We start from the raw sequence: 57151 nt of genomic DNA, 5'->3' as shown, positions 1-57151 counted from the left end.
CGGTACCGTGTGGGGGATCATGAACTCGTTCCGCGGCCTGGCCCAGGCCCAGCAAGCGACCCTGGCCACCGTGGCCCCGGGTATTGCCGAAGCCCTGATCGCCACCGCGATCGGCCTGTTCGCCGCTATCCCCGCAGTAATTGCCTACAACCGCTTTGCTGCCACCAGCGAAACGTTGATCGGCCGTTACTACACCTTCGCCGATGAATTCCAGGCGATCCTGCACCGTAAAGTGCACACCAGCGAAGAATAAGCAGGTAATTCCCAATGGCTTTAATCGCTCGAGCTCGCAAAAAGCGCAAGCCGGTCGCCGAGATGAACGTAGTGCCCTACATCGACGTGATGCTGGTGTTGCTGGTGATCTTCATGGTGACCGCGCCGATGCTCAACCAGGGCGTGAAGGTTGATCTGCCCAAGGTTTCCAGTGAAGCCTTGCCGCAGGACAACAACACTCAGGTCCTGACCATTTCGATCAAGGCTGACAAGACCTATTACTGGAACCTTGGCAGCGAAGTCGACACGCAGAAACAGCAGGACAAGGCCTTGACCCTGCCGGCGATGACCGATGCGGTGACCAAGATCATTCGCTCCGGCAACGAAGGCGGCAAGCACACCCAGGTGTTCATCCGCGGCGACAAGTCGGTCGACTACGGCTCCGTCATGGGCGCCATGGGCGGGCTGCAGAAGGCCGGCGTCGGTAACGTTGGCTTGATTACCGAGGCGCCCTGATGCACCAACAGCGAGAGCCGTCCGCCTCGGAAAGCTTCTTCTGGCCTAGCGTCTGGGCAATTGCCCTGCACGTCCTGGTCTTTGGCATGCTGTTCGTCAGCTTTGCCATGACCCCGGACCTGCCGCCAGCCAAGCCGATCGTGCAGGCGACCCTGTATCAGCTGAAATCGAAAAGCCAGGCCACCACCCAGACCAATCAGAAGATTGCGGGTGAGGCCCAGAAGTCGGCTGCGCGCCAGACTGAAGTCGAACAGATGGAACAGAAGAAGGTCGAGCAGGAAGCGGTGAAGGCTGCTGCGGAACAAAAGAAAGAAGAGGCGGCTCAAAAGGCCGAGGAATCGAAAAAGGCTGACGAAGCCAAGAAGGCCGACGAGGCGAAAAAGGCTGATGAAGCCAAGAAAGCCGAGAAAGCTGCCGAAGCTAAAAAAGCTGAAGAGAAACAATTGGCTGATATAGCCAAGAAGAAATCTGAAGAAGAAGCCAAGAAGGCTGCCGAAGAAGAGGCCAAGAAAAAGGCCGCTGAAGACGCCAAGAAGAAAATAGTCGAAGACGCGAAGAAGAAAGCCGCCGAAGACGCCAAGAAAAAAGCTGAAGCAGACGAGGCGAAGAAGAAAATCGCCGACGACGCGAAGAAGAAAGCTGCCGCCGATGCCACCAAGAAAAAGGCCCAGGAAGCAGCGCGTAAATCCGCCGAAGAGAAAAAGGCCCAGGCCTTGGCAGATTTGCTCTCCGACACGCCGCAGCGTCAGCAAGCCTTGGCCGATGAACGTGGCGATGAAGTCGCGGGCAGTTTCGACGACCTGATTCGGGCGCGGGCAGCAGAAGGCTGGACACGTCCACCTTCGGCACGCAAAGGCATGACAGTAGTGCTGCAGATCGGCATGTTGCCGGACGGTACGGTGACTTCGGTCAGCGTGGCCAAGTCCAGTGGTGACGGTTCGTTCGACAGTTCGGCGGTTGCCGCGGTCAAGAATATTGGCCGGTTGACCGAGATGCAGGGAATGAAACCAAGCGACTTCGCTCCCTATCGTTCATTCAAGATGACATTCACACCTGAGGATCTAGCCTTGTGAGAAACCTTCTTCGAGGAATGCTTGTCGTTATTTGCTGTATGGCAGGGATAGCGGCGGCGGATGAAAAGAACATCCTGGTCACCAGCGGCAGCGATCGGGCCACCCCGATCGCGGTAGTGCCGTTTGGCTGGCAGGGCGGCAGCGTGCTGCCGGACGACATGGCCCAGATCGTCAGCGACGACCTGCGCAACTCCGGTTACTACGCACCGATTCCGAAAGGCAACATGATCAGCCAGCCGACCCAGGCCAGCGAAGTCATCTTCCGTGATTGGAAAGCGGTGGGCGCGCAGTACCTGATGGTCGGCAGCATCACGCCGGCCGGCGGTCGCCTGCAGATCCAGTACACCTTGTTCAACGTGGCCACCGAGCAGCAGGTCCTGACCGGCAGCGTATCGGGTACCGCCGAACAACTGCGCGACATGGCCCACTACATCTCGGACCAGTCGTTTGAAAAGCTCACCGGTATCAAGGGTGCGTTCTCGACACGCCTGCTTTATGTAACGGCCGAGCGTTTCTCCGTAGACAACACTCGCTACACCCTGCAGCGTTCGGACTACGACGGTGCGCGGGCAGTGACCTTGCTGCAGTCCCGTGAGCCAATCCTGTCGCCGCGCTTCGCGCCGGACGGCAAGCGTATTGCCTACGTGTCTTTCGAACAGAAGCGTCCGCGTATCTTCGTCCAGCACATCGATACTGGCCGTCGTGAGCAGATCACCAACTTCGAAGGCCTCAACGGTGCACCGGCCTGGTCGCCGGATGGTTCGCGCCTGGCATTCGTACTGTCCAAGGACGGCAACCCGGACATCTACGTGATGAACATGGCTTCGCGCCAGATCAGCCGCGTGACCAGCGGTCCTGGTATCAACACCGAACCGTTCTGGGGCAAGGATGGTTCGACCATCTACTTCACCTCGGACCGCGGCGGCAAGCCACAGATCTACAAGACGAGCGTTGGCGGCGGGGGGGCGGAACGCGTGACCTTTATCGGTAACTACAACGCCAATCCTAAGCTTTCGGCTGATGAAAAGACGTTGGTGATGATTCACCGTCAGGATGGTTTCACTAATTTCCGGGTTGCGGCCCAGGATTTGCAGCGTGGAACGGTAAAAATCCTCACAGATACCAACCTTGATGAGTCAGCTACTGTTGCGCCCAACGGCACCATGGTAATCTACGCCACCCGCCAGCAGGGCCGGGGAGTCTTGATGCTCGTGTCCATTAATGGACGCGTAAGGCTCCCGCTTCCTACCGCACAAGGCGAAGTCAGAGAACCGTCCTGGTCCCCTTACCTGAACTGACGCGGCGCTACAAAAAGAAGTACTTAACACACTGGGGTTCATTAGGAGTTTCACGATGGAAATGCTGAAGTTTGGTAAGTTTGCTGCTCTGGCTCTGGCTCTGTCCGTAGCCGTTGGTTGCTCGTCTAAAGGCGGCGACAATGCCGGTGAAGGCGCAGCTGTTGATCCAAACGCTGGTTACGGCGCTAACACTGGTGCAGTTGACGGCTCCCTGAGCGAAGAAGCTGCTCTGCGCGCTATCACCACTTTCTACTTCGAATACGACAGTTCGGACCTGAAGCCAGAAGCCATGCGCGCTCTGGACGTTCACGCGAAGGACCTGAAAGCTAACGGCGCTCGCGTTGTTCTGGAAGGTAACACTGACGAACGTGGTACTCGTGAGTACAACATGGCACTGGGCGAGCGTCGTGCGAAAGCCGTTCAGCGCTACCTGGTACTGCAAGGTGTTGCTCCAGGCCAACTGGAACTGGTTTCCTACGGTAAAGAGCGTCCAGTTGCTACTGGCCACGACGAGCAGTCCTGGGCTCAAAACCGTCGCGTCGAACTGCGTAAGTAATTCGTCATGCGAACGTGCCGTCGTGCTCTAACTGTATTGGCTCTCAGCCTCGCCCCGCTTGCGGTGTGGGCTGCGGTTCCTGTGGAAGATAGCAACTCTGGCTATAACAATAGCGGGAGCAGCTATCCGCCAGCGGGTTATGGCACGAACGGCGCCTATGCTGGGGGGGCGGCTACGTCCGCTCCTTCGGCACAGGGCGAACTGTTCAACCAGCTGCAACGCATGCAGGATCAATTGGCGCAGCAACAAGGCACCATTGAAGTTCTGCAAAATGAGGTGCGTCAGCTGAAGCAGGAAGGCCTGGAGCGTTACCAGGATCTTGATCGACGTATAGGAGCCGGTGTTACACCTGCCGCTACTCCTGATAATTCTTCTGCCGGTGGCGCGCCCAGCGCGGCTATCGGTGGTGCAGCAGCAGGGGCCGCCGCTGCGAGCCAAGCCCCTGCCGCCAGCAGTGAACCGGGTGATCCGGCGAAAGAAAAGCTGTATTACGATGCAGCCTTCGACCTGATCAAGGCCAAGGATTTCGATAAGGCCAGCAAAGCCTTTACCGCTTTCCTGGGCCGCTACCCAAACAGCCAGTACGCGGGCAATGCCCAATACTGGTTGGGCGAGGTGAATCTGGCAAAGGGTGATCTGCAGGGGGCGGGCCAGGCATTTGCCAAGGTCAGTCAACTGTACCCCAAGCACGCCAAGGTGCCCGACTCGCTGTATAAACTCGCTGACGTAGAACGCCGCCTGGGTCATACCGACAAGGTCAAAGGCATTCTGCAGCAGGTCGTAGCCCAGTATCCGGGTACCTCCGCTGCACAGTTGGCCCAACGGGATCTGCAACGCTTGTAAGCGATGCAGCCGTTTAGAAGAAACCCGCGCCTGGCGCGGGTTTTTTCGTTAGAATCCACGCCCTTTTATGACACACGCTTCCTGGGGCCTACGCGTTGGCGGGGTTCCTTGAAGTGCCTGACGGAGGCGGACAGCCTGTTTAGCTGTTACGCCCGTGGCGACTATGCAAGACACATTACGCATCACCGAAGTTTTTTACTCGTTACAGGGTGAAACGCGAACCGCTGGCCTGCCCACGGTTTTTGTGCGCCTGACCGGTTGCCCCTTGCGTTGCCAATACTGTGACAGCGCCTACGCCTTCAGTGGCGGCACCGTGCGCACCCTCGAAGACATCCTGGAGCAGGTTGCCAGCTACCGGCCCCGCTACGTTTGTGTAACGGGTGGCGAGCCCCTGGCCCAGCCCAACGCCATCCCCTTGCTCAAACAGCTGTGTGATGCCGGTTACGAGGTCTCCCTGGAAACCAGCGGGGCCCTGGATATTTCCGCTGTAGACCCGCGTGTCAGCCGAGTGGTTGACCTCAAGACGCCGGGCTCCAAGGAAGTGCATCGCAACCGCTACGAGAACATCGAACTGCTGACGCCCAACGATCAGGTCAAGTTCGTGATTTGTTCCCGTGAAGACTATGACTGGGCCAACTCCAAGCTGATCCAGTACGGCCTTGACCGCCGTGCCGGTGAGGTGTTGTTCTCTCCCAGCCACCACGACCTGAACGCGCGCGATCTGGCCGACTGGGTGGTTGCCGATAACCTGCCCGTACGCCTGCAATTGCAGCTGCATAAATACCTGTGGAACGACGAACCGGGGCGCTGAGATGACTGATCAAAAGCGCGCGGTCATCCTGCTGTCCGGTGGCCTCGACTCCGCGACGTTAGTGGCCATGGTTCGCGCCGAAGGCTACAGCTGTTACACCATGAGCTTCGACTACGGTCAGCGCCACCGTGCCGAGTTGGAGGCCGCCGCCCGTGTGGCCCGAGACCTGGGCGTGGTCGAACACAAGGTGATTGGCCTGAACCTCGACGGCATGGGGGGCTCGGCCTTGACCGACAGCACTATCGACGTCCCTGAGAGCCCCACCCAAGGCATCCCGGTCACCTACGTACCGGCACGCAATACGGTGTTCCTGTCCCTGGCCCTGGGCTGGGCGGAGGTTCTGAATGCCCGGGACATCTTCATCGGGGTTAACGCGCTTGATTACAACGGCTACCCGGACTGCCGCCCCGAATACGTCGAGTCGTTCGAACGTATGGCCAATTTGGCGACAAAAGCCGGGGTAGAAGGGCAGGGTTTCCGGATCCAGGCACCGCTGCAAAACCTGAGCAAGGCCGCTATCGTTAAGGTTGGCGTAGGACTTGGTGTCGATTACGCGCTGACAGTTTCCTGCTATCAGGCAGACGATGACGGCCGTGCCTGTGGGAAGTGCGACAGCTGCCGACTGCGTGCAGAGGGCTTCCAAATGGCCGGAATTACGGACCCGACGCGTTATTTCTGATTTATTTCAAATAAGGTGTTGAATAATCCTTAGAAATCAGTATTATACGCGCCACCACACAGCGGGTCGTTAGCTCAGTTGGTAGAGCAGTTGGCTTTTAACCAATTGGTCGTAGGTTCGAATCCCACACGACCCACCATTTTTGGCGGTTTAGAAAATCCGGAAGGCCCACGCAAGTGAGGATTTCCGGGTTTTTTTTTGCCCGCGATTTGGTGCTTACCTGCCGGTGCGCAATGCACCCAAGCTATACCAGCATTTGGCAAACCTCCCTGTTGACTCTCCTGTTACGGGCACACCCTATCCTGCCTGCTCGACTTTTCAGGATGAAGTGATGATGAGCAAGCGAGTACTGGTGATTCTGGGGCACCCCTCAACCGACAGTTTCTGTGGGGCATTGACCGACACCTATGTGAAGGCGGCCACGGAGGCCGGGCACGATGTGCGTCTGTTACGCCTCGATACACTGCGGTTTGATCCAGTGCTGCACGATGGCTACAAACAGGTTCAGTTGCTGGAGCCCGATCTGCTCAAGGCCCAGGCCGATATCACCTGGGCTGAGCACCTGGCGTTTGTCTATCCCATCTGGTGGGGCGGAATTCCGGCCCTGATGAAAGGCTTCTTCGATCGGATATTCCTTCCCGGATTTGCCTTCAAGTACCGCGAAGGCAAAGCCTTTCCCGACAAGCTTTTGAAGGGGCGCACGGCTCACCTGCTGGTCACGATGGATACCCCGCCGTGGTACTACAAGTGGGTCTACCGCATGCCGGGCCTGCACCAGATGCGCAAGACCACCCTGGAGTTCTGCGGCATCAAACCATTGAAGACCCTTACGTTCGGGCCGATCCTCGGTTCCGGCGACTCCCAGCGCGAAGCCTGGCTCAAGCAAGCCCAGGCTATCGCTTGCCGCTGACATAGCCGTTGCACAGCATCGCCTTGCAGCAGGCGATGCCGGCTTTATCCCTGCCAAGTACACTGCCTTTTGCCACCTTCGGGTTTCCGACCCCGTAGACATGTGTGAAGATGCGGCGCGCCAAAGTACGCGCCTCTTCTGCGCCATAAAAAAGGACTTTTACATGTATATCGGCAAAGCTGCCCAGTTGTCGGGCACGACAGTCAAGACGATCCGCCACTATGAAGACATTGGTTTGCTGCCGCCGCCGGTGCGCGAAGGGAAGTATCGGGTCTATAGCCAGCAAAGCGTTGAGCTGCTGACGTTTATAAAATGCGCTCAGCAGTTGGGCTTCAAGCTCAAGGAAATGCAGGCGATCCTTCAGGATCACCGGGGCCAGGAGCTGCCGTGGGATTTGGCCAACCAGGCGATTGCGGATAAAAAGCTGGAACTGAAAAACCAGATCGAAGGCTTGCAAAGTATCTACGACGGCCTTGAACAGTTCGAGAGCAGCCTCAAGGACGCCCAGTATCAATGCCAGTTTGAACATCTTTCCAAAACGGCCTGAACGAACGTGCTGCATGACCTCATGAAGCGTTGTGTGCTGTTCGGAAACGCCGGCAACCCCTGGTTACTCAATGGCTATGGCCGGCGTCGTCCGTTCCAGCCTCTAGCTCAAGGCGCCCTCGCGTTCTGGGTACTCGCGTTCATCAGTCCGCTGCTCGGGCACAATGGCTGCAAAGAACCACGGAGATATCAAGGTCACTAACAGGATGGTCATGACGCCGCTGGAGAAGAGGGCCAGCGCTACCAGTGTTCCCAAGTCAATGACCGGCTTGTAGGCGGAAAACAGCAGGGCAAGGAAGCCCACCGAGAAAATCACCACGTTGACCACTGTCGAACGCCCGACACTGTGCATCGCCGTCAGGATCGCCTCGTCCACGTGGATACCTTGCTGAACCAGCAGCTTGATGCGCGACAGCAGGTGCACCGCGTAATCCACCACGCCCACGACCAGGAACGTCACCAGTGTCGTGCCGATATTCAACTCGATGTCCAACAGGTACATAAAGCCATACACCGTCACCGACGTGGTCAGCAGTGTCAGCATGCCCAGAATGCCCAGCCGGACGGACTTCAGCCAGAACATCATCATCAGCGTGACCACCAGCAGCGCGAGCGAGAAGCTCAGGACCTGGCCCTGGGTAATCTCGGCCAATATGCCGGTCCATATTTTTGGCGTACCGGCATGGGTAACCTGCAGATTGGCCGGCTTGTTTACCAGCAGCCAGGCGTCCAGGCGATCGAGCATGGCCTTGTAGTCGCTGGCCACCGAAGAGGTCATGGTGTAGAGCGTCAAGGCCTTGGAGTAGTCGGCATTCAGTACGTTCTGCAAGTCTGAACCACCGCCGTTCTCGAACATCATGATGTGTTGCTCGATGAGCGAGTTACCGTCGACCTCAAAGGTTTCCGCCTGCCCCTCATCGTTGACCGATGTCACCTGCTCCAGGGCCTGTGGGACCCGCAGGTACTCAGGGTTCATATCATTGAGCACCAGGTTCATGCGCTTGACGTAAGCCGCCACCGAATAGGTGTAACTGACGTTTGGCTGAGACTTGAGAAAATGATCGAGCTTGTCGAGGAACTGCACGGTCTCCGTGGTCAACGCGCCACGCGGGGTCTTGGTGTCGAACGCAATCCAGCCGGGGGACGTGCCCGCGATCCGGGAGCGGTTGATGAACTCATCGGACACGCGCACCGGGCTGTCTTTCTTGAAGTAGGCGATGCCCGAGTCTTCGATATCGACCATGAAGGTAAACACCGTCATCAGCGCCAGCAACGGCAAGCTGACCAGCAGCACCGGTTTGCGCCAGCGGATCAGACGGGCACAAAAAGCCACCAGGTAGCGCGAGATGATCGACTCTTTGTGCACGGTTTTACGCGGCGGCTGATCTTTGCCCCAGATGGAAATCCACGCCGGAATCAACAGCAGCGAGATGATCAGGGCGGCCGTCAGCCCGATGGACATGAACACCCCGAAATTCCGGATACTGACGATGTTGTTGGTGGTGGAGATCATAAAGGTGGCGATGGTGGTCACGGTGGTCAGCACCACCGGAACCACCATGCGGCGCATGGTTTCGCGGTTGGCCTCGCGGTACGTCTTGCCGGCATTGAGTTGCTCATAGTACTCAGCCATCACATGTATCGCGTCAGCGCAGCAGATGGTGAACAAAAATACCGGCAGCACACTGGTGAGCAGGTCGATGGGCACTTTTAACAAGGCCATCAGCCCCAGCGTCCAGATCGTGCAGAAGAGAATATTAAACAGCGGCAGGAACACACCCAGCGGCTTGCGAAAGAAAAACACCAGCATGGAAGTCACAAGCAGGAACACGATAGGAAACAGCAGCGCCAGGTCGTGATCGATGATCTCTTGTTGGGCAGCGATGAAGATCGGCGTCCCGGCAATAAACACTTCATCGGTGAATTGCGGATGTTTGCTCTGATAGTCCGCGACGATCTGGCGCACCTGCTGGTACGCCCGCAGTTGCGCCTGGGCGTCGTCCTGCTTGGTGCCCAGTTCGGCCACCACCACCGCGACTTTCTTGTCAGGGGAGACCACCCCGCCGACCATTTGCTCGTTGCCCATGATCTGCGCTTCGACGACCTGCGGGTCCATGTCCAGGCCGTGCAGGGTCTTGTGAATCCACAGTTCGCCATCGGCGCTCAGGCTGATGTTTTCCAGGTCGGCCATCGAGGCCATTTCCTGGATGGGGTTAATCCGTTCCGCCAGGAACGTCAGAAACTGCTGGTCTCGTTCTGCCCAGCCCTGGCCGCGGGCGTGATCGCGCAGGGCCTTGGCTTGGGCATAGTCGTTTTGGTTAAACCCGCCGCCGAGGATATCGCTGGCCAACAGTTGGGCGCGGCTGTCGTTTTCATGCTGGCCGACAACACGGCGCAACTCGACTTCATCGTCGGCATTGGCCAGCATCAGCCGGCGAAGGGCCTGGGAGATTTCGAACTGCGCGTTGAGCGACTGCGTGTTAAACACGCTGTGCGCATTGCTCTGGGCCACCATGACCGAGTCATAGGTGCCGGTGAACTCGTGCTGCAGGTCGATAATGGTTTTGCGCGCCGGGTGGCTTTCCTTGAGCAAGTAGGGGTTGGTGTCCGACATCAGCGAGCCGAGGGTATAGGTGAAGTAGGCCGTGATCGCCACCAGCACAAATACAATCGTGCGCGCATAGCGCTCAACGAAGTTCAGGTATCGTTCCATAGTTCAATCGGTTCCACGAAAGGCAGGCGCAGTATTCAGCGGGCGGATACGGTAAATTCAGGCAGGTCGCCGGTTTTCAGGCCGCGTTTGATTGCGGTCTGGTTGAACAGCCAATCGTCCAGTTCGACGTTGTACTGCAACTGGTTGAACCGCAGTTGGGAGCGCGTGCCGGCGATGAAGTCTTCGGTTTCGCTGAGGGTGATGCTGTCGATTTGATCGACCGTCTCGACTTTCAGCGTACGCATCTGCTTGAACATCACGCCTTTGACGTCGAAGAAGTCCTGACGCATGACCAGGTTGTTTTGCTTGTCGATCCACACCTTGAGCTGGTTGTAGCCTGTCTTGGCGAGAATCTGCGCAGACACCGGCGTGCGCTCGATGACGTAGCACTCGCGCCCGCCCATGGTCTCCTCGCCCACCAGTGTTTGGCGGTAGTCTTCGGCACGGATCTTGTCCAAATCCGCGTAGGAGTAATCGCTGCCCATAAATGCGCCACGCTTATCGGTGGTCGAGATCCGCCGGGTCTGTCGGCTGACCGGCAGGTACATCCACTGGCTGTCCTCGGCATTCAGTGCTTCGTGGGGGTTCTCGATGTGGAAGGCGACGTTGCGCACATCGTTGGGCGCCGAGAAGTACATGGTGAACTTGTCACTGTCCGGGTAATCCTTTTGCAGGTAGCTGAACTCCCGCACCCGGCTATTGCCTTGCTTGTCGAGCAGGATCAACGACACCTGCGACATAAAACTCTTGCCGTCATTGCGGTCACGGGCCTGACGAATGATGTCGTCGGCGTTCGGGGCGGCCAATGCCCCCATGCTGGTCAGCATCAGGAGGCTGGCGGTCAAGGCCTTGAGGGGCGGCAACATAGAATTTCCTTTTCTTGAAGAGGTTTTTATTGAGATCAGTTCGGGCTCAGAACAGGTAGCCGGCGGACACGCGCAGTTGATCGCGTTGGCGGTACTGGCCAAAAGTGCGGTCTTCCTTGCCAAAAAATACATCCACCTCCAGGCCCAACTTCAGCCAGTCCACTGGGGTGTAGGTGAAGATGCCTTGCAGCAAAGCGTCGTCTTTGGCCGGCGGTGACATGGCCAGGACCAGGCGGGACTTGAGGCGGTCACGCAGGTGATTGCCCTCGGCGGACAGGGTGAACAACGGCTGGCGTTTGTCCTGCACCATGCCCATTTGCCAGTCCAGCAACTGCTGCTCCTGCCATTGCACGGAAATCAGCCAGTTGCGCAGCAGGTAGTCGACCCCCAGCAATGACTTGACCATCGGGCTCTGGCTGCTGCCGTGGGTGCGGTAGGGGTTGGTGACGTGCCAGCGATCGAAGTAGGCCACCTCGCTGCGCACCACAAAGCTGTGGCCGGCATCGATCGCCAGGCCGGCGCCGCCCATGCTGTAACGTGGGAACTGGCGCTCCAGGAGCACGCGCTGATCGTCGGCGATGCCTTCGACCGCATACACCGGGTCCTGCTGGCGGGCGTTGAGGGCGACAAAACTGGCGTCCACCGAGCCGATCCTGCCGTTGGCGCTCATGCCATAGGAAAACCCTTTCTGCCCGCTGTAGTCCGGCTTCGAATCGATCACGAACAGGTCCGGGTCCGGGACTGCGAACAACGGTGCGTCGAACTCGCTACCCTGGGCCGGTGCCTGGTTTTTCAGGAAGTCGGTGATCCACAAGGCTTCCACTTCCCACTCGCCCACGGGCTGGGTCAGGCGCACCATCGGCACGGCGATGCGGCTGTCTTCAAGCAAGGCCGTGACCCCTTCGCGATAGTCGATGGGGTTGACCTGATCCAGCACCCGCAGCTCGTCGGCGCGGCCCCAGACCACTTGCTGCCAACCTACGGTGACTTCACCGTCGCCCAGGTAATGGCCCCAGTAGAGGTGTCGCCAGTCGGCACTGAAGCGGTAGTCATCCCGTGCCTCCTGGCTGTAAGGGTTATGCCCGTCATAGCGCGCGTCGTAGCGCACCCGGCCCTTGGCCTTGTAGTAGCCGCTGTCCCAGTTGTCTTCCAGGTTGGCCTTGAAATACACCGCCTTCTGGGTGACAGGATCGTCGCCGTGCAGGCGCAAGGCACTGGCCAGTCCTACTTCCGCATCGGCATGGGCGGGCAACAGGTCTGCACCGGCCAGTCGCGGCGCCAGCGATACCAGGCCGAGCAACAGGCTGCGCGTGAACAATGCTGTGCTCATGACTACATCCCCAACCCGGCGCCGCCATCGATCATCAGGCTCTGGGCCGTGACCCCGGAGGCCTCAGGGCTGACCAGGTAACGCACCATGGCGGCGACTTCGTCGGCCTGGATAAACCGGCGCAAGGGCAGTTTTTTCTTGGCATTGCGCAGGATCTGCTCCTGGCTGATCCCGGCAATACTGGCTTGCGTCGCCAGTTCGCCCTGCAGCATCGGCGTATCGATCCAGGCTGGCAGAATCGCGTTCACGGTAATTCGGCGCGGCGCCAGGTCCAGTGCCAGTGCCTTGGTCATGCCGATAATGCCGTGCTTGGAGGCACAGTACGCGGTGTTGCGGACCTTGCCGATGCGACCCAGGATCGACGACAAGTTGATGATGCGGCCGCGATCCGCCAGCAGTGGCAGGCACAACGAGGTGACATAAAAGGTGCCGTTCAGATTGACGGAAATTACCTTGTGCCAATTGTCCAGGTCCTCTGGTTCATTCTCGTTGCAGACCCCGGCGCTGTTGACCAGTACATCGATAAAGCCGATGCGCGCCGACAGGTCGTTGAATAACCCCTGCACGCTGGCAAGGTCGGCGATATCGACGCCATGGGTCTCGACGCTCGCGGCAAAGGTTGCGGCGCCGACCCAGTCCTGCAGTGATGCCACGTCACGGTCCACCAGGATCAGGCGGTGGGCCGAGTCGTTGGCGAAATGTTCCGCCACGGCCCGGCCGATACCGTTGGCGGCGCCGGTAATCAAAAACGTTCTGGGTGTATTCATGGCATTTTCAGCCCGCCATTGACCGACAGTACTTCGCCGGTCACATAGGTTGCGCGCTCGGCGAGGTACAGCACGGCTTCGGCAATGTCCCTCGGCACGGCGAAACGCTTGATCAACAGTCGCGACTGCACTTCCTGCTCGTGGGTTTCGAGCAAGGCGGCGGTCATGTCGGTGCTGACGATGCCCGGTGCGACCGCGTTGACGCGGATATTGCGCGGTGCCAACTCAACCGCCAGGGCGCGTGTCAGAGCCTCCACACCGCCCTTGGCGGCGGCGTAGCTGCTTTGCCCTTTGCCAGGCTTTTGCGCAGCCACTGAACTGAGGTTGATGATGCAGCCTTGACGCTGACGCATCATGCCGGGCACCACCTGCTGGCAGCAGAGCAGAGTGCCGATCAGGTTGGTCTGGATCACCGCGCAGATGGCCTCGGTGGAGAGTGTCGCCAGCAATCCATCGCGCGTGATGCCGGCGTTATTGACCAGCAGGTCGATGCGCTCGAAGCGCTGTTCAACCTGTTCGAAAAACACCTTGATGCTGTGGGCGTCACTGATGTCGCACTGCGCCGTGAAGCATTCGCCACCGAGCTTTTCGACTTCATCACGTACCGCCAGGGCCGCCGCTTCGTCACGCACGTAGTTGAACGCGACCTGGTAGCCGGCCTCGACCAGTGCCAGGACGACCGCTTTGCCGATGCCGCGACTGCCTCCGGTGACTACCGCTGTTTTAGAAGACATGGCCGTTCCTTAGAGTGAGTTGTGGGTCTTGAACTGCGCCAGGCCAAAGCCATGGATCGCCGCCAAGGCACGAATCTGCTGCACTTGCTCGCGGCTGATGTCGCCGTAGGAGTAATGCTGGGTGATCCCCGCCAGGCCCATCAGCACTGACTCGGCCATGCAGGCATACAACTGGCCCTGTTTCAGATAGGCCCGCACATTCGGCGCCAACCCATCGTCGAATGGCGTCTGCACGATGCCGCCGTGCATGTACAGCACGTCGCTGCGCTGGCTGTTGATCGCCTGATCAACGTTCAACGGCACAGCGATGTCACAGATCACGCTGTGTTCGGCAAAATGCCCGGCGTCGAGAAACGGCTGCGCCGCGTTTGCCGCACACAGGACGATGCGGGCCTGCTTGAGGGCTTGCAGGTCATCGGTGACGGTAATGAACGCGTTGGCGCCAAGGCGCTCCTGCACCAGGCGCGAGACCTGCAACCCCAGTTGTGTGCTGTTGCCGTATTCGCGCAGCAGTGCACGGATACCGTCGATTTTGAGCAGGCGCTGCGCCAGCAGATCCTCGGTGGCCGTGCCCTTGATAATCGAGCGGGCTGCGTCGGCGTAAATCAGTTGAGCGGTTTTTTCCAGGCGGCGTACCGAGCCATCGCGGCCGCTGCCGATCAGGATCAAGTGGTCGACCGTGGCTGACAGCAGCGACGCATAGGTCGACGCCACGTTGCCCGCCGCGCCGACCACGGCGGCTGTCTGCGCCTGCAGCTCCAGCCCTTGCTGCTTGCAGCCTTGCTCGATGGCCTCCAGGCCCATGCCGATGGTCAAGGCGTTGCCGGAGGTCAGCGCCATGTCCGGGATTTTCAGGGCCTGGCAGTTGTTGGTCACGATGGAGGTATACATACCCAGGCCCGCGACGCGGTAGCCATCGGCGCGGGCATCCAGGATGCGATTGCCGACTTCTTTGCGAATCACGTCGAGGTCGCCACTGATGATGTAGTCCGCCATGGCGTTGGAGTCCATGCACAGCGGATACAACGTGAACTCCACGGCCATGCCCAATTGCGAGCGGATCACCACCGGGCCCACGGGGGCCGCCCGGCGTTCCGGCGCAGTGCGTTGCATGAACACACGTTTTTGCTCGGTGCTCAATTGGCCCAGGGAAGGGTCGACGTCACCGAGGATGTCGGCATCGATCAAGTGATTGATAAAGGCCACGCGGGCGACGATGGGGGTGTCCTGCGGGGCGTTGGCATGGGCGGTGACCTGGAAGCCGGTGTCGCGCGGCGCCACAGCCGGGATCAAGTCGTGACAAATGGTGGCGGCCAGCGGGAATGCATCCCCGCGTTGCAACAGGTCACAGACCTTCTGCAAGGCTTTGATCAGCCCGTCGATCTCGGCGAAGCTGATGCAGGCGGGCGGCTCCAGGCGGATCACATTGGAGTTGCTGCCCGACGGCGCCACGCGCAGGGCTTCGAATTGCAGCAGGTAGCCGGCAATCAGGTAACCCAAGGCATCGTTGTATTGGGCCGACGCCTGTACCAGCGAGCTGTTGGTGCTCTGGTCGTGCAGTTCAATGCCGAGCAACAGCCCGCGACCTCGCACGTCGGCGATTACCCCGGGGTAGGCCGCCTTCAACTCAAGCAGCGAGGCCTTGAGGTATTCGCCCTTGGTGTGCACATCCTTGAGCATCGCCTGGTCATCGGCGAACAGACGATTGAGCGCCGCCAGGGCGATATGGCAGGAGGCGTCGTCTTCGGCGAAGGTCGAGCTGTGGATATAGCTGAAGTCTTTCTCATAGTGGCTGCTGCGAATCACGGTGGCCGCAATCTTCATCAAGCCACCCCCCAGAGCCTTGGACAGGCAGTAGTAGTCGCCTTGCAGATTGAAATGACTGCTGGCCAGGAAGGTGCCGGTACGACCGAAACCGGATTGCACCTCGTCGATGATCAGCGGGCACTGCTGCTCATTGCACAGGCGGCGCAGGGCTTTATAAAAATCGGCCGCGAACTCGATGATGCCGCCTTCGCCCTGGATAGGCTCCATCAATACGGCGGTGATTGCGCTGAACGCATCACGCTTGACCAGCAGTTGATCACCGCACCATTGCACGTTCAGCCAATGGCGGGTGTGGCGCGCCGGCAGCTCCTGGAGTTGATGGGGTTGCTGGGGGTCAATGAACTCCACGTTCAGGCCGAAGCGCGCGAATGGCTGGCGATACTGTCGGCCGTAAGTCAGTTGCACCGTGTTGACCAACTTGCCGTGAAAACTGCCGCGCAACGCGATGAACACCGGCTCGACGTGCAGCTCGGCGAGGTTGTGCTGACGCACTGCCTCAACCACCTGACGCACCGTGGCCGTGGTCAGGTGGGCAGGCAGCAGGCCTGCCGGCAAGTCGAGGTCAGCCACATCCACTTCGCGGTAGGCGCGGTCGCTGGAGGTCAGTTGGGCCAGGGTAAAGTCCAGTTCGTCGAACTGGCGCTGCAGGTTTTTCTGGCGGCGAAACTCGGCGTGCTTGACCGCAATTTCTACTGCTTCGGCACCGCTGTTGGAAAAGGTCGAGATGTACGCTTCGTTGTTCTTCAATTCACGATTGAAGGCTTCGCTCAACGCGCGGCCCAACGTACCGGCCGTGGCGCGGACCGACATCTGGGCGTTAAAGGGCACGTCATTGCGCAGCAGTGTGCAGAGCTGTTCGACAAACTGCGGGTCGTTATGGCCAAACAAGGCCGCGCCGTAGCCCCCGAGGAAATCGGTGACGGTCACCTCGTCACCCTGGCGGTTGCGGTAGAACAATTTGCTGCCCAGTGCCCGTTTGAACTCACACTCAAGCCCCAGGGCCTGAAGCAGGTCGACAAACTTGGGGCGAACAAAATCACGGTAATCCATCACAGCCATGTCCTTTAAAAGAGGGAGGGGGTACACACACGTCAGGCGCTGTCGGCCTGTTCGCTGTACTTCAATTGGTAGCAAGCGCTGAAACCGTTGTCGTCGCGGTTGAGCACCAGGCCATCGTCGAGCCGCGTCGAGCAGGGAGCCCCCAGCACAAACGGCAGCTGCGCGGCCACGGGTTGGCTTAATCCGGCAATCGGTGGCACACGCTGGGCGAGCAGGGCACAGCGGGCCAGGATCAGGTCCGCCAGGCTGGGCGCCGCACTCAGCAGGCCGGTCAGCGGTACGCCACTGGTGATGTGGGCGGCGCCGGTTCGGGCCAGTGTGTGGCTCAACTGTCGGTCTTTGTCGGGCGTGCCGGTGCCGCTGCACACCAGCACGTCGGCTTGCTGGTCTGGCAGGTTCAAGTGCTCGATCGCGGCGTCGGCGGTCATTGTCTGCAGGCAGACCTGGGGTTCATCGCCCAGGTCCTCGCGACGGCGCAGGACCAGGGCCGCCGCACCTTCGCCAGCGATACCGCCGGTGCCGTGCGCATCGAAAGCGCGCAGGGTGTCCGAACCGTCGGCGCTGATCGTGCCGGCCTGCACCAGGGCGCTGAGTGCCAGCGCATCGAGTTCGCTGCCCGCACCGACGATGATCGCCACGTCAATTCGTCCGCTGTGCAACGCGGCGCACGCTTCGCGCAAGGCCGCCAGGTTGCCGGAGACCCCTTGCATGTAGGCGTTGCATTCACACTCAAGCTTGAGCGCCAGGCTGACCACGCCCAGCAGGATATTGCTCAGGCCCTTGAGCACCAGGAACGGGTCCTGTGCCCGCTCGTGCAAGATACGCCGGGCCAGGTGCCGCATGTCGGCACCTTCGCCCTGGCGGCATTCGTGGAGCAACTCGCCGTAGGACGCCAGTGATGGATGGGTATAGCCACCCTGGCAGCAATAGAGGCCGTAGGTCAGGCCGTCGGCGCCCGGCGTCAGTTGGGCTTCGGCCAGTGCCTGTCGAACCGCGCTGACGCCCCAGATGACGGCGGGCGTGCAGTAGCGTTGCAGATTTTGGGCGAGGTCCTGGCGACTGCGCTGGTGATCGTCATAGTGAATCTGCCCGAAAGCCGTGACCCGTTCACTGTGAAACTGCAAAGAGCGCAAGGGCTTGATCCCGCTGCGCGACTCACAGGCCGCCGACCAGAAGGCGTCCACGCCCCAGCCGCTGGCCAGGACACAGCCGCTGCCGGCAATGGCGATGGATGTCGGTACGCCGCTCATTGCGCGTGCCCCTGGTATTTGCCCAGCACCAGGCAGGTATTGAGCCCACCGAAGCCGAATGAATTGCTGAGCGCCACATCGACCCGGCGGTTGACGGTCTGATGGGCGCAGTAGTCCAGGTCACAGTCGTCGGCGGCACTGTGCAGGTTGAGGGTCGGGGTGATCCTGTCCTGTTGGCAGGCCAGTGCGGTGACGATGAACTCGGGGGCGCCGGCGGCCGCGATCAAGTGGCCGAATTGGGATTTATTGGCGCTGATCGCCAGCCGTCGATAGTGCTCGCCCTGGGCGAACACCGACTTGATCGCCAGGGTTTCGGCGGCATCGTTGAGCGGGGTGGAGGTGCCGTGGGCGTTGATCAGGTCCACCTGTTGAGGGCGGATGCCGGCGTCGTGCAAGGCGGTCTGCATCGCCAGGGCGGCGCCTCGCCCTTGCGGGTCGGGCGCGGTGACCTTGTAGCCGTCCAGGCTGCTGCCGAAACCCAGCACTTCGGCATAGGGCACGGCGCCACGGGCAAGTGCCCGCTCGAGGGTTTCGAGCACCACAAAGCCTGCGCCCTCACCGGCAACCAGGCCGCTGCGATGGCGATCGAACGGGCGGCAAAGCCCGGTGCCCCAGCGTTGCTCGCTGCTCGCCGCGCCCAATAGGTAAAGCGCGGTCATGGTGTCCAGGCTCAGCACCGAATCGGCGCCGCCAGCGATAGCGACGTCGACTTCTCCCCGGCGGATCATCTGGAATGCGTTACCGATGGCCTGGGACGCCCCGGCACAGGCGCTGCTGATGTTGATCACCGGGCCTTCGCAACCGATGTCGTCGGCGATCACCCGGGCCAGGCGGTCGTTGCTTTGGCACAACGAGTGGGCAGCATCGACCTGCTCAGCCTTGGCCATCAAGTAGCGCCAGGCCGGAGAGGCATTCGGCTCATCGGAGACGGTCAGCAGCATGTCCTGGATCTTGTGCGCCGGTGCGCCGGAGGCACACAGCACGGCGGCATCCCGCAACTGCGCGGGGCTCAGGCCGCTGTCGCTGATGGCTTGGCTGGCCGCCACCCAACCCAACTGGCTGCGTTTTTCCAGGGGCGTCTGCCAGGCGCGGTGGCCTTGCAGGTAGTCCGGCAGTTGGCGGGTGTCCACCGGCGCCGCGTAGCGCACCGGGAAGGTGCCGTCGGCCACGCCGTCGGGCTGCCAGGGGCGGATGCAGTGCTCACCGAGCAGCATCTGCGCCCACATGGTTTGCCATTCGAAACCGAAACCGGTCACGGCCCCGAGGCCAGTGATCACAATCCTTGGTGGGCTCATGCCTGTTTCTCCATGGCGTCATTGACCAGTAATACGGCGCCCCAATGGCCCGTACGGCTGTGATTGAGCAGCAGCGTGTAGCCATCGTGTTGATCGTGAAGGGCCAGGGCAATTTCAGTCAGCAGGGCGCTGGCCCCCAGGTTGCCGGTCATGGGCTGGCAGCTGTGGAGAATCGCCTGGGTGTCTGTGAGTAGACGCGCCAGGGATGGCGTGTCGGGTGCGGCGACAATATGGGCTACGTCGCGCAACCCCAGTTTTTCTCTGATTAATGTCTGTTGGATGACCTTGCTCGCCACGGCGTGGGCACGTTCGGGCGTGGCGCTGTAGCCACGGGCGAAGCCGGCGATGCGCAGGGCGCGTGCACCGTTTGCAGGAGGGCAGGCGCTCAGCAACAGCGCTGCGGCGCCTTCGCCGTAAACGTCCGGGGGCGGGAGAGGAGGGCGTTCGGTGGTGTCGCGCAGGTACAGGGCCGGCGAGAGATTCGGGCTACTGCTGACCACGACCCCTGCATCGGCACGCCCCTCGGCGATATGTTCGACGGCCTCGATCAGCGCGTCGACCCCGGCATTACTCTGTGAGCAGAAACCGCCCATTGGACCATGGCAGTGCAACGCTTCGGCGACATAGGCCATGACACTGCTGTTGAGCATCATCAATGCATGCAGCGGCGGGGTATAGGCAAACAGTTGCGCGAGCAGCGCATCCGGTTGCTCGGCGATGGCCTGCACGGCCTCCCAGCAGGAACTGGGGCCGTCCACTTCCGGGATGGCGGCCATCAGCGCCACCCGCTCGCCAGGCAGCTGCAAGTCATTCAACGGGCCGGCAATCTGCCCGGCGCAGTACAGCAGCCGGGCGCCCTGAGGTTCGACACTGCGTTGAATCTTGCGGTCGAACACCGTGGTCGGCAAGCGCGGTACGCTCACGGGGTACGCCAGCTGGTCCGGGGCAAAATCCAGCGGTTGTGCTGCCTGCACCGGGCCGTGCAAGTCGGCGCACTCGGTGCCGGCGTGGTTGAACACCGAAGCGGCGATCAGGTAGACGGGTTTTGCTTGAAGGCTGTTCATCTCATGCTTTTCCCAAAACCAGCGAACTGTTGACGCCACCGAAACCGAACGAATTGGACAGCACCACATCGATGGGCTGACGCTGCGTTTCGGTCAGGAAATTCAACTCAGGGAACTCGGCGTTTGCCGGGTCGTAGTTAAGGGTGGGTAGCAGCACGCCCTGTTGCAGGCTCATCAGTGACAGCACCGCCTCGATCGCGCCGCTGGCCGCCAGGGAGTGGCCGATCGCCGATTTGTTGGCTGTGAAGGTCATCGTGCTTACGCCGGTGCCGAATACCTGCGCAATCGCCAGGGCTTCACTGCGATCATTGGCCTGGGTCGATGTGCCATGGGTATTGACGTGATCGACCGCGTCGCAGCCCAGGCCTGCATGGGCGAGTGCTGCCTTCATGCAATGGGCGTAATGGCTGCCGTCGCGGCTGCTGGAGGTGATCTTCTGCGCTTCGCAATAGTTGGCGTAACCCAGGACGCGACCGATTGGCGTGGCCTTGCGGCGCTCGGCATGTTCCCTGGACTCCAGCACGATCATCGCCGCGCCCTCGCTGAGGACGAACCCGCAACGGTCGTTCATGAACGGACGGCTCTGTTGTTCGGGCGCGAGGTCGGCACGTTGGCAAATGGCGCCCAGGCCGTCGAAGCTGTAATACGACAGTTCATGGGCCATCAGCTCGACGGCGCCACATAGGGCCAGGTCGATGTCACCGCGCTCGATGGCGCGAAACGCGGCGCCGATTGCCATGGTGCCGGCCGCGCAGGCATCGGAGTGGGTGCTGATATGGTCGCGAATGCCGAGCAGGCGGGCGATGTGTACCGTCTGCTGGTCGATCCGACGAGCGAATGGGCCGCCCACCAGGGTGTGGTTGTCCAGGTAGCGATCCAGGTCGACGCTGCCGACGTCGTCCATATAGCGGCTGGCCTCTTGCAGGTCACGGCTTACACAATGCTTATTGGCGCCGAGGAACACGCCGCTGGGCACGCGGGCGAAGTCGGCGCGACCCAGGCCTGCCTGCTGGAGCGCCTGCCTGGCCACGAACTCGGCGAGCAGGCTCTGGCGCGGCAGGGGTGTGTCACCCATCGCCACTTGTGCGCTGATGGTTTGCCATTGAACGGGGTCGATGAAACCCGCGGCGCTCGCCGCAAAACCCAACTCGGCAAACACCGGGTGTTGGCGAATGCACGAACGCTTTGCGCCGATCTGCGCAAACAGCGTTGCAGCATCCAGTGCCGTGGGCGCTACCAACCCATAGCCCGTGACTAAAACCTCTCGCGGCCCCATGAAGAAACTCCTAGACCGCTTCCGGCAAGCGCGACGCGGCAAACTGCTCAACCAGATGGCGAGAAATGTCGTCGCCCTCCATCGGCGTCAAGCGCGCGCTGCAACCGCCGCACACCACCTGGCGACGCTCATTCAGACGCGCCTGGTCGGCATTGCATTCAGGGCAGGTCGCGGGGAGGTGGTCGAACATCCGGTAGCACTGCACGGCCCAATTACGCACCGTGGTGGCCGCGAACACGTCCGCCGGCTGCATGCCGGCGCGCAGTTGCCCGGGTGCAAATGCGCTCAGGCTCTGCTCCAGGAGCGCTACCCCAGCGTGGGTGATACGGCCTTTTTCGACCAGTTCGCTGACGTCGCCAAACACCGCTACCGCATGGTCCAGCACGCTGGTTTTAGGCAGCGTGCAGCCATAGTTACGGCCAAGCTGAAAACTCAGGTCGACGATATCCAGGGAGTCGGCATTCAGATCCTCCACGATGCTGCTGTGCTCATCGACCTCTGCGAGGTCCATCACCAATAGCTGCGCGAGGATTTCGCGGGTGGTGGTAATGACGCTGTCCAAGTCCAGTGGATTATTCATCGGCTATTTCCCTATAACGCGTAAATGGGGGGCAAGCAGTGGCCCTGACGGCTATTTGCTTGAGGTGATTTCTGAAGGCGGGGGAGCGTAAACCCTCCCCCGAGGGGGAGAGTCAATGTGCCATTACCGTTTTTTTTTGCCCGACAGGCACACGCGTCAAAGCCAGATTAGGCTTTTGAAACCATTGGATATTCTGTAGCCTTGCGCAGCTTCACCTTTACCCGTGCTTGATGAACACAATCACTTCGTCCGGCGGCGCCCGAAGGGCTCCAGAGCCGGTGGTACACTCGACTTTCGCGCTACTGCGCCTGCAGGTCTTGCGAACATGACGCACATTTCCGAACGCCTACTGGTTCAAGCCCACCTCGACGCCAAGCAGCCCAAGGCCCTCAGCGCCGAGGAAGAGGCGAGCCTGCGTGCCGCCATTGCTGCCGAGCTCAAGGCTCAGGACGCGGTGCTGGTTGCCCACTTCTACTGCGATCCGGTGATCCAGGCCCTGGCCGAAGAAACCGGCGGCTGTGTCTCCGACTCCCTGGAAATGGCCCGCTTCGGCGCAGCCCACCCGGCCAAGACCGTACTGGTCGCCGGTGTACGTTTCATGGGCGAGACCGCCAAAATCCTCACCCCCGAAAAACGCATCCTCATGCCGACCCTGGAAGCCACGTGCTCCCTGGACCTGGGGTGTCCGGTGGATGAGTTTTCGGCGTTCTGCGACCAGCATCCCGAGCGCACCGTGGTGGTGTATGCCAACACCTCGGCGGCGGTCAAGGCCCGGGCCGATTGGGTGGTGACCTCCAGCTGTGCGCTGGAAATCGTCGAAAGCCTGATGGACAACGGCGAGACCATCATCTGGGGCCCGGACAAGCACCTGGGTACCTACATCCAGCGCCAGACCGGCGCCGACATGCTGCTGTGGGACGGTGCGTGCATCGTCCACGAGGAGTTCAAGTCCAAGCAGTTGGAAGACATGAAGGCGCTGTACCCGGACGCAGCGATCCTGGTGCACCCGGAATCGCCGACCTCGGTAATCGAACTGGCGGACGCGGTGGGCTCCACCAGCCAGTTGATTGCGGCGGCACAGCGGCTGCCGAACAAGACCTTCATCGTGGCGACCGACCGCGGCATCTTCTACAAGATGCAGCAGCTGTGCCCGGACAAGGTCTTCGTCGAAGCGCCCACGGCCGGTAACGGTGCCGCGTGCCGCAGCTGCGCGCACTGCCCGTGGATGGCGATGAATACGCTGGAGCGCACGCTGCAGTGCCTGCGTGAGGGCAGTAACGAGATCTTCGTCGAGCCGTCGGTGATTCCTCACGCCGTGCGACCGCTCAAGCGCATGCTGGAATTCACCCAGGCTGCGCGCCTGAAGCTGGCGGGTAACGCCTGAACCGAGGCGAGCTCGGTTGAAAATGTGGGAGGGGGCAAGCCCCCTCCCACATTTAGATCTCCAATAAGAAGGGTATTATTTCTTTTGCTTCGGGATGCGCACCAACTGCGTATCCGAGTAGATGTCATGCCAACTGCGTTTGTGCTTGTCGAACAACGACCAGACAAACCCCAGCCCCACGCATAACCACGACGCAATCGACACCACAAAGCGCAACAGCGCCTGCCACAGGCTGATCCGCGAGCCGTCGGCGTTTTGCACGCGCACGCCCCAGACCTGCATGCCCAGGGTTTGCCCGGAATGGGTCCAGAACTTGGCAAAGAAACCAAACAGCACAAAGAACAGAATCGTCGACAGCAGCGGGTCACCGTCCAGTGCGCCGGATTCGGTGAGGGTGCGCATCCTGGCTTCGCCCACGAACGCGATCCACACCAGCTTGTAGATAAACGCGGTGACGATCAGCAGCGCGGTGCACAACAGGAAGTCATAGAACATCGCTGCCAGGCGACGGCCCAGGCCAACGGCGGGGAACTCGCCTTGGGGACTCAGCAAGGGTTTGGACATGGCAGGGCTCTCAGAGGAAAAAAATCATTTTACGGAATAGCGTCCATAAAAAAGCCCCTGATGTCATGTCAGGGGCTTTTTGTCGCAGGAAGGATCAGCCTTCTGCTTGTACTTCGTCAGCCTGCATGCCTTTCTGGCCTTGAACTGCAACGAAGGTGACCTTCTGGCCTTCCTTCAGGCTTTTGAAGCCGTTGCCTTGAATAGCGCGGAAATGCACGAACAGATCCGGACCGCTTTCTGGAGTGATAAAACCAAACCCTTTCTCGTCGTTAAACCACTTGACGGTACCGCTCTGACGATCAGCCATTTTCTTATTTCCTTGACGCTAAAAATTAATGACAGCCCCTTTCACATGAAAGAGTACTGGGCTGGGTTGCAGGAAAGTAAGAGACGTCGAACGGGTTGTAGCACAACTACTTCAGCTACTGCCCAGGTCCAGGTTCCAAGCGACCCATGCAAACACAGTGGGCAAACTCTACGCCAACTAATGGAGAAAAAACAAGCCCTGGAAAAAGCCCAGGTTTTGCTCGGTCGCATGACACTTCGTTGAATAATGTGAAACCGACTTATTCGATAGAATGGGTCACTTGTTATAGGTTAATTCCTATAATAATGCCTATCGTTGCTGCACTGTTTTATGGCGGTTGCGTTACAGATTAGTGCACGTTAACGCAACCGCGTTACTTATAGGAACAGTCAATCAGCCACGATAGTAACGTTGCGGCACAAATGGCATTTTGCTTACACGAAGTGGCACTTTTTTCCCACGCACCAACGCAGAAACTTCGGTGTCCAGTGCGGTGAATGCGCTGTCCAGGTAACCCATGGCCAGTGGGCCACCCAGGCTCGGGCCAAAGCCACCACTGCACACGCTGCCGATCACGCTGCCGTGTTCGTCGACGATCTCTGCGCCTTCACGCACAGGCGTGCGTTCCTGGGGCAGCAGGCCTACGCGCTTGCGGCTTACACCGGTTTGCTGCTGGGTGAAGATGCGGTCGGCACCCGGGAAGCCACCGGCACGCGCACCGTCGGTGCGTCGGGCCTTGGAGATTGCCCACAGGAGGCTGGCTTCGATCGGGGTGGTCTCGGTGTTCATGTCGTGGCCGTACAGGCACAGGCCGGCTTCCAGGCGCAGCGAGTCACGGGCGCCCAGGCCGATGGCCTGCACTTCGTCCTCGGCCAGCAGGCTGCGCGCCAGGCTTTCGGCGCTGGCGGCAGGCACGGAGATTTCAAAACCGTCTTCACCGGTGTAGCCCGAGCGGCTGACGTAGCAGTCCACGCCCAGCAGGCGCACCGGGGCGAATTGCATGAAGGTCATCCGGGTGACTTCCGGGGCCAGGCGCGCCAGTACCTTCACCGCAGCCGGGCCTTGCAGGGCCAGCAGCGCGCGTTCTTCGAACAGCGGCTCGATGCTGCACTGCTCGCCGATATGCTGGCGCAGGTGCGCCAGGTCCTGGTCCTTGCAGGCCGCGTTGACTACCAGGAACAGTTCGTCGTTACCCAGGTTCGCCACCATCAGGTCGTCGAGGATGCCGCCCTGGTCATTGGTGAACATGGCGTAGCGCTGCATGCCGACCGGCAGGTCGATGATGTCGACCGGTACCAGGGTTTCCAGGGCCTTGGCGGCATTGGCGCCGGTCAGGCGGATCTGGCCCATGTGGGACACGTCGAACAGCCCGGCCTGTTCACGGGTGTGCAGGTGCTCCTTCATCACGCCCAGTGGGTATTGCACCGGCATGTCGTAGCCGGCGAAGGGCACCATGCGTGCACCCAGCTCGAGGTGCAGGGCGTGCAATGGGGTTTTCAACAGGGTTTCGGTGGACATGTTCAGCTCCTGAAAAACGTGCCGGCGCGCCTTTAGGCGTCAGCACTCGATAATGTTGACCGCTAAACCGCCACGGGCGGTTTCCTTGTATTTGCTTTTCATGTCGGCGCCGGTCTGGCGCATGGTGCGGATGACCTTGTCCAGCGAGACGAAGTGTTGCCCGTCGCCACGCAAGGCCATGCGCACCGCATTGATGGCCTTCACCGAGCCCATCGCATTGCGCTCGATGCAGGGCACCTGCACTAGGCCGCCAATCGGGTCGCAGGTCAGGCCGAGGTTGTGTTCCATGCCGATCTCGGCGGCGTTTTCCACCTGGGAAACCGTACCGCCCAATACTTCGCACAACGCGCCAGCGGCCATGGAACAGGCCACGCCGACTTCACCCTGGCAACCGACTTCGGCACCGGAGATGGAGGCGTTTTCCTTGTAGAGAATGCCGATGGCGGCGGCGGTGAGCAGGAAGCGCACCACGCCGTCTTCATTCGCGCCAGGGATAAAGCGCATGTAGTAATGCAGCACCGCCGGCACAATCCCGGCCGCGCCGTTGGTGGGCGCCGTGACCACGCGCCCGCCGTTGGCGTTTTCTTCGTTGACGGCCAGGGCGTACAGGTTGACCCAGTCCAGCACCGACAACGGGTCGCGCAGGGCCGACTCCGGGTTCTTGCACAACTGGCGATGCAAGGCGGCGGCGCGACGCTTGACCTTCAAGCCGCCGGGCAAGATGCCTTCGTTGTGGCAGCCGGCCTCTACGCAGTCCTGCATCACCTGCCAGATCTTCAACAGGCCGGCACGGGTTTCCGCTTCCGGGCGCCAGGCACTTTCATTGGTCAGCATCACCTGGCTGATGGACAGCCCGTAGGTGGTGCAATGGCCGAGCAAGTCCTTGGCATGTTTGAACGGGAACGTCAGTGGGGTGGCGTCTTCGACGATCCGGTCGGCGCCGGCGGCATCTTCATCCACCACAAAACCGCCGCCCACCGAGTAGTACTCGCGGCTGCGGATCTGGATGCCCGCCGCATCAAAGGCACGAAAAATCATGCCGTTGGGATGGTAGGCCAGGGGTTTGCGAATCATCGCCAGGTGTTCTTTCTCGTTGAACGCAATGCTGTGTTCGCCGAGCAGGTTCAAGCGACCGTCGCCGCGCATCTGCGCCAGGCGTGCGGCCACGGTTTGGGTGTTCACGGTGTCCGGGTGTTCGCCTTCCAGGCCCAGCAGCACGGCCTTGTCGCTGCCGTGGCCTTTGCCGGTGGCGCCGAGGGAGCCATAGAGTTCCACCTTGATGCCGGTGGTGGCGCTCAGCAGGTTGTCACGCTTGAGGCCCTCGACGAATCGAGCGGCCGCGCGCATGGGGCCGACGGTGTGGGAGCTGGAGGGGCCGATGCCAATCTTGAACAGGTCGAACACGCTTAAGGACATGAGTTGTTCTCCGGTTTCTTGTTATGTATTGGGTGTACTCGGTCAATGTGGGAGGGGCGGTGCGACGATTCGACTTGCCCCCGATAGCGGTGGGTCAGTAGAAAGCTCTGGTGACTGACACACCGCTATCGGGGGCAAGCCCCCTCCCACATTTTTGACCGCGCTCAGCCAGTCGGGTTATGCGTAACTCTCGATCGACGGGCACGCACACACCAGGTTGCGATCACCAAACACATTGTCGACCCGGCCAACCGGTGGCCAGTACTTGCCTTCGATCAACGAAGCCACCGGGTACACCGCTTGTTCACGGCTGTATGGGTGGTTCCATTCACCAACCAGTTCCGCCGCGGTATGCGGTGCGTTTTTCAGCGGGTTGTCGTCCTTTTCCAAGGTGCCGTTTTCCACCGCGCGGATTTCCTCGCGGATGGCGATCATCGCGTCGCAGAAGCGGTCCAGTTCTTCCTTGGATTCGCTTTCGGTCGGCTCGATCATCAGCGTACCCGCCACCGGGAACGACATGGTCGGGGCGTGGAAGCCAAAGTCGATCAGGCGCTTGGCCACGTCATCCACGCTGATGCCGCTGCTGTCCTTCAGCGGGCGCAGGTCGAGGATGCATTCGTGCGCCACCAGGCCGTTGCTGCCGGTGTAGAGCACGGGGTAGTGCTCTTCCAGGCGACGGGAAATGTAGTTGGCATTCAGGATCGCCAGCTGCGACGCGCGCTTGAGGCCTGCGCCGCCCATCATGCTGATGTACATCCAGGTGATCGGCAGGATGCTTGCACTGCCGAACGGTGCCGCACACACCGCGCCTTCCTTGCGCGCCATGGCCGCGTGGCCGGGCAGGAAGGGCGTGAGGTGGGACTTGACGCCAATCGGGCCAACACCCGGGCCGCCACCGCCATGGGGGATACAGAAAGTCTTGTGCAAATTCAGGTGGGACACGTCGCCGCCGAACTTGCCCGGGGCGCAGAGGCCGACCATCGCGTTCATGTTGGCGCCGTCGATGTACACCTGGCCGCCGTTGTCGTGGATGATCCCGCAGATTTCGCGGATACCTTCTTCGAACACGCCGTGGGTGGACGGGTAGGTAATCATCAGCGCGGCGAGGTGCTCGCGGTGCTCGATGGCCTTGGCGCGCAGGTCTTCGATGTCGACGTTGCCACGGGCGTCGCAGGCGGTAACCACCACACGCATACCGGCCATGTTGGCGGTGGCCGGGTTGGTGCCGTGGGCCGACGATGGGATCAGGCAGATGTCACGACGTGCTTCGCCACGGCTCTGGTGATAGGCACGGATGGCCAACAGGCCGGCGTACTCGCCCTGGGAACCGGCGTTCGGCTGCAGGGAGATCGCGTCATACCCGGTGGCCGCGCAGAGCATGGCCTCCAGGTCGGAGGTCAGTTGCAGGTAGCCGGCGCTTTGCTCGACCGGGGCGAACGGGTGCAGTGCACCGAACTCGGCCCAGGTCACCGGGATCATTTCACTGGCGGCGTTGAGCTTCATGGTGCACGAGCCCAGCGGGATCATGGTGCGGTCCAGGGCCAGGTCCTTGTCCGCCAGCTTGCGCAGGTAGCGCATCAGCTCGGTTTCCGAGTGATAACGGTTGAACACCGGATGGCTGAGGATCGGCGACTGGCGCAGCAATGCGTCGGGCAGGCGGCTGTCCACCGTGGCGTTGACGTCCGGCAGGGCCTTGCCATTGGCAAAGATTGCCCACAGGGTTTCGATATCGGCCTGGGTGGTGGTTTCGTCGACCGACAGGCCAACCCGCTCGGCGTCCACCACGCGCAGGTTGATGCGCTGGGCGCGGGCCTTGTCGTGCAGCGCAGCGGTGTCGGCGCCGGTGTGCAGGGTCAGGGTGTCGAAGAAGTGTGCCTGCTCGACCTTGAGGCCCAGGGCGGTCAGGCCCTTGGCGAGCATCGCGGTCAGTTGGTGAATGCGCTTGGCGATCTGGGTCAGGCCCTGGGGCCCGTGGTACACGGCATACATGCTGGCGATGTTGGCGAGCAGCACTTGCGCGGTGCAGATGTTGCTGGTGGCTTTCTCGCGGCGGATATGTTGCTCGCGGGTCTGCATGGCCAGGCGCAGGGCCGGCTTGCCGAAGCGGTCTACCGACACACCGACCAGACGCCCCGGCATGTCGCGCTTGAACGCATCCTTGGTGGAGAAATACGCCGCGTGCGGGCCACCGAAGCCCAGCGGCACGCCGAAGCGTTGCGCGCTGCCGATGGCCACGTCGGCGCCGAACTCACCCGGCGGGGCCAGCAGGGTCAGGGCCAACAGATCGGCAGCCACGGCCACCAGGGCGTTGGCGGCATGGAAACGCTCGGTCAGCGCGCGGTAGTCGAACACGTCACCGTTGCTGGCCGGGTATTGCAGCAGGGCGCCGAAGAACCGGCTGACATCGGTCAGTTCGCGCTCATCGCCCACCACCACGTCGATGCCCAACGGCTCGGCACGGGTGCGCAGTACGTCGAGGGTTTGCGGGTGGCTGTGGACCGAGGCGAAGAAGGCGTTGCTGCCCTTGTTCTTGCTCAGGCGCTTGCAGAAGGTCATGGCTTCGGCGGCGGCGGTGGCTTCATCAAGCAGCGAGGCGTTGGCGATCGGCAGGCCGGTGAGGTCGCTGATCAGAGTCTGGAAGTTCAGCAGCGCTTCCAGGCGGCCTTGGGAAATCTCTGGCTGATAAGGCGTGTAGGCGGTGTACCAGGCCGGGTTTTCCAGAAGGTTGCGCAGGATCGGCGACGGCGTATGGCAGTTGTAGTAGCCCTGGCCGATGTAGGTCTTGAACAGCTGGTTCTGGCTGGCGATGGCCTTGATCCTGGCCAGGGCCTCGGCTTCGCCCAGGCCGTCTTCCAGGCCGAGCACGCTGGTGCCCTTGATGCTTTCCGGGATCACGCTGGCGCTCAGGGCTTCCAGGGAATCGAAGCCCAGGCTGGCGAGCATCTGCTGCTCATCTTCCTGGCGAGGGCCGATGTGGCGGGCGATGAACTCATTGGCGGTGCTGAGATTGATGGTCATGGCGCGCTCCTCAGGCTTCGGCGTTGGCTTTGATCAGGCGGTCGTACGCGTCCTGATCCAACAGTTTAGCGACTGCCCCGGCATCGGCCGGTTTGAAGCGGAAGAACCAGCCTTCGCCCAGCGGGTCTTCGTTGACCAGTTCCGGGCTGCCATCGAGCTTGGCGTTCACTTCCAGCACTTCACCGTCCAACGGCATGTACACGCCGCTGGCGGCCTTGACCGATTCAACCGTGGACGCTTCTGCGCCCTTGTCATAGGCCTGCAACTCCGGCAGTTGCACGAACACCACATCACCGAGCGCGTTCTGCGCGAAAGCGGTGATACCCACGGTGACGCTGCCGTCAGCTTCGGCGCGCAGCCATTCGTGATCTTCAGTGAAACGCAACTCGCTCATGGAAACTCCTCAGGGCCAGAATCGTCTGGTGGGCGGGATTGGAATAATGGGGAGTTGCTTAGCAATATCGCGGCCAATGCGATTAATCCTTTATTAATCAATGGCTTGGTAAAAACGGTTATAACGATAGCGCATTTATGTGTAGCGATTTCGCTACACTCCGGCCGTCGAAAAAAAGCCTATGCGGATCAAAGCCTTGCATGGCGCGCAAAAAACAAGGTTGTAGCGATATCGTTCCACTGTAGCGCTTTCAGTACGCATGGACGTCGTTTTTCGCGATTTATCTACCGTCCGGGAGGCCGGCCGGCGTTTTACCGTGCGCGCATTTCGTCATCAGGATGCGCCCCATGAGTGCTTCAAAGGTTATTCCCCCAGAGATTTCCCAGGCGCGGACGTCTCGCGATTATTTATCCAAGGTCTTCGCCCGGCGCCTGGGCCTGGGCCAAGTGGCCCGCGCAATGATCCAGGAATGGATCGGGCAGTGGTTTGCCGGTTCCGGCCTGCAGGCCGGTAACAGCTGGATCGGTGTGATCCAGCCAACCTCGAGCGGCCGCCGCCACATGCCGCTTATGACCTTGAGCGACGCACTGATCAAGCGCTGCATGAAGGGTGACGCGCTGAACTACACGCCAGGCCATCATGTGCTGTTGGTGCAGTCTGCACCGCAGGTGTTCGAACCGGCGAGCGGCGCCATCACCGTGGACGATATCGAGTGGATGCTCAACACCCTGGCGCCCGATGTGCTGGCGGGTTTTGCCGAGCGCTTGGTGCACTACTGGAACGCGCGCGTGTCGGACGGTTCTGCCGACAGCCGTTGGCACGCGGTCAGCAGCCAGTTACGTGCATGCCTGCTCACGGCGCGGCAGAACCCGCCATTGACGCCGGAGCAGGCGCGGCTGCTGCTGGGGCTGGGCGATGAGCAGGCACAGCAGCTTTGGGGGTATCGGGCGGATCGAGAAGCCTTGGGTAACGCCGATGCGCTGCATATCTATCAAGTCTATGCGGCCCAGGCCGGGACAACGGGCGAATGGCTGCCGCTGTTGGTCTTGCAGCGTCGGGTCGTGGGGCAACAGGTCACCCTCGTCTATATCCCGGCGATGAACCTGGTGCAGCTCGAGTCCCTGGACGCCTTGGGTGACCTGCTGCCGCGCTATATGGGCCGTTACCGGCCAGGGGCGCCGCTGCAATGGGTACTGCGCGAGCCCGAGGGCGATGTGTTCGATGCGTTGGCCCAGGCCTTGCTCGAACGCCAACTTCGCGATGTGCGGCGGGTTGACTGGTCGGCACTGCCCGACATCGGCAGCTATGAACAGTTGTTCACCACGCTCACCTCGCCACTGGCCTGGTTCGACCCGGACGCTCTCGAACAACCTCATGAAGAACAGCTGCCGCTCTGGTTGCAGCGGGCCAGCAGCGCGGATCGCCTGGCTTACGGTCAGTGGCTGGAGCGCCTGGCGCAGCTACAGCGCAGCACCGGCGGTGCAACGTTCCTCGATGGCCTCGAGCCGATCGATGTGTACGCGCGCAAGGCGCTGCAACGGCAAATGCGCCTGGATCATCCAGCGCAGGCCCCCATCAACCCGGACGACTGCCTCCTGACCTTCGAGCGCACCCAGGGCGGCACGGTTGGCTGGACGCAACGGACCACCCGGACCTTGACCCAGTGGTCGCTGGAAAACCCCTTCGCCACCGCCTATGCCAGTGTGCACATCAGCCACCAGGTCACCCCAGGTAACGTGCCGCACTGGGTCACGCCGGCCTATCTCAAGGGGCTGATCGAACGGGTGGACGTGGGCAAGCACTATCCGCCGTTGCTGGAGCACGCACTGATCGCTGACCCGACGCAGTCTGCACGGCGGCGCCGTTTGTTTGTCGCTCAGATGGCGCTGCAACTGCCGATGCGCGCCCTTGAAAACAGCCTGCGCCAACGCAACGGCTTTACCCGCTCCGGCGCTCGGGTGGTGCACGCGTTGCTGCGGGAAGATCCGCGCCAGCGTGTGGTCGACGGTGAGGTGATCGTCGCCAGGCCCCTGGCGTTCCTGGCCCATGCAGGCGGGCTGGCCCATCAAGCGCACAACCTGTTTGTCATCGGTCCCCGCGACAACAGCACGTTGCCGCATATTCTCTATCGGCCGGATCAAACCGACGCGATGCTGCAACAATTCCCCAGTCGCCAGGCGTTGCTCGACGCGATCGCAACGGTGGGCAGCGATCTTCAACCCGTGGTGCTGCAGCGTTTACCGCAGGACAGCCGTGCCCTGTTTGCCAACGGCGGTTTTCTGCGTCCCCATGTCCAGCGTGTGCTGCAGGGCGATGAGTTCGACGTGCTGCCCGCATCGAGCCCGGCGTTGCTGAGTGACGAAGCGGTGCGTGGCGAGTTCCTTGAGAGCGTCTTCGATGAAAACGCCCGAGACCTGTGGCAGCGCGCGGTCAAGCAGTCGGTTTCCAACGAGGCGCTGCGTTGGACCCTGTTCAAGAATGATCTGTGGCAAGTGTTCAATGCGCTTTTGCCGATGGTCAGGGGCCCGGTGGCGGTGGCGGGCTGGTTGTCCCAGACCTTCAGGACATTCCAGGCGGTGCTGGCGCTGCCGGCCGAGACGAGCCGCGAAGATTCTGCCAATGCCTTCGCCGAGCTGATCGGCAGCATGGCCGGCCTGCTGATGAGCCCGGTGGTCACGCTGGATCAACGGCTGCGCTTGAGTTCGGGCGCTGCCCAGGCACATGACTTGATCCCGGCCAGCCACACGCGCCACTCGGCGTCGACGTTTGCCTGGCAGCGTTCATTCGCCGACGTCACGGCAATGGATTTTTCCTGGGCCAACTCAAGGTCCAGGCTTACGACCCGGCAGCGTGCCCAGCTCGAGACTTTCCAATGGTCACCCAGGCAGGGCGAGCGCTGGCCCGACTCGCCGACACTGGCCTCGGCGGCCAGCCCGGTGCGTGGTCGGGTGCTGGTCCAGCGCGATGGCAGCGCGGCCCGTCACGAGCAGTACACCTTGATAGACAGCAAAGTCTATGGCGTGAGGGCGGTCAGGGATGGCTGGCGGGTCGTCGATCTGCGGCAACCCCAGCGTCTCGGCCCGTGGCTGGACAAGGATGCCCATGGGGTGTGGAAAGTCGACCTGGGCCTGCGCCTGGTTGGCGGGCAGCCAAAGAGCACGGTGGCCCAGCGGCGTGCCCACATCGAGCGGCAAAAGCTTGAGCTTGAGCACGAATACAGCGCGGCAAGCAGCGAATTGCAGAGCCTCGAGCGTGTCGTGAGCGCGGCCGAAGACCTGTGTGAGAAGGCGCACCTGACCTCCGAGGCGGCCTTTACCGAGCAGCACCGGCGCGATGCCCGGGCGCGTTACCTGCGCGAGTTGGAAAAAAAGGCCGATGCGCAACAGAAAAAACTCAATGTGCTGATGCGCAGAAACGCCAACAAGCCCCTGGACGGCTTTGAACGGGAACAGTGCCTGCAGTTGGAAGATATCGTGCTGAACATGCGCCGGCAGATGTTCGTGCTGACCTTCAGTCGCCGCGAGGAGCAGTTTTCCGCAGCGCATCTCGCGCAACTGTCGGAGCGGGTGGCGGGGGAGGACGCGATCGCGGCCCAGGCAGTGATCGGGACCTTGAGCGAAGAGAGCCGCAGGATCGGCGAGTTTCACGACAAGATGGTCAACCTGAGCTTCTGGGAGCGGGTCAATTACGAGCGGTTGCTCAGCATTCCTGCCTACAAGTCCTACATCGGTGAGTTGCAACCGTCCTCATACGGGCTGCCATTGGACTGGCGGACCGTGCAGTTGCAGGTGCTCAAGGAGCAGCTGTGGCGCCGGCTGCCCCTGCCTGAAGAACAGGATGATTACAGTCGGATCGACGCGGCCATGGATGAGGCGATCCAGTCGGCCCAGTCCCAGAAAACCATCGATGAGCCAGGCGTGCTGAGTGTGCAACAGCGCATCGACGGCACCCGGGCGGTACTGCACGAATACGCGAAAACCCTGGCGCTCCTGGATGAATACCGTGCCGCCGCGCCGGAATTGATCCATGGGGATGCCGAGGTGCCGGTGCAAGCCACGATCCTCAGCCTGGAACAGGAGTCGAGAATCGCCCTGGCAAAGCTGCTGCGTGAGCACGAGCGCAACCCTCAGCCTGGCCGGGTACGCCCCCTTGAAGCCGATCAACGGCTGATCCGCGATTCGAAAAAGCGCTATCAATTGGGGCGGGTTCGCGCCCGCACGCCGGAAGCGACCGAAGACATCGTTGATGTCATCAACCCGATTGACCAGGCCGTGGTGGTCAGCCTGCATCAGCAGCCGGGTTCGGATGCGTTCGAAGCGATCACCGAGGCTGGCGCGGTGATGCCGCGGCCGACGCGTTCCCTGGAAAACCTCAAGGCCGACGCGCGCCGCTTGTTGGCCAGGGCACCGCTGGTGCTGCAGCAGGCCCGCGATGAAGCGCGCAGTGCCACGCTGCCGGCCAGCGTCGAAGCCCGGTTGACGCGGCAGTCCGAGGGCATCAAGGCGGTTGCCGAAAAGATCCGCAAGGCGCTGCCGTCAACGCCGGATACCGCGGCCCAGGCGCTGCTCGATGAGCTGGAACAGGCCGCCAGCGACTCTCTGGAGCAGGGGCGAGGGTTGCGCATCGAGATGATCAAGCGCTTGCCGCCCGATGAGGATGGGATTGCCTGGCTCCAGGCCCAGGACCAGGTGCAGATACTGCGCATCGAGGGGCGTATTGCGCTCAAGCGGGTGGATGATTTCCTGCAGGAGTATGTGGTCAAGGACAGGCAGGGCAAGGTTCTGGCTTATGCGCACTTTCATTATTCATCGCCCACGGACCCCGATTTACCCTATAACGCCGGCCATCTGAAAAGGCCGGAGCAGCGCTTCATGAGCTTTCGCAGCCTGCTCGACAAAACCGACAACGAGGCGATCGCGATCTACTATTCGCGCATCAGCCCGCCCATGGCCGCGCAGCTGTTTTTCAGCGCCGCCGGCGTTATCAAGCATCGTGGCCGGCGTGCGTTCTGGTGAGGCAGGCGCTCAGGGTTTTGCGGGAATGCCGTACTTGCGCAAGCGGTGGGCGATGGCGGTGTGTGAGGTTTGCAGGCGGCTGGCCAACTGCCGGGTCGAGGGGTAACTGACGTAGAGTTTCTCCAGCAGGCTGCGCTCGAAGTCCTCGACGGCCTGTTCCAGGCTATCGACTTCGCCGTCGCTCTGGCGCGCCACGGAGGTGCCGGCGATGTCCAGGTCACCGATGTCCACCAGGCTGCTTTCGCAGATGGCGGCGGCGCGGAAGATCACGTTCTGCAACTGGCGCACATTGCCCGGCCAGCGGTTGCCCAACAGCGCCGGGTAGGTGCCGGGCGCCAGGCGGCATACCGGACGCTGGATCTGCGCACAGGCCTGCTGCATGAAGTAGCGGGCCAACAGCAGGATGTCCTGGCCACGCTCACGCAGGGGCGGCACTTCGACGTTGAGCACGTTGAGGCGGTAGAACAGGTCTTCGCGGAAGGTACCTTCGCTGACCATTTTTTCCAGGTCGCGGTGGGTGGCGCTGAGGATGCGCACATTGACCTTCACTTCGCGGTCGCCGCCGACCCGGCGGAAGCTGCCGTCGTTGAGAAAACGCAGCAACTTGGCTTGCAAATAGGGCGACATTTCGCCGATCTCATCGAGAAACACCGTGCCCTGGTTGGCCAGCTCCATCAGCCCCGGCTTGCCGCCGCGTTGGGCGCCGGTAAAGGCGCCGGGGGCGTAGCCGAACAATTCACTCTCGGCGAGATTCTCCGGCAGCGCCGCGCAGTTCAGCGCCAAAAACGGCGCACTGTGGCGCGCGCTGATGGCGTGGCAGGCCCGCGCCACCAACTCCTTGCCGGTGCCGGTTTCGCCCTGGATCAACAGCGGCGCATCGAGTGCGGCCACCCGTTGTGCGCGTGCCTTGAGGGTGCGGATCACCGGGGATTCGCCCAGCAGCGCATCAAAGCCTTCGGCATGATCGTGGTGCAGCGCCGACAGTTGTTCGCCGATGCGGTTGGGTTGGTACAGGGTGAGCAGGGCGCCGGCATCGGTGATCGGCGTGGCGTCGAGCAAAAACGTCTGGCCGTTGACGCTGATTTCACGCAAGGGCAGGCGAAAGCCGTTTTCCAGCAAGGTGTCCAGCAAGGCCGGATCATTGAACAGCTCGGCGATACTTTCCCCGGCCGGTTCGCGACCGTACAGCGCGATCAGCGCCGGGTTGGCCAGCAGGATCTTGCCCGCGCTGTCCAGGGCCAGCACCGGGTCGGTCATGGCCGCCAGCAGGGCGTCGAGTTGCAGGTGGCGGCGTTGGCCGGGAAGGATGTCCACCACCGTCACCGCTTGTACGCCGCGCACGCTGAACAGCGCGTCACGCAGCTCTTCGAGCACGTCGGCGCTGAGGGTCGGCGCATCGATATAGACGTTGGGCGGCACCATTTCCACCGCATCCAGGTTGAGATTGCGCCCACCGAGCAAGGCCAGGACTTCCTGGGTAATGCCGACGCGGTCGATGAAGCTGACGTGGATACGCATGGGGCGAATGTTGGTTCTGGCGTACTGAGGGTGGCCAGTATGCCTGACAGGTGATGGAGATCAAAAATGTGGGAGCGGGCTTGCTCCCACATATGAGGGTTGGAGTCGGGGGCGTCGGGTTATTCCAGGTGTTCAGGCTTGATCGGGTCCCCGGATTTCACATCCAGTTGATGCCGCACATCCTCGAACATCAGGTCGTACTGTTTGTGCATCGAGCCATTCAACACCGCAATCTTCGGCATCCCATACTTCTGCGCGATGTTCATCGCATGCCGGGCAAAGTCGAATGCCTGGTCCTTGGGCAAGAAGAACTCTTCCTTGAGGTCCTTGCCCTGCACCGAGCCGTGCAGCTTGAACAGCATGCCCTTGCCTTCCTTTGGATCCTGGCTGACTTCGTAGTCGATACACAGGTTGTAGCTGTAGTCGTCCTTGTTCAGCGCGTGACGTTCGACGTGCAGGTGACCGGGTTCAAAGGTGGCCATAGGCGTATCTCCTCTACTTCACAGATAGGTGATGCCAGGTGTCGCCGTGCTGATGCGTGTGCCGGCGCTGCCCTGGACGATGGCTTCGATGTCCGAGAGTGAACCGATCACCGCGGTTTTGCCAGTCTGGCGGGCGAACTCGCAGGCGGCTTGCACCTTGGGGCCCATGGAGCCGGCGGCGAAGCCGAGTTTTTCCATGTCGTCGGGGTGGGCCTGGCCGATGGCTTTTTGGGTCGGTTTGCCGAAGTCGATAAAGGCGGCATTGACGTCGGTGGCAATCACCAGCAAATCGGCGTCCAGCTGCGTGGCCAGCAACGAGGAGCACAGGTCTTTGTCGATCACGGCTTCGATGCCCTTGAGCTTGCCGTCTTCGCCGTACAGGGTCGGGATACCGCCGCCGCCGGCGCAGATCACGATGGCGCTTTTTTCCAGCAGCCATTTGATCGGGCGAATCTCGAAGATGCGTTTGGGCCGTGGGCTGGCCACGACGCGGCGATATTTATCGCCATCCGGGGCGATGGCCCAGCCTTTCTCGGCGGCGAGTTTTTCCGCTTCGGCCTTGGAGTACACCGGGCCGATGGGCTTGGTCGGGTTCTGGAAGGCCGGGTCCTTGGCGTCCACTTCCACCTGGGTGAGCAGGGTGGCGAACGGCACTTCGAAGTCCAGCAGGTTGCCCAGTTCCTGTTCGATGATGTAGCCGATCATGCCTTCGGTCTCGGCACCGAGCACGTCCAGCGGGTACGGCGAAACGCTGGTGTAGGCCGCCGCCTGCAACGACAGCAGGCCGACCTGCGGGCCATTGCCGTGGGCGATGACCAGTTCGTTGCCGGCATGGATCTTGGCGATCTGTTCGGTGGCGATGCGGATATTGGCGCGTTGGTTGTCTGCGGTCATGGGTTCACCACGGCGCAGGAGGGCGTTGCCGCCCAGGGCTACGACGATGCGCATAATGCAATCCTTCTAGAGCTTGTAATCCTTTGTAGGAGCGAGCTTGCTCGCGAAGGAGGTCAACGATAACGCGCCCATCCTGAATGAACGCGGTGCCCTTGAATTTTTCGCTAGCAAGCTCGCTCCTACAGTGGGATCGCAGCAGGGTTTAGATATCCGCGAGTGCCGACACCAGGATCGCCTTGATGGTGTGCATGCGGTTTTCCGCCTGCTCAAAGGCGATGTTGGCCGGCGACTCGAAGACGTCCTCGGTCACTTCCACACCATTGGCCAGGTTCGGATAACGTGCGGCGATGTCCTTGCCGACCTTGGTTTCGCTGTTGTGGAACGCCGGCAGGCAGTGCATGAATTTCACCCGAGGGTTGCCCGAGGCTTTCATCATCTTGGCGTTGACCTGATACGGCAGCAGTTGCTCGATGCGTTCGTCCCACGCTTCCACCGGCTCACCCATGGACACCCAGATATCGGTGTGGATGAAGTCCACGCCTTTGACGGCTTCTTTCGGGTCTTCAGTGATGGTAATGCGCGCGCCGCTTTCCTCGGCGAAGGCCTGGCACTGTTTGATGAAGTCTTCATGGGGCCACAGGGCTTTCGGCGCGCCGATGCGCACGTCCATGCCGAGCTTGGCGCCGATCATCAGCAGCGAGTTACCCATGTTGTAGCGCGCGTCGCCCAGGTAGGCGTAGCTGATGTCATGCAGCGGCTTGTCGCTGTGCTCGCGCATGGTCAGGGTGTCGGCGATCATTTGGGTCGGGTGGAACTCGGCGGTGAGGCCGTTGAACACCGGCACGCCGGCGAACTTGGCCAGTTCTTCGACGATTTCCTGCTCGAAGCCACGGTATTCAATGGCGTCGAACATGCGGCCGAGCACGCGGGCGGTGTCTTTCATGCTTTCTTTGTGGCCGATCTGCGACGACACCGGGTCGATATAGGTGACGTGGGCACCCTGGTCGTGGGCCGCCACTTCGAAGGCGCAACGGGTGCGGGTCGAGGTTTTTTCGAAGATCAGCGCGATGTTCTTGCCTTGCAGGTGCGGACGCTCGGTACCGGTGTATTTGGCGCGCTTGAGGTCGCGGGACAGGTCCAGCAGGTAGTGCAGCTCGCGGGTGGTGTGGTGCATCAGCGACAGTAGGCTGCGGTTGCGCATATTGAAAGCCATGATGGGATCTCCTTAATAGTCGATAGGGTCGCGGATGATCGGGCAGGTCATGCAGTGGCCGCCGCCACGGCCACGGCCGAGTTCACCGGCGCTGATGGTGATGACTTCCACGCCGGCCTTGCGCAGCAGGGTGTTGGTGTAGGTGTTGCGGTCGTAGCCGATCACTACGCCAGGCTCCACGGCCACCACGTTGTTGCCGTCGTCCCACTGCTCGCGTTCGGCGGCGAAGCTGTTGCCGCCGGTCTCGACCACGCGCAGGGCCTTGAGGTTGAGCGCTGCGGCCACCGTCTCGAGGAAGTTGGTTTTCTCCCGCTGGATGTCGATGCCGTGGGGTTTGCTTTCGTCAGGGCGCAGGGTGAAGGGCACGATCTGGTTGACCACTTCGGGGAAGATGGTCACCAGGTCGCGGTCGCAGAAGCTGAACACGGTGTCCAGGTGCATCGCCGCGCGGGATTTCGGCAGGCCGGCAACGATCACCCGTTCCACCGCTTTGTTCTTGAACAGGTTGCGCGCCAGTTGGCCGATGGCCTGGTGGGACGAGCGCTCGCCCATGCCGATCAACACCACGCCATTGCCAATCGGCATGACGTCACCGCCTTCGAGTGTGGCGGCACCGTGTTCCTGGTCGGGGTCGCCGTACCAGATCTGGAAGTCCGCGTTGGTGAACTCGGGGTGGAATTTGTAGATGGCGCTGGCCAGCAGGGTTTCCTGGCGTCGGGCCGGCCAGTACATCGGGTTGAGCGTCACGCCGCCGTAGATCCAGCAGGTGGTGTCGCGGGTGAACTGGGTATTGGGCAGCGGCGGCAGGATAAAACTGGCGTGGCCGAGGAAGTCGCGGAACATCTCGATGGTCTTGCCACCGAAGCTGCTCGGCAGGTCATCGGCCGACACGCCACCGATCAGGAACTCGGCGATCTTGCGCGGCTCCAGGCTGCGTAGCCAGGAGCTGACTTCCTCGACCAGGCCCAGGCCCACGGTGTTGGAGGTGATCTTGCGTTCCAGGATCCAGTCCAGGGCTTCGGGGTTGGCAACGATATCGGTCAGCAGGTTGTGCATTTCCAGCACATCGATGTCCCGTTCGCGCATCTTGGTCACGAAGTCGAAATGGTCGCGCTTGGCCTGGGCTACCCAGAGCACGTCATCGAACAGCAGTTCATCGCAGTTGTTAGGGGTCAGCCGCTGGTGGGCCAAGCCTGGGGAGCACACCATGACTTTGCGCAGTTTGCCGGCTTCGGAATGTACGCCGTACTTCACTTTTTCCGTGGTCATTACAGATCCTCCAGTGAACATCAGTTACAGAGTCAGGAAGCCGTCGTAGAGGCCATAGGCAGCCACCAGGGCGCCAATGACGACTGCGGCGAAAATCAGCTTCTCGACGTTGGTGAAAATCGGTTTGCCCAGTTCATGCTTGGCCTTGGCGAACAGGATCGCGCCGGGGGCATAGAGCAGGGCGGACAACAGCAAGTATTTGACGCCGCCGGCGTAGAGCAGCCAGACCGCGTAGATCAGTGCGATCGCGCCGATAAACAGGTCTTTCCTGCGCTCCTTGAGGGCGTTTTCGTAGGTTTCGCCGCGTACCGCCAGCAGCAGCGCGTAGGCCGCCGACCACAGGTACGGCACCAGGATCATCGAGGTGGCGAGGTAGATCAGCGACAGGTAGGTACTGGCGGAAAACAGCGTGATCACCAGGAATATCTGGACCATGGCGTTGGTCAGCCACAGGGCGTTGGCCGGCACATGGTTGGCGTTTTCCTTGCGCAGGAACTCCGGCATGGTGTGGTCCTTGGCGGCGGCGAACATGATCTCCGCACACAGCAGCACCCACGACAGCAGCGCACCCAGCAACGAGATGATCAAGCCGACGCTGATCAGCACCGCACCCCAGTGGCCCACCACATGCTCCAGCACGGCGGCCATCGACGGGTTCTGCAGCTTGGCCAGCTCCGGTTGGGTCATGATGCCCAGGGACAGCACGTTCACCAGCATCAGGAACAGCAGCACGGTGATAAAGCCGATCACGGTGGCCTTGCCGACGTCGGAGCGTTTTTCTGCACGGGAGGAGAAGATGCTTGCGCCTTCGATACCGATGAACACCCACACGGTGACCAGCATCATGTTGCGCACTTGGTTCATCACGCTGCCCAGGTCCGGGTTTTTCACGCCCCAGATGTCAGCGGTGAAGATGTCCAGCTTGAAGGCGAACACGGCGATCAACACGAACAGCACCAGGGGCACCACCTTGGCGACCGTGGTCACCAGGTTGATGAACGCCGCCTCCTTGATCCCGCGCAGCACCAGAAAGTGCACGGCCCAGAGCAAGACCGACGCGCCAATCACCGCCGCAGGCGTATTGCCTTCGCCGAAGATCGGGAAGAAGTAACCGAGGGTGCTGAACAGGAGGACGAAGTAACCGACGTTGCCCAGCCAGGCGCTGATCCAGTAACCCCAGGCCGACGAAAAGCCCATGTAGTCACCGAAGCCGGCCTTGGCATAGGCGTAGACGCCGCCGTCCAGGTCAGGTTTGCGATTGGCCAGGGTCTGGAAGACAAACGCCAGGGTCAGCATGCCCACGGCGGTGATCACCCAGCCGATCAATACCGCGCCAACATCGGCACTGGCGGCCATGTTTTGCGGCAGAGAGAAGATCCCGCCGCCAATCATTGAGCCGACGACAAGTGCAACCAATGCACCCAATCGAAGTTTTCCGGGAGATTCAGACATCGCATAACTCCAATGCAGGAGAAGAGAGACCACAGAATAATTCCGTGCGCTAATCAAACAGCTGACTCAGATCACTTCATTGGCACATTCCATTGTGAATTAATGACTTAGGCTGGAAAAACCTGGGCAATAGTTTTCCGCGCAAAGGCGCTTTCCAGAGCGGTCTCTGCGGTTTGGTCAATCATTTAGTGCTGCGTATGGACGTTTGAAACTAGCCCGTTTTCCCGAATGTGCAAACTTTTCGCAACGGCGACAATAAATAGCTTGGAAGCGACAAAGTATTCGGCGTATTTAAAATCTAAATAAGCCTAAACTATGCAAACTGTCATGCCGCTGAGTTATGAGCGTGGCGGTTTTATCGCTGTCTTTAATAAACGCTACACTCGCTGAGTTAATTAGTTGAGTGCACGGTTGTCCGCTCAAATCTTATTCAGGAGTCTGCATGTCTCAACCGGCCCAGAAACTTCGGCTTGGCGCCCTGATTGCCCTGGTGGTGGGCTCGATGATCGGCGGGGGGATTTTCTCGTTGCCGCAGAACATGGCCGCGCGCGCGGAGGTGGGCGCGGTGTTGATCGGTTGGGCGATCACCGCCGTGGGCATGCTGACCCTGGCGTTTGTCTTCCAGACCCTGGCCAATCGCAAGCCGGAACTGGATTCCGGGGTGTACGCCTACGCCAAGGCGGGTTTCGGCGACTACATGGGTTTTTCATCGGCATGGGGTTACTGGATCAGCGCGTGGATGGGCAATGTCGGTTATTTCGTGTTGCTGTTCAGCACCCTCGGCTATTTTTTCCCGGTGTTCGGCCAAGGCAACACGCCGGTGGCCATCGGCTGCGCATCGTTGCTGCTGTGGGCCGTGCATTTCCTGGTGATGCGCGGGATCAAGGAAGCCGCGTTCATCAACCAGATCACCACCGTGGCCAAGCTGGTGCCGCTGCTGATGTTCGTGGTGATCGCCGCCGTGGCGTTCAAGGCCGATATCTTCACGGCTGACATCTGGGGCCTGGAAAAGCCGCAATTCGGCAGTGTGGTGGACCAGGTGCGCAATATGATGCTGGTCACGGTATTTGTGTTTATCGGCATCGAAGGCGCCAGTGTGTATTCGGCGCGGGCCGAGAAGCGCGCGGACGTAGGGCGGGCCACGGTGATCGGCTTTCTCGGCGTGCTGGCGTTGTTGGTGCTGGTGAATGTGTTGTCCCTGGGCATCATGAGCCAGGCGGAACTGGCCGGCCTGCAAAACCCGTCCCTGGCCGGTGTGCTCGAGCATATCGTCGGGCCCTGGGGCGCGTTGCTGATCAGTATCGGCCTGGCCGTGTCGCTGCTGGGCGCCTTGCTGTCCTGGGCGCTGCTGTGTGCCGAGATCCTCTACGCCACCGCCCATGACAAGACCATGCCGGCCTTCCTGAAAAAGGAAAATGCCAACCAGGTGCCGGTCAACGCCTTGTGGCTGACCAATGTGATGATCCAGGTCTTCCTGGTGATCACGCTGTTTTCCCACAGCACCTACACCACCCTGATCTACCTGGCGTCGTCGATGATCCTCGTGCCTTACCTGTGGTCGGCGGCCTACGCGGTGTTGCTGAGCGGGCGCGGTGAAACCTATGAAGGTGCCCACCGCCATCGCATCAAGGACCTGCTGGTGGGGTTGATCGCCCTGGGTTACGCCGTATGGTTGCTCTACGCCGGGGGCCTTAAATACCTGCTGCTGTCGGCGCTGCTGTATGCACCGGGCGTGATCCTGTTCGCCCTCGCCAAGCGCGAACAGGGCCAGCCGTTGTTTACCCATGTTGAGAAAGGCATTTTCAGCTGCGTGATCGCCGGCGCGGGGCTGGCGGCGTATGGGTTGTACAGTGGGGTGTTGTCCTTGTGATGGGGTGACGGTACTGGCCTCATCGGGAGCAAGCTCCCCCCACATCTTGAATATGTTCACCATCAAAGTGTGGGAGGGGGCTTGCTCCCGCTAGCGGCCGTCAAGTCACCATTGAGGCCGGTGGGAGCCCAATTCTCCCGCCGGCAAATCCCATTGCAATGGCGTACCGCTGATGGTCAGCGGGGGCAGCAGCCGATGGGCCTGGCCCCAGGCGGTCTGTTCGACGACCAGGCCTCGATCCCCTGGTTCTTCCTCGCGCAACGTCGGTTGCTCGGGCACTTGGCCTGCTTGCACCAGTAACGTTGCGGTGCGTGCCAACGACAACCGCGCCGAACCACCGCGCCCCGACTGCAACCGTTCGCCCAGCGCCTGAATCGCACTGGCCGCCATCAGATACCCGGTCGCGTGATCCAGCGCCTGCAACGGCAGTGGCAGCGGTTTATCCGCGTGTTTCCAGCGCATGCCGGCCTCGGCGATCCCGCTGCTCATCTGCACCAGGCTGTCGAAGCCCCGGCGATTACGCCACGGGCCGCTCCAGCCGTAGGCGTTGAGGCTGACGTCGATCAGGCCTGGGGCGAGGTGTTGCAGTTCGGGGGCGGTGTAGCCCAGATGCTCCAGGGCGTCAGCGCGGTAACCGTGGAACAGGATGTCGGCGTCCCTGAGCAAATGCTCGAAAACCCGCCGACCTTCGGGCGTTTTCAGGTCCAGGCGCGCGCAGCGTTTGCCCAGGGTCATTTCCGGGACTACGCCGGGTTCGTTCCAGGTGGGTGAGTCGATGCGCAGGACATCCGCGCCGAGGCCGGCAAGGAAACGACTGGCCACCGGGCCGGCCAATACGCGGGTCAGGTCCAGCACCTTGAGGCCGGCCAGCGGGCGTGCCAGCGAACCGTGCCAGGGTTTGTCGGTCGTGGTTTCGAAGGTCTGGCGTTGGACCAACGCCTCGGCGTTCACCGCCAACCCCTGCGGGTGCTGCTGCCAGGCTTGCCAGGCACGCATCTGCGCGGCGCAGCCACCTTGGTCGACAATCGCCTGTTCCAGTTCTGCCGCGTTCCACGCCGCGACCTTGCCGGCCATCCCGGCGCGGTCGGCGACCGTGCCCAGCACCCGCTCGGCGGCGACACGGTGATGAGGCGCGTTGGTGTGCAGGCGAATCCAGCCATCGGCGCTGGCGTAATCGCCGGCCACCGGATCCCACAACGGCGGCACTTGCCAGCCCAGCGGGCGGATCGAGGACGAGAACCAGAAAGAGGCGAGGCGTCGGTCCACGGTCACGTCGGGCAGGCGCCCGGTCCGTTGCCGGATCAACTGGGCGACGGCCTGCCCGGCGGCGCCGATGCTGGCACTGGCCAGTTCGGTGACGGCGAAGGTCGAGGGCAGGGCGCCAGCCTCGGTGAAGGTCAGCGGGGTGTGGGGTAGATCGAGTGCGGCTTGGATGGGAGTCAGCAGGTCGGTCATCAAAGGCCCTCCGTAAGAGAAGGGCCACTATAGAAGATCATCACACCGGCGTGACAACTCCTGGTTCCAACGGCAGGTCGATGCTGGCGATAAAACCACCGGCTGGGTGATTGGCCAGGATCAGGCTGCCACCGTGGCGTTCGGCCGCGCGTCGTGCGATCGCCAGGCCCAGGCCGTGGCCTTGGGCGGTCTGGCCGGGAGCGCGGTAGAACGGTTCACCGAGTTGGCTCAGGTGTTCGGCGTCCACACCGGGGCCATGGTCGCGCACGCTGATCAGGATACGTTCGCCCTGGCGCTGTGCGTGCAATTCAATGGGTTGTCCCGGCGGGTTGAAGCGCTGGGCATTGCGCAGCAGGTTATCCACAGCCCGTTCGATCATGGTCGGCCAGCCCTTCAGTTGCAGGTCGGCATCGGTGCTCAGTTGCACCACCTGGTCCGGCGCGCTGAGTTGGGCATCCTTTTGCAGGGTTTTGAGCAGGGGGATGAGGTCGACGTCTTCGGCGCTGGCATTGTCGGCATCGACGCGGGCCAGCACCAGAATCTCGCTGATCAGCGCTTCCAGGCGGTCGCATTCGCGGGTCAGGCGTGGCCAGAGTTTTTCCCGTTCTTCGGGGCTGGCGCGCTCGGCCAGGGCCAGGGCGATGCGCAGGCGCGCGAGGGGCGAGCGCAGCTCATGGGACACATCGCGCAGCAGCTGGCGTTGGCTGCCGATCAGGCTTTGCAGACGTGCGCCCATGCGGTTGAAGTCGGTGGCGAGTACACCGAACTCATCGCGGCGGTTGGCCAGTTGCGCCAGGCTGTTCTGCTGGTAGGTGGCCTGGCCGAGGTCATGCACCGCGCCGCGCAGGCGGCTCAGTGGGCGGGTGATGGACAAGGTGACGAACAGGCTGAACAAGGTCAGCACCACCAGGGCAATCGTCAGTGCGCTCAAGGGCCATGTCAGGCTGCTGCGGTGCCACTCGTCCAGCTCCGGGTGCGGGATGCGGTAGATCAACAGGTAGGTGTCGCCGGTCTTCTCGCTGGTGTACTCGGCGGTCAGGCGTCGCCAGGGCAGGTGGCCTTCCTTGCTGTCGTTCTGGCGGGCTTCAAAGGCGGCGGCGCGGCGCGGGAAGGTGCCGCGCACCACCGGCTCGCCGCTTTCGTTGAGCACTTGCACGTCGATGTGGTACTGGCGCTTGCGCTGTTGCAGCAGGTCCTGGGCGGCATCCTCGCCCTGGGCTTCGTAGAGTTGGGTCCACTCTTGCGCGAGGTTATTGAGGCCGGGGTGGCGGCTGAGAATCCAGGCATCCTGGTTAAGCATGTGCCCAAGCAGGATCGACAACCCGGCAACCAGGGCGATGGCCAGCCAGAAACTGGCCAGGATGCGCCAGAACAATGAACGCACAGGAAACCCTCAAACAGGAAAAGCCCAGTGGCGGTGGCCACTGGGCTGGGAGTGTTAACGCGGGTGCATTATTGCGCTTTTTGCGGCTGTTGCGCTTTCCAGGCCTGGAATTCCTTCCATTCGGCACGGCGCTGTTCTTGCTTCTTGACGATCTCGTCGAACTTCTTCTGCTGGTCAGGCTTGAGCACGGCACGGATATCGGCCTGGGTCTTCTGCTTGCCGGCGGCGATTTCATCCTGCATGGCTTTCTGGTCGGCGGCCGGGAGTTTGTCCAGGTACTTTTTGACCAGGTCTTTGCGAGCGTGCCATTGGTCACCCATCAGCTTGCCGATCTGCTCGCGCTGTTCGCGGCTCAGGTCCAGTTGGCTGAAGGGGCCGCCTTTGCCGCGCGGACCGTGTTCACCGCCGTGGCCCGGGCCACCCATCATGTGCCCTTCAGGGCCGCCCATCGGGCCTGGGCCTTCTGGCAGTGCGGCCATGGCAACGGTCGGCAGGGCGGCGGCGAACATCAAAGCGATAAGGGTCTTGCGCATGGTGATTCTCCTGTCTCTATTCCGGTGAGTCCGGATGTGAGTAGATTACGGAGATCAAGGTCAGCGGCGGTCAGGTGTGGGTAAAGCTTGGGTAAAGAGGGTTTTGTTGTGAACTGACAAAACCCTGCAGGCGCGAGGGGGGCCTAGAGGCTGTAGTAGTAGCCCCGGCTGCGCAACGCCACGATCCGTGGCCGGCCATCCGGGTGCGGGCCGATCTTCTTGCGCAGGTTGCTGACGTGCATGTCCAGGCTGCGATCGTAAAGGGTCAGCTTGCGGCCCAGGGCGATCTGCGCCAGTTCCTGCTTGTCCAGCGGTTCGCCGGGCTGGCGCAATAATGCTTCCAGCAGGCGGCTTTCGGAGACGGTGAGGGTGAACTCCTGCTCATCGATGCTGACCACGCCGCGCACCGGGCTGAAGCACAGGTCGCCCAGTTCCAGTTGGCTGGACACGGCCGCCGGGTGGCTGCGGCGCAATACCGCGCGCAGCCGCGCGGTGAGTTCGCGCGGGTCGCAGGGCTTGGCCAGGTAGTCGTCGGCGCCCAATTCCAGGCCGAGGATGCGGTCCAGGGGTTCGCCCCGCGCCGAAAGCATCAGCACCGGCAGCTCCGGGTGGTCGTTGCGCAATTGCTTGAGCAGCTCCAGGCCGCTGCCGTCGGGCAGCATCACGTCGAGCACCACCGCTGCCGGGGCGCTGTCGGCCAAGGCTTTACGCGCGCTCAAGCCATCGTGGCAGGCGCGCACCTGGAAACCTTCCTGGCTCAGCCAACTGCTCAGCAGCTCGCAGAGCTCCTGGTCATCATCTATCAGTAACAGCTCGCTCATGACTCACTCAATTTAGCCATTGTCGACGGCGACGGTGCCCACCGCTGGCGAAGATCCCGCACAACAGGGCGATCAATGCGACGGCCCCACCGGTGACGAACCATTGTTGCTGCTCGGTCAGCCAGCGGGTCAAGGCGCCGCCCTGTGCATCTTTGAGTTGCTGGGCCAGGCGTTGGTTCTCCTGGCGAAGGCGACTCAACTGAGCGCTTTCGCGGGTGGCATCCGCGCTTTGCAGTTGCTTGCTCAGTTCTTCACGCTGCCGCTCGCTTTCTTTCAAGCGTTGCTGCAACTCGGTGATCTGGGCGCCGGCGCTCAAGGACAGGGGCGTGGAACTGCCGGTGCTCGAGGTTTCTTCAGCGTGGGCCGTAGCCCCGATCATTAACACTGCCAACAGACACAACTGACGTAAGCGCATCGGAACTCCTGATTCCACACGAATATTCAGAACGTTGTCGGCAGGTTGCCGAAAATAATGAGCAATTAGGAGTGCGCCGTAATCAATAGGTCCGGCGCAATCGGGATCAGGGCAGGACTTGCTTGAAGGGTTTGATCACTACGTCGGCGTAGACACCTGCGGCGACATAGGGATCGGCTTTGGCCCAGGCCTGTGCATCGGCCAGCGAGGCGAACTCGGCGACGATCAAGCTACCGGTAAAACCGGCGTCGCCCGGGTCGTTGCTGTCCACGGCCGGGTGCGGGCCGGCCAGCACGATGCGGCCTTCGGCTTGAAGGACTTTCAGGCGCTCGACGTGGGCCGGGCGCACGGACAGGCGTTTTTCCAGCGAGTTGGCGACGTCGGTGGCAATGATGGCGTAGAGCATGTCAGTCCTCGGTTTTCGGCGTAGTAGGCTCGGTGTCATGCAGGTGGCGCGACAGGTAGATGCCCTGGGCGACCAGGAACAGCACGGTCATGCCCAGGCTGCCGAACACTTTGAAGTCGACCCAGTAGTCCTGGAAGGTAAACGCCACGAAAAGGTTGGCGGCGCCGCAGAAGATGAAAAACGCGATCCAGGCCAGGTTCAAGCGTGTCCACACCGGTTCCGGCAGGGTCAGCGCGTGGCCCATGATCCGCTTGATCAGCAGGCGATCACCGATGAAGTGGCTGCCGATGAACGCCAGGGCGAACAGCCAGTTCACCACCGGCGCTTTCCATTTCAGGAAGGTTTCGCTGTGGAAGGCCAGGGTCAGGCTGCCGAAGACCAGGCAGGCGACCAGGGTCAGCCACTGGCTTTTTTCCAGTTTGCGCTGGGAAATGAAGATGGCGCCGTAGACCACCACAGAGCTGATGATGAGCACGGCGGTGGCACTGTAGATGCCGCCGACAGTCAGCTCATGGCCGGCCAGGTCGATGACCCTGGGGTCGAGTTTGTAAACGATGAAAAACAGCAACAGCGGGATGAAGTCGATGAATTGTTTCACAGTAAGAGCCAGAAGCTGGATGTGGCGGCATAATAACAAACATCCTTGGTTGCGATAGCGCCAGCTGACTTGAGGTTACACCCCCCCGTGAATGTTGATTTGCACTGCCACAGCACGGCCTCCGACGGCGCCCTGGCGCCTGCGGTACTGGTTGCGCGTGCGTTTGAAAAAGGCGTGCGAGTCCTCTCGTTGACCGACCACGACACCCTTGAAGGCCTCGACGAAGCCCGTACAACGGCCCATGCCCTGGGCATGCAGCTGGTCAACGGGGTGGAATTGTCCTGCACCTGGGGCGGCGCCACCATTCATGTGCTCGGCTACGGCTTCGATCAAAAAGCGCCGCCGCTGGTGGAGGCTATCGCGCAATTGCACGATGGCCGCTGGCTGCGGTCCGAAGAAATAAGCCGAAAACTCAGCCTCAAAGGCATGCCCAACGCCCTCGACGGCGCCCGCGCCATCCAGCAGGAACTGGGTGACAGCGGCAACGCGCCGGCCCGTCCGCACTTTGCCGACTGGATGGTGCGTGAGGGTTTTGTCAAGGACCGCGCCGAAGCCTTTCGCAAGTGGCTGGGCGCCGGCAAGTTGGGCGATGTGAAGCAACATTGGCCGACCCTCGAAGACACCGTCGAGACCCTGCGGGCCTCCGGAGCCTGGGTCAGCCTGGCCCATCCCTGGCATTACGATTTCACCCGCAGCAAGCGTCGCAAGCTGATTGGCGACTATATTGGAGCTGGCGGTCACGCGATTGAAGTGGTCAACGGCTTTCAACCCGCCGAACAGGTGGGCAGCCTGTCGATCCTTGCTCGCGAATTTGGTCTGCTGGTCAGCGCCGGCAGTGACTTTCATGGCCCTGGCGGCTGGTCCGAGATCGGCGAGTACCGCGCGGTCCCGGAAGATTTGCCGCTGTTGTGGGGGAGATTCAAGCATGACCCCATTATTGCCACCGTCTGAACAGGTAGAACCCGTGAGTCAATTCTTCCAGATTCATCCGGAAAACCCCCAGGCGCGCCTGATCAAGCAGGCCGTAGAGATCATTCGCGCCGGCGGTGTGGTGATCTACCCGACCGATTCGTCCTACGCCATCGGTTGCCAGATCGGTGACAAGGGCGCCGTCGAGCGTGTCAGACGCCTGCGCCAGCTGGATGACAAGCACAACTTCGCGCTGATCTGCAGCGACTTGTCCCAGCTGGGCCTGTTCGCCAAGGTCGACACCGGCACCTTCCGCCTGCTCAAGGCCCACACGCCAGGGCCCTACACCTTTATCCTCAACGCGACCCGCGAAGTGCCGCGCCTGCTGCTGCACCCGAAAAAACGCACCATTGGCCTGCGGGTGCCGGAGCATCCCATCGCCCTGGCGTTGCTGGCCGAGCTGGGTGAGCCGTTGATGAGTGTGTCGCTGATCATGCCCGGCGACACCGAGCCCCTGGAAGACCCATACGAAATGCGCCAATTGCTGGAAAAACAGGTCGACCTGATCATCGACGGCGGTTTCGGCGGCAACAAGGCCTCCACCGTGATCAACCTGGCCGACGGCGAACCTGAAGTGATCCGTGTCGGTTGCGGCGATCCTGCGCCCTTTATGGCCGAGGCCTGAATGTCGGCCGTGGAAACCGTCGACAGCCAGGCGGGCGCCCAGCAGGAGCTGCCGTTTGCCATGGTCTACGGCCAGGCGGTGCTGGAAATGCCGCTGGACCTGTACATTCCGCCGGACGCCCTGGAGGTCTTCCTTGAGGCTTTCGAGGGCCCGCTGGACTTGCTGCTGTACCTGATCCGCAAGCAGAACATCAACATCCTCGACATCCCGGTGGCGGAAATCACCCGCCAGTACATGGGCTATGTCGAATTGATGCAGTCGGTACGCCTGGAACTGGCTGCCGAGTACCTGGTGATGGCCGCCATGCTCGCCGAGATCAAGTCGCGCATGCTGTTGCCGCGCGCGGAGACGGTCGAGGCCGAAGAGGACGACCCGCGCGCCGAACTGATCCGCCGGCTGCAGGAATACGAGCGCTTCAAGGCCGCCGCCGAAGGTATCGACGGCCTGAGCCGCGTCGGTCGCGACGTGGTGGTACCCAAGCTCGACGCCCCCGAGGCCCGTGCACGCAAGCTGCTGCCGGACGTGAGCCTGGAAGAGTTGCTGATGTCCATGGCCGAGGTGCTGCGCCGTGGCGATATGTTCGAGCACCACCAGGTCAGCCGCGAGGCCCTGTCCACCCGCGAGCGCATGAGCGATGTACTCGAACGCCTCAAGGGCGGCGGGTTTGTGCCGTTTGTGGAGCTGTTCACGGCGGAAGAAGGGCGCCTGGGGGTGGTGGTGACCTTTATGGCGGTCCTCGAACTGGTCAAGGAGTCCTTGGTCGAGCTGGTCCAGAATGAGCCTTTTGCGGCTATCCACGTGCGGGCGCGAGCCGAATAAAGAGCTGAAACGATGAATCTGACTGAACCCCGCGAACTGGCCCCGTTACTGGAGGCCTTTCTCCTGGCCTCGGGTAAGCCGCAATCCCTGGAGCGTCTGTTCGAACTGTTTGAGGAAGCCGAGCGCCCTGAACCGCCGGTGTTCAAGAAGGCACTGGAAATCCTGCGCAAATCCTGCGACGGCCGCGCCTTTGAACTGCGCGAGGTGGCGTCGGGTTATCGCCTGCAGATCCGTGAGAAGTTTTCCCCGTGGGTCGGCCGCCTCTGGGAAGAGCGCCCGCAGCGCTATTCACGGGCGATGCTGGAGACCATGGCGCTGATCGCCTATCGCCAGCCCATCACCCGTGGCGAAATCGAGGACGTGCGGGGCGTGGCGGTCAACAGCCATATCGTCAAGACGCTGCTGGAGCGTGAGTGGATCCGCATCGTCGGCTACCGCGACGTGCCCGGCAAACCGGCGATGTTCGCCACCACCAAGGTGTTCCTCGACCATTTCAACCTGAAAAACCTCGACGACCTGCCGCCCCTGGCCGAATTGCGCGAGATGGAAGCCGAGCCGGTACTCGACTTCGACGACGCCCCGGTCCCGGCGAGCCTGCAGGAACTGGCCGACGCCACCGCCGAGCCGGAAGAGCCCAAGGACGAAACCAGTTTCCATACGTTGTTGCTGGAACTGGACGACATGGAGCAGGGCATCAAGACCGACTTTGATGACTTGCTGCGCGATGGTGCGGCCGAGCCGGACGCCCAGGTGAGCGTGGAGGTCGAGCCTGAACCTGAGGACGATATCCTCGGCGTGGCCGAAGCCCGCGAAAAACTCCTGGCCGCCGTCGCCGCCCTCGAACAACCGCCCCTGAGCGACGAAGAAGACGAAGCCCGGGCACTGGCCGAAGCCATCGAGAACGAACGCCGCCAGTTCGAAGACTGACGCAGTCGAATGCGGGGCCTGGGGCATCACCGGTCGGCGGAAAAACCAATGACCTGGCGCTTATCGACTAGTCTCTGATGCGCAATGCGCGCCATGGGCGTATGATTCGCGACCCTTTGCCGACCTATTCGGCCAAAGCCCCGCTTTCAACACTCTTCAGGCCACGCCTGAATCGACCCACCGGGAGGTGCTTAAGATGAACGATAAAGACCAGAACGACAGCCAGGAAATCGGCCCTGCAGGCGAAAAGCTGCAAAAGGTGCTGGCGCGTATCGGCGTGGGCTCGCGCCGCGACGTCGAAGCCTGGATCACCCAGAAGCGCATCAAGGTCAACGGCGTCGAGGCCACCCTTGGCCAGCGCGTCGACCTGCACGATGCAATCACCATTGATGGCAAGGTCATCAAGCGTGAAGAGGCCGCCGAATCGGTGCGCCGCGTGATCATGTACAACAAGCCCGATGGCGAGATCTGCACCCGTGACGACCCGGAAGGCCGTCCGACCGTGTTCGACAAGATGCCCAAGCCCAAGGAAGGCCGTTGGATCAACATCGGTCGTCTCGACATCAACACCACCGGCTTGCTGATGTTCACCACCGACGGTGAACTGGCCAATCGCCTGATGCACCCGTCCTACGAGATGGACCGCGAATACGCCGTGCGTGTGCGTGGTGAAGTCGATGACGAGATGATCGAACGCCTCAAGGCCGGCGTGGTGCTGGAAGACGGCCCGGCCAAGTTCACCGACATCAAGCAGGCGCCGGGCGGTGAAGGTTTCAACCACTGGTACCACTGCGTGGTGATGGAAGGCCGTAACCGTGAAGTGCGTCGCCTGTGGGAATCCCAGGGCCTGGTGGTCAGCCGCCTGAAGCGCGTGCGTTTTGGTCCGGTGTTCCTCAACTCCGACCTGCCGATGGGCCGCTGGCGCGAAATGAGCCAGTACGAAGTCGACATCCTCAGCGCCGAAGTCGGCCTGACGCCGGTCGCCATGCCGCAGATGAACGCCAAGAGCAAAGACAAGCTCGATCGTATGCAGCGTAAATCGTCGCGCCCCGTGGCCCGCACCGAGCGTGTTGCCCGCACCCTGCGCCCGGCGCTGGATGCACCGGCGACCGGCGGGCGTATCTCGCGTCAACCGCACATCGAAGGCGAGCGTCGCCCTACCGCGCCATCGCGCCAGGAAGGCGAACGTGCGCCACGCACCCCACGCCCAGCCGGTCGTGGTGACGCGCCAAGCGGTGGTCGCAGCAACCGTGGTGACGCCGGTCGCGGTGCTCCGGCATCCGATCACCCAGCCGACAGCGCCAACACCAAGCGCCCGGCCAAGCCAGCGCCGAAAAAGCGCCCAGGCCTGAAGCTGGTGGCGGACGAGCCATCGGGCAAGCGCCGTGGCGCACCGGCCGGTTCGGGGCAGCGTCCAGGCTTCGGTCGCAAGAAGCCGCAGTGATGTAACCGCTGCACACAAACGCCAACCCTGGGGTTGGCGTTTTTTTTTGCCTTGGAATAGAGGTAAAACATGTGGGAAAGGGGTTGCTCCCACCGCTGGATCTCCATCATTTTCAAACTCGGTGTTCAGAACGCAAAAGTGCCGTCAAACACCGGTTTGTCATCCAGCGCCAATACCCCACTGGCAAAGATCAGGTCCAGGTGATGACTGCCTTTCTGCCCGCCACCCAAGCCCAGGTGCAAGCCGCAATGGCGCTCCTCGAACCCGGCATTGCGCGCATACAGGTCTTTCACCCCCTCATTGGTACCAATCCCCAGCTCCTCCACCCGGCGGTTGGACGGGTTGGCATTCAGGTATTTATTGAAGTCGTCGGCCAGCCCCGGCACGTCACTGGCCACGCTGCAGATGGTCGAGTTTTCGATCCACAGTTCCAGTGGTGACTGCAGCACGCCGTACTTGCGTGCGAAGGGGATGGTGCTGAGAAAGGTGCCGACAAACCGCACCTGGCCATTGATGGCTTCGCTGTGGGTGGCGATTTCGCCGGGGGCCAGGTCGTGGTTGCCGATGCCGTTGATATTGGTCCACTTCTTGATGCTGCTCATGGGCGCCTGCAGGCGTGAGCCGTGTTTGTCGGTAAAGCTCAGCACAGCGGCTTGGGACATGCGCCGGATCAGCGTGGCGTTGAGGTCGGCGATGCGCTGCGGCTCGACGCTGAAGGTGTCGTAGAAGTAGTCGCCGTAATCCTTGAACAGCAGGGATTTCTTCCAGTGTTCGGCCATCACGCCTTGCAGGGCACGGATAAAGTCCGGGCCCTCGGCGCGCGGGTTGGGCAGGGTGGAGGAATCGTAGAGGAACAGGTATAGGTCGCAGGTTTCGATGGCCTGCGCCAGGCGGTCGCTTTCGGCCAGGTCCAGACGCTGCACCTGAAAGTTGAAACGGGCGGCGCTGCTCTGGGCGATCGCCTGGGCGATGGCGTCGTAGCGCTCGGTGTGGCCCAGCAGCACGGTGGGGCAGTTCAGGCCGCTGAGGGCCGGATGGTGTGCAAGGTAGTAGAGAAAGTGTTCAACGGCGCGGGCCTTGTCCATGACGTATGTCCTTGTGTGCCTTGGGTAAGGAGGCAGGTGCCGTGCACAGCACCTGCCGAATACGTGCCGGGTGTCAGAAAGGCCACATCGCCGTGCCAAATGGCACCACGGCATCGGCTTGCATCATTTCAACGGCGGCCTCGTGGGTCGGCGCTTCAAACCAATCGTCGAGTTGCAGTTCGGTTTCCAGGTCGTTTTCCAGTGCTTGCATGGTGTATCTCCTAGAGGACGTTGTTTGAGAACGGCTTGCCAGCGGGCTTCGCTGGGCAAGTGAAAGAACCTAGGTGAGAGTGTTTGGTAATGCAAAAATTTTATTGACACGGTCTCATTTGGATTTTTTCTTCTGTTTTTTCGCCGGCTTTTTTTCTTCAGCAAATACAGTGAGCTGGCGTCGCTAATGGTGATGAATTTTCCTACCGCCATTTTTTCAAAAACTTACAGCTGTAACGCTGATTTTCCATGATGTAACGATTAATTTACGTGTAGCTCGCGGCATGATTGGCCTATTTACCGCTGTAAGGAATACCTGACAGATCGTCGCACGTGCTCCGCGGGTACGGCTTGAAGCTGTCGAGCGGTGTACAATGCGCCGCGTTTTACTGTGACCCCCTTGCGTAACCACGCAAAAGGCCAAGACCTCAGGGTTTACCCACCCTGATCACTCCGCCTGGCCACGAGCCCGGCGGGTTCGATTTCGTCACAGATAAAAACAAACAGGTGACGCATGACCGTTAGAAAGACGCTGTACTCCTGGTGCCTGCGCTGGGGTTTGAGCGGCGCTGCTTGAGTCGGTAATTCAAGGCAGCAACCTGCATTCAACATCATCAAACCTTGCGTGAGACCCTTTTCATGAGTGAACCCCATTCCTCTTCAGGCGAGCTGAAACGCGGCCTGAAAAATCGGCATATCCAGTTGATCGCCCTTGGTGGCGCCATCGGCACCGGCCTGTTCCTGGGCTCGGCCGGCGTGCTCAAATCCGCCGGCCCGTCGATGATCCTGGGTTATGCCATCTGCGGCTTCATTGCCTTCATGATCATGCGCCAGCTCGGCGAAATGATCGTCGAAGAGCCGGTCGCCGGTTCCTTCAGCCACTTTGCCCACAAGTACTGGGGCGGTTTCGCCGGCTTTCTGTCGGGCTGGAACTGCTGGA

General features: G+C 61.5%; 51 protein-coding genes and 1 tRNA gene (2 of these 52 only partly in view). 20 read left to right on the top strand and 32 right to left on the bottom strand.

Annotated elements, in window-relative coordinates; all coding sequences use genetic code 11:
• The 11 genes from tolQ to AC07OP_RS08065 all read left to right on the top strand — a co-directional run.
• A protein-coding gene (tolQ, locus tag AC07OP_RS08115; protein ID WP_015885609.1) for a protein TolQ crosses the window boundary here: on the top strand, window positions 1-253 show its end. The gene continues 443 nt to the left of window position 1, outside the view; only the last 253 of its 696 coding nucleotides appear in the window; its start codon lies beyond the left edge, outside the window; its stop codon occupies window positions 251-253.
• A 23-nt stretch (window positions 254-276) separates the two neighbouring features.
• Window positions 277-729: a protein TolR gene (gene tolR / locus AC07OP_RS08110; protein WP_161793227.1), complete on the top strand. Its 453-nt coding sequence runs from the start codon at window positions 277-279 to the stop codon at window positions 727-729.
• Complete coding sequence (tolA, locus tag AC07OP_RS08105; RefSeq protein ID WP_053135848.1) at window positions 729-1802, top strand: cell envelope integrity protein TolA; 1074 nt, start codon at window positions 729-731, stop codon at window positions 1800-1802. The genes tolR and tolA overlap by 1 nt, the downstream gene beginning before the upstream one ends.
• Before the next feature lie 17 nt (window positions 1803-1819).
• Complete coding sequence (gene tolB, locus AC07OP_RS08100; RefSeq protein WP_043293513.1) at window positions 1820-3100, top strand: Tol-Pal system beta propeller repeat protein TolB; 1281 nt, start codon at window positions 1820-1822, stop codon at window positions 3098-3100.
• Between the two features lie 55 nt (window positions 3101-3155).
• A complete protein-coding gene (pal, locus tag AC07OP_RS08095; protein ID WP_003209827.1) occupies window positions 3156-3656 on the top strand; it encodes a peptidoglycan-associated lipoprotein Pal in 501 nt (166 codons plus the stop codon).
• 6 nt (window positions 3657-3662) lie between these two features.
• Entirely contained in the window at window positions 3663-4499 is an 837-nt protein-coding gene (gene ybgF / locus AC07OP_RS08090) for a tol-pal system protein YbgF (RefSeq protein WP_027605544.1), read from the top strand.
• Between the two features lie 163 nt (window positions 4500-4662).
• Complete coding sequence (gene queE / locus AC07OP_RS08085; protein ID WP_090400561.1) at window positions 4663-5310, top strand: 7-carboxy-7-deazaguanine synthase QueE; 648 nt, start codon at window positions 4663-4665, stop codon at window positions 5308-5310.
• Window position 5311: 1 nt separating this feature from the next.
• Window positions 5312-5989 (top strand): 7-cyano-7-deazaguanine synthase QueC, encoded by a 678-nt coding sequence (gene queC, locus AC07OP_RS08080; protein ID WP_495100518.1) that lies wholly within the window; start codon window positions 5312-5314, stop codon window positions 5987-5989.
• Window positions 5990-6052: 63 nt separating this feature from the next.
• A tRNA-Lys gene (locus tag AC07OP_RS08075) sits at window positions 6053-6128 on the top strand.
• Window positions 6129-6320: 192 nt separating this feature from the next.
• The gene (locus AC07OP_RS08070; protein WP_495100519.1) at window positions 6321-6899 is read left to right on the top strand and encodes an NAD(P)H-dependent oxidoreductase; all 579 of its coding nucleotides are present in this window, start codon (window positions 6321-6323) and stop codon (window positions 6897-6899) included.
• A gap of 163 nt (window positions 6900-7062) precedes the next feature.
• Complete coding sequence (locus tag AC07OP_RS08065; RefSeq protein WP_074847541.1) at window positions 7063-7446, top strand: MerR family transcriptional regulator; 384 nt, start codon at window positions 7063-7065, stop codon at window positions 7444-7446.
• 102 nt (window positions 7447-7548) lie between these two features.
• On the opposite strand, the gene AC07OP_RS08060 is transcribed toward AC07OP_RS08065, so the two are convergent.
• From AC07OP_RS08060 to AC07OP_RS08010, 11 genes are read right to left on the bottom strand one after another with little or no spacing between them, the layout of a single operon-like run.
• On the bottom strand, window positions 7549-10158 hold the full coding sequence (locus AC07OP_RS08060) for an efflux RND transporter permease subunit (RefSeq protein WP_495100520.1): 2610 nt from the start codon (window positions 10156-10158) through the stop codon (window positions 7549-7551).
• A gap of 35 nt (window positions 10159-10193) precedes the next feature.
• Window positions 10194-11024, bottom strand: a complete 831-nt coding sequence (locus AC07OP_RS08055; protein ID WP_115487170.1) for an outer membrane lipoprotein-sorting protein — start codon at window positions 11022-11024, stop codon at window positions 10194-10196.
• Between the two features lie 46 nt (window positions 11025-11070).
• The gene (locus tag AC07OP_RS08050) at window positions 11071-12354 is read right to left on the bottom strand and encodes a DUF1302 family protein (RefSeq protein ID WP_115487169.1); all 1284 of its coding nucleotides are present in this window, start codon (window positions 12352-12354) and stop codon (window positions 11071-11073) included.
• Between the two features lie 2 nt (window positions 12355-12356).
• A complete protein-coding gene (locus AC07OP_RS08045) occupies window positions 12357-13121 on the bottom strand; it encodes an SDR family NAD(P)-dependent oxidoreductase (protein WP_495100521.1) in 765 nt (254 codons plus the stop codon).
• Entirely contained in the window at window positions 13118-13855 is a 738-nt protein-coding gene (locus AC07OP_RS08040) for a 3-oxoacyl-ACP reductase family protein (protein ID WP_495100522.1), read from the bottom strand. The genes AC07OP_RS08045 and AC07OP_RS08040 overlap by 4 nt, the downstream gene beginning before the upstream one ends.
• A 9-nt stretch (window positions 13856-13864) precedes the next feature.
• Window positions 13865-16732: an aminotransferase class III-fold pyridoxal phosphate-dependent enzyme gene (locus AC07OP_RS08035; protein WP_495100523.1), complete on the bottom strand. Its 2868-nt coding sequence runs from the start codon at window positions 16730-16732 to the stop codon at window positions 13865-13867.
• 41 nt (window positions 16733-16773) lie between these two features.
• Complete coding sequence (locus AC07OP_RS08030) at window positions 16774-17991, bottom strand: beta-ketoacyl synthase N-terminal-like domain-containing protein (protein WP_495100524.1); 1218 nt, start codon at window positions 17989-17991, stop codon at window positions 16774-16776.
• The gene (locus AC07OP_RS08025) at window positions 17988-19286 is read right to left on the bottom strand and encodes a beta-ketoacyl-[acyl-carrier-protein] synthase family protein (protein ID WP_495100525.1); all 1299 of its coding nucleotides are present in this window, start codon (window positions 19284-19286) and stop codon (window positions 17988-17990) included. Before AC07OP_RS08025 ends, AC07OP_RS08030 begins: the two co-directional genes overlap by 4 nt.
• Window positions 19283-20350 (bottom strand): beta-ketoacyl synthase, encoded by a 1068-nt coding sequence (locus tag AC07OP_RS08020; RefSeq protein WP_495100526.1) that lies wholly within the window; start codon window positions 20348-20350, stop codon window positions 19283-19285. Before AC07OP_RS08020 ends, AC07OP_RS08025 begins: the two co-directional genes overlap by 4 nt.
• Before the next feature lies 1 nt (window position 20351).
• Window positions 20352-21626, bottom strand: a complete 1275-nt coding sequence (locus AC07OP_RS08015; protein WP_495100527.1) for a beta-ketoacyl-[acyl-carrier-protein] synthase family protein — start codon at window positions 21624-21626, stop codon at window positions 20352-20354.
• 10 nt (window positions 21627-21636) lie between these two features.
• Window positions 21637-22206 carry an acyl carrier protein gene (locus AC07OP_RS08010; protein WP_115487163.1) on the bottom strand — a complete coding sequence of 190 codons (570 nt, stop codon included), beginning with the start codon at window positions 22204-22206 and terminating at the stop codon, window positions 21637-21639.
• Between the two features lie 325 nt (window positions 22207-22531).
• Between AC07OP_RS08010 and nadA the strand changes: the two genes are divergently transcribed.
• On the top strand, window positions 22532-23590 hold the full coding sequence (gene nadA, locus AC07OP_RS08005; protein ID WP_495100528.1) for a quinolinate synthase NadA: 1059 nt from the start codon (window positions 22532-22534) through the stop codon (window positions 23588-23590).
• Window positions 23591-23665: 75 nt separating this feature from the next.
• Here nadA and AC07OP_RS08000 read toward each other — a convergent pair whose 3' ends face one another.
• From AC07OP_RS08000 to gcvH, 6 genes are all read right to left on the bottom strand, one after another.
• Window positions 23666-24154, bottom strand: a complete 489-nt coding sequence (locus AC07OP_RS08000; protein ID WP_065925902.1) for an RDD family protein — start codon at window positions 24152-24154, stop codon at window positions 23666-23668.
• A 94-nt stretch (window positions 24155-24248) separates the two neighbouring features.
• A complete protein-coding gene (locus tag AC07OP_RS07995) occupies window positions 24249-24461 on the bottom strand; it encodes a cold-shock protein (protein WP_014339904.1) in 213 nt (70 codons plus the stop codon).
• 393 nt (window positions 24462-24854) lie between these two features.
• Window positions 24855-25979, bottom strand: a complete 1125-nt coding sequence (gcvT, locus tag AC07OP_RS07990; RefSeq protein ID WP_027605551.1) for a glycine cleavage system aminomethyltransferase GcvT — start codon at window positions 25977-25979, stop codon at window positions 24855-24857.
• Between the two features lie 39 nt (window positions 25980-26018).
• Window positions 26019-27395, bottom strand: a complete 1377-nt coding sequence (locus AC07OP_RS07985) for an L-serine ammonia-lyase (RefSeq protein ID WP_141155893.1) — start codon at window positions 27393-27395, stop codon at window positions 26019-26021.
• A 177-nt stretch (window positions 27396-27572) separates the two neighbouring features.
• Window positions 27573-30413 (bottom strand): aminomethyl-transferring glycine dehydrogenase, encoded by a 2841-nt coding sequence (gene gcvP, locus AC07OP_RS07980; RefSeq protein ID WP_495100529.1) that lies wholly within the window; start codon window positions 30411-30413, stop codon window positions 27573-27575.
• Window positions 30414-30423: 10 nt separating this feature from the next.
• A complete protein-coding gene (gcvH, locus tag AC07OP_RS07975) occupies window positions 30424-30807 on the bottom strand; it encodes a glycine cleavage system protein GcvH (protein WP_027605554.1) in 384 nt (127 codons plus the stop codon).
• A gap of 347 nt (window positions 30808-31154) precedes the next feature.
• On the opposite strand from gcvH, the gene AC07OP_RS07970 reads away from it, so the two are divergent.
• Window positions 31155-35822 (top strand): hypothetical protein, encoded by a 4668-nt coding sequence (locus AC07OP_RS07970; RefSeq protein ID WP_495100530.1) that lies wholly within the window; start codon window positions 31155-31157, stop codon window positions 35820-35822.
• Window positions 35823-35831: 9 nt separating this feature from the next.
• Here AC07OP_RS07970 and gcsR read toward each other — a convergent pair whose 3' ends face one another.
• From gcsR to arcD (AC07OP_RS07940), 6 genes are all read right to left on the bottom strand, one after another.
• A complete protein-coding gene (gene gcsR / locus AC07OP_RS07965) occupies window positions 35832-37340 on the bottom strand; it encodes a transcriptional regulator GcsR (RefSeq protein WP_092358402.1) in 1509 nt (502 codons plus the stop codon).
• A gap of 119 nt (window positions 37341-37459) precedes the next feature.
• Entirely contained in the window at window positions 37460-37822 is a 363-nt protein-coding gene (locus AC07OP_RS07960; protein ID WP_027605557.1) for a DUF5064 family protein, read from the bottom strand.
• 18 nt (window positions 37823-37840) lie between these two features.
• Window positions 37841-38770, bottom strand: a complete 930-nt coding sequence (arcC, locus tag AC07OP_RS07955) for a carbamate kinase (protein WP_065925908.1) — start codon at window positions 38768-38770, stop codon at window positions 37841-37843.
• Between the two features lie 148 nt (window positions 38771-38918).
• Window positions 38919-39929 (bottom strand): ornithine carbamoyltransferase, encoded by a 1011-nt coding sequence (locus AC07OP_RS07950; RefSeq protein ID WP_141155889.1) that lies wholly within the window; start codon window positions 39927-39929, stop codon window positions 38919-38921.
• A gap of 12 nt (window positions 39930-39941) precedes the next feature.
• Window positions 39942-41198: an arginine deiminase gene (arcA, locus tag AC07OP_RS07945; protein WP_027605560.1), complete on the bottom strand. Its 1257-nt coding sequence runs from the start codon at window positions 41196-41198 to the stop codon at window positions 39942-39944.
• A gap of 24 nt (window positions 41199-41222) precedes the next feature.
• Window positions 41223-42650: an arginine-ornithine antiporter gene (arcD, locus tag AC07OP_RS07940; RefSeq protein ID WP_065939154.1), complete on the bottom strand. Its 1428-nt coding sequence runs from the start codon at window positions 42648-42650 to the stop codon at window positions 41223-41225.
• Between the two features lie 442 nt (window positions 42651-43092).
• Between arcD (AC07OP_RS07940) and arcD (AC07OP_RS07935) the strand changes: the two genes are divergently transcribed.
• A complete protein-coding gene (gene arcD / locus AC07OP_RS07935; RefSeq protein ID WP_027605562.1) occupies window positions 43093-44520 on the top strand; it encodes an arginine-ornithine antiporter in 1428 nt (475 codons plus the stop codon).
• 105 nt (window positions 44521-44625) lie between these two features.
• On the opposite strand, the gene AC07OP_RS07930 is transcribed toward arcD (AC07OP_RS07935), so the two are convergent.
• The 7 genes from AC07OP_RS07930 to AC07OP_RS07900 form a co-directional block, all read right to left on the bottom strand.
• Complete coding sequence (locus tag AC07OP_RS07930) at window positions 44626-45975, bottom strand: CoA transferase (protein WP_495100531.1); 1350 nt, start codon at window positions 45973-45975, stop codon at window positions 44626-44628.
• Between the two features lie 40 nt (window positions 45976-46015).
• The gene (locus tag AC07OP_RS07925; protein ID WP_115487152.1) at window positions 46016-47359 is read right to left on the bottom strand and encodes a sensor histidine kinase; all 1344 of its coding nucleotides are present in this window, start codon (window positions 47357-47359) and stop codon (window positions 46016-46018) included.
• 68 nt (window positions 47360-47427) lie between these two features.
• A complete protein-coding gene (locus tag AC07OP_RS07920) occupies window positions 47428-47892 on the bottom strand; it encodes an LTXXQ domain protein (RefSeq protein WP_027605565.1) in 465 nt (154 codons plus the stop codon).
• Window positions 47893-48035: 143 nt separating this feature from the next.
• Window positions 48036-48713, bottom strand: coding sequence for a response regulator transcription factor (locus AC07OP_RS07915; protein ID WP_027605566.1), 678 nt, complete (start codon window positions 48711-48713; stop codon window positions 48036-48038).
• A gap of 7 nt (window positions 48714-48720) precedes the next feature.
• Window positions 48721-49128 (bottom strand): SH3 domain-containing protein, encoded by a 408-nt coding sequence (locus AC07OP_RS07910; protein WP_027605567.1) that lies wholly within the window; start codon window positions 49126-49128, stop codon window positions 48721-48723.
• A gap of 106 nt (window positions 49129-49234) precedes the next feature.
• Window positions 49235-49534 (bottom strand): YciI family protein, encoded by a 300-nt coding sequence (locus AC07OP_RS07905; RefSeq protein WP_027605568.1) that lies wholly within the window; start codon window positions 49532-49534, stop codon window positions 49235-49237.
• 1 nt (window position 49535) lies between these two features.
• The gene (locus AC07OP_RS07900) at window positions 49536-50132 is read right to left on the bottom strand and encodes a septation protein A (protein WP_027605569.1); all 597 of its coding nucleotides are present in this window, start codon (window positions 50130-50132) and stop codon (window positions 49536-49538) included.
• 87 nt (window positions 50133-50219) lie between these two features.
• On the opposite strand from AC07OP_RS07900, the gene AC07OP_RS07895 reads away from it, so the two are divergent.
• The 5 genes from AC07OP_RS07895 (at window position 50220) to rluB (ending at window position 54916) form a co-directional block, all read left to right on the top strand.
• Window positions 50220-51083, top strand: coding sequence for a PHP domain-containing protein (locus AC07OP_RS07895; RefSeq protein WP_027605570.1), 864 nt, complete (start codon window positions 50220-50222; stop codon window positions 51081-51083).
• A gap of 13 nt (window positions 51084-51096) precedes the next feature.
• Window positions 51097-51726 (top strand): L-threonylcarbamoyladenylate synthase, encoded by a 630-nt coding sequence (locus AC07OP_RS07890; protein ID WP_027605571.1) that lies wholly within the window; start codon window positions 51097-51099, stop codon window positions 51724-51726.
• The gene (locus tag AC07OP_RS07885; protein ID WP_065925916.1) at window positions 51727-52545 is read left to right on the top strand and encodes a segregation and condensation protein A; all 819 of its coding nucleotides are present in this window, start codon (window positions 51727-51729) and stop codon (window positions 52543-52545) included.
• Between the two features lie 12 nt (window positions 52546-52557).
• The gene (scpB, locus tag AC07OP_RS07880) at window positions 52558-53472 is read left to right on the top strand and encodes an SMC-Scp complex subunit ScpB (protein ID WP_092488925.1); all 915 of its coding nucleotides are present in this window, start codon (window positions 52558-52560) and stop codon (window positions 53470-53472) included.
• 196 nt (window positions 53473-53668) lie between these two features.
• On the top strand, window positions 53669-54916 hold the full coding sequence (rluB, locus tag AC07OP_RS07875) for a 23S rRNA pseudouridine(2605) synthase RluB (RefSeq protein WP_027605574.1): 1248 nt from the start codon (window positions 53669-53671) through the stop codon (window positions 54914-54916).
• Window positions 54917-55041: 125 nt separating this feature from the next.
• Here the strand turns inward: rluB and AC07OP_RS07870 are convergent, their stop codons facing one another.
• Window positions 55042-56001: a CgnE/CgnB domain-containing protein gene (locus AC07OP_RS07870; RefSeq protein ID WP_495100532.1), complete on the bottom strand. Its 960-nt coding sequence runs from the start codon at window positions 55999-56001 to the stop codon at window positions 55042-55044.
• Between the two features lie 73 nt (window positions 56002-56074).
• Entirely contained in the window at window positions 56075-56212 is a 138-nt protein-coding gene (locus AC07OP_RS07865; protein WP_003175756.1) for a hypothetical protein, read from the bottom strand.
• Window positions 56213-56850: 638 nt separating this feature from the next.
• On the opposite strand from AC07OP_RS07865, the gene AC07OP_RS07860 reads away from it, so the two are divergent.
• Window positions 56851-57151 carry the start of an amino acid permease gene (locus tag AC07OP_RS07860; protein ID WP_495100533.1) on the top strand. 1121 nt of this gene lie beyond the right edge of the window, so the window shows 301 of its 1422 coding nt (coding positions 1-301); its start codon is at window positions 56851-56853; its stop codon lies beyond the right edge, outside the window.

Source organism: Pseudomonas sp. GW821-FHT09D08 (assembly GCF_059416305.1).
The sequence above is the reverse complement of the archived record's forward strand: the minus strand, read 5'-3'. Positions and strand labels throughout refer to the sequence as shown.

Excerpts from the sequence above, each read along its gene's own strand:
- AC07OP_RS07950 (WP_141155889.1), bottom strand. The coding sequence starts at position 39,929 with ATGGCTTTCAATATGCGCAACCGCAGCCTACTGTCGCTGATGCACCAC.
- AC07OP_RS07995 (WP_014339904.1), bottom strand. The coding sequence starts at position 24,461 with ATGGCTGATCGTCAGAGCGGTACCGTCAAGTGGTTTAACGACGAGAAA.
- AC07OP_RS08060 (WP_495100520.1), bottom strand. The coding sequence starts at position 10,158 with ATGGAACGATACCTGAACTTCGTTGAGCGCTATGCGCGCACGATTGTA.
- AC07OP_RS08035 (WP_495100523.1), bottom strand. The coding sequence starts at position 16,732 with ATGGATTACCGTGATTTTGTTCGCCCCAAGTTTGTCGACCTGCTTCAG.
- AC07OP_RS08025 (WP_495100525.1), bottom strand. The coding sequence starts at position 19,286 with ATGAGCCCACCAAGGATTGTGATCACTGGCCTCGGGGCCGTGACCGGT.
- tolA (WP_053135848.1), top strand. The coding sequence starts at position 729 with ATGCACCAACAGCGAGAGCCGTCCGCCTCGGAAAGCTTCTTCTGGCCT.
- pal (WP_003209827.1), top strand. The coding sequence starts at position 3,156 with ATGGAAATGCTGAAGTTTGGTAAGTTTGCTGCTCTGGCTCTGGCTCTG.
- AC07OP_RS08020 (WP_495100526.1), bottom strand. The coding sequence starts at position 20,350 with ATGAACAGCCTTCAAGCAAAACCCGTCTACCTGATCGCCGCTTCGGTG.
- gcvH (WP_027605554.1), bottom strand. The coding sequence starts at position 30,807 with ATGAGCGAGTTGCGTTTCACTGAAGATCACGAATGGCTGCGCGCCGAA.
- nadA (WP_495100528.1), top strand. The coding sequence starts at position 22,532 with ATGACGCACATTTCCGAACGCCTACTGGTTCAAGCCCACCTCGACGCC.
- AC07OP_RS08000 (WP_065925902.1), bottom strand. The coding sequence starts at position 24,154 with ATGTCCAAACCCTTGCTGAGTCCCCAAGGCGAGTTCCCCGCCGTTGGC.
- arcD (WP_065939154.1), bottom strand. The coding sequence starts at position 42,650 with ATGTCTGAATCTCCCGGAAAACTTCGATTGGGTGCATTGGTTGCACTT.
- arcC (WP_065925908.1), bottom strand. The coding sequence starts at position 38,770 with ATGCGCATCGTCGTAGCCCTGGGCGGCAACGCCCTCCTGCGCCGTGGT.
- AC07OP_RS08055 (WP_115487170.1), bottom strand. The coding sequence starts at position 11,024 with ATGTTGCCGCCCCTCAAGGCCTTGACCGCCAGCCTCCTGATGCTGACC.
- queE (WP_090400561.1), top strand. The coding sequence starts at position 4,663 with ATGCAAGACACATTACGCATCACCGAAGTTTTTTACTCGTTACAGGGT.
- AC07OP_RS07870 (WP_495100532.1), bottom strand. The coding sequence starts at position 56,001 with ATGGACAAGGCCCGCGCCGTTGAACACTTTCTCTACTACCTTGCACAC.
- scpB (WP_092488925.1), top strand. The coding sequence starts at position 52,558 with ATGAATCTGACTGAACCCCGCGAACTGGCCCCGTTACTGGAGGCCTTT.
- AC07OP_RS07905 (WP_027605568.1), bottom strand. The coding sequence starts at position 49,534 with ATGCTCTACGCCATCATTGCCACCGACGTCGCCAACTCGCTGGAAAAA.
- arcD (WP_027605562.1), top strand. The coding sequence starts at position 43,093 with ATGTCTCAACCGGCCCAGAAACTTCGGCTTGGCGCCCTGATTGCCCTG.
- AC07OP_RS07885 (WP_065925916.1), top strand. The coding sequence starts at position 51,727 with ATGTCGGCCGTGGAAACCGTCGACAGCCAGGCGGGCGCCCAGCAGGAG.
- tolB (WP_043293513.1), top strand. The coding sequence starts at position 1,820 with ATGCTTGTCGTTATTTGCTGTATGGCAGGGATAGCGGCGGCGGATGAA.
- ybgF (WP_027605544.1), top strand. The coding sequence starts at position 3,663 with ATGCGAACGTGCCGTCGTGCTCTAACTGTATTGGCTCTCAGCCTCGCC.
- AC07OP_RS08070 (WP_495100519.1), top strand. The coding sequence starts at position 6,321 with ATGATGAGCAAGCGAGTACTGGTGATTCTGGGGCACCCCTCAACCGAC.
- AC07OP_RS08030 (WP_495100524.1), bottom strand. The coding sequence starts at position 17,991 with ATGAGCGGCGTACCGACATCCATCGCCATTGCCGGCAGCGGCTGTGTC.
- queC (WP_495100518.1), top strand. The coding sequence starts at position 5,312 with ATGACTGATCAAAAGCGCGCGGTCATCCTGCTGTCCGGTGGCCTCGAC.
- AC07OP_RS07970 (WP_495100530.1), top strand. The coding sequence starts at position 31,155 with ATGAGTGCTTCAAAGGTTATTCCCCCAGAGATTTCCCAGGCGCGGACG.
- AC07OP_RS07960 (WP_027605557.1), bottom strand. The coding sequence starts at position 37,822 with ATGGCCACCTTTGAACCCGGTCACCTGCACGTCGAACGTCACGCGCTG.
- AC07OP_RS07910 (WP_027605567.1), bottom strand. The coding sequence starts at position 49,128 with ATGCGCTTACGTCAGTTGTGTCTGTTGGCAGTGTTAATGATCGGGGCT.
- AC07OP_RS08050 (WP_115487169.1), bottom strand. The coding sequence starts at position 12,354 with ATGAGCACAGCATTGTTCACGCGCAGCCTGTTGCTCGGCCTGGTATCG.
- AC07OP_RS08065 (WP_074847541.1), top strand. The coding sequence starts at position 7,063 with ATGTATATCGGCAAAGCTGCCCAGTTGTCGGGCACGACAGTCAAGACG.
- AC07OP_RS07985 (WP_141155893.1), bottom strand. The coding sequence starts at position 27,395 with ATGTCCTTAAGCGTGTTCGACCTGTTCAAGATTGGCATCGGCCCCTCC.
- AC07OP_RS08045 (WP_495100521.1), bottom strand. The coding sequence starts at position 13,121 with ATGAATACACCCAGAACGTTTTTGATTACCGGCGCCGCCAACGGTATC.
- AC07OP_RS07865 (WP_003175756.1), bottom strand. The coding sequence starts at position 56,212 with ATGCAAGCACTGGAAAACGACCTGGAAACCGAACTGCAACTCGACGAT.
- AC07OP_RS08040 (WP_495100522.1), bottom strand. The coding sequence starts at position 13,855 with ATGTCTTCTAAAACAGCGGTAGTCACCGGAGGCAGTCGCGGCATCGGC.
- gcsR (WP_092358402.1), bottom strand. The coding sequence starts at position 37,340 with ATGCGTATCCACGTCAGCTTCATCGACCGCGTCGGCATTACCCAGGAA.
- AC07OP_RS08015 (WP_495100527.1), bottom strand. The coding sequence starts at position 21,626 with ATGGGGCCGCGAGAGGTTTTAGTCACGGGCTATGGGTTGGTAGCGCCC.
- AC07OP_RS07930 (WP_495100531.1), bottom strand. The coding sequence starts at position 45,975 with ATGACCGACCTGCTGACTCCCATCCAAGCCGCACTCGATCTACCCCAC.
- AC07OP_RS08010 (WP_115487163.1), bottom strand. The coding sequence starts at position 22,206 with ATGAATAATCCACTGGACTTGGACAGCGTCATTACCACCACCCGCGAA.
- arcA (WP_027605560.1), bottom strand. The coding sequence starts at position 41,198 with ATGACCACGGAAAAAGTGAAGTACGGCGTACATTCCGAAGCCGGCAAA.
- AC07OP_RS07915 (WP_027605566.1), bottom strand. The coding sequence starts at position 48,713 with ATGAGCGAGCTGTTACTGATAGATGATGACCAGGAGCTCTGCGAGCTG.
- gcvT (WP_027605551.1), bottom strand. The coding sequence starts at position 25,979 with ATGTCCACCGAAACCCTGTTGAAAACCCCATTGCACGCCCTGCACCTC.
- AC07OP_RS07920 (WP_027605565.1), bottom strand. The coding sequence starts at position 47,892 with ATGCGCAAGACCCTTATCGCTTTGATGTTCGCCGCCGCCCTGCCGACC.
- rluB (WP_027605574.1), top strand. The coding sequence starts at position 53,669 with ATGAACGATAAAGACCAGAACGACAGCCAGGAAATCGGCCCTGCAGGC.
- gcvP (WP_495100529.1), bottom strand. The coding sequence starts at position 30,413 with ATGACCATCAATCTCAGCACCGCCAATGAGTTCATCGCCCGCCACATC.